The organism is Gallaecimonas xiamenensis 3-C-1, from assembly GCF_000299915.1.
Classification (GTDB): domain Bacteria; phylum Pseudomonadota; class Gammaproteobacteria; order Enterobacterales; family Gallaecimonadaceae; genus Gallaecimonas; species Gallaecimonas xiamenensis.
This window is the reverse complement of sequence record NZ_AMRI01000012.1, coordinates 57352-111413: the sequence shown is the minus strand read 5'-3', so window position 1 is coordinate 111413 and position 54062 is coordinate 57352. Positions and strand designations below refer to the sequence as shown.

The window sequence follows — 54062 nt, the reverse complement described above, 5'->3', positions numbered from 1 at the left end:
ACGTCCATGGCCTTGGGTTCCACCTGCTTGACCTTATGGCCCTGGCGCAGGCTGTTGGCTTTGGGGTCAACCTGCCAGTCCCCGAAGAAAAAGCTGTCGCGCATCCTTGTGAGACACCTGTGTCACCATTCGCACACAGCCTACACCAGTTAACAATGCAATCCATCAGTTTTTACATTAGAAGCTACTGTTTTGCTTGGTTTTTTGCGCTAGATCAGGAAAAGGCCCCCACTTCGGCCATGGCCTCGGTCGCCAGGGGCCGCCACCAGGCTTGGCCGGGGTGGGGTTGGCGCAGGTCAAGGCGTTCACCCATGGCGGGGGTGCACAGCGGCACCTGGCGGTCTGTGGCCAGGGCCAGGATCTGCTCGAATGGGTCAAACCAGCTGTGCATGGCCAGGTCAAAGGTGCCGTTATGGATAGGCAGCAGCCACTGGCCTTGCAGGTCCAGGTGGGCTTGCAGGCTTTCTATAGGTTGCATATGCACCCCGGGCCAGTTTTGGTCATAGGCGCCGGTTTCCATCAGGGTCAGGTCAAAGGGCCCGAAGCGTTCGCCAATGGCTTTAAAGCCGTCGAAGTAACCGGAGTCGCCACTGAAGAAAATACGTTGCTCGGCGGCCATGATCACCCAGGAACACCAGAGCCTTCTGTTGCCGTCGGTCAGGCCCCGCCCGGAAAAGTGCTGGGTGGGGGTGGCCACAAAGCGAATGCCTTCCAGGTTGTGTTCCTGCCACCAGGCCAACTGGTGGATCTTGTCGGCGGGCAGGCCCCATTCCACCAGCAAGTCACCGACCCCTGTGGGGGTAAGGAAGTAGTCGGTCTTGCCAGCCAGGGCAATGACCGTCGCCTTGTCCAGGTGATCGTAATGATCGTGGGACAGGATCACCGCCTTGATGGGGGGCAGTTCCGCCAGGCTGATGGGGGGCTGGTGAAAGCGTTTGGGTCCCGCCCATTGCACCGGTGAAGCCCGCTCGGCAAAGACCGGGTCGGTCAGGTAAAAGTGGCCACCCAGTTTCATCAACACTGTGGAATGGCCCAGCCGCCAAAGGCTGTGGTCAGGGGCGCTGTCCAGGTGGGCGCCGGTCAATGCCTGTACTTCAAAGGGGGCGGCGGGCTGGGTGTGGGCAGGCTTGTTAAAGAAGAAATCCCAGAAGATCTTCACAGTCTTGCCAAAACCGGCCTTGGGCAGGGGCTGGCTGTTGCGGTATTGCTGGCCCTGGCGCGCCGGTTGGGCGGCGGTAGAAGATGAACTACGGCTCATTAGCGACTCCACAGTAAAATTACACTGCACAGTGTAGTTTTGTGTGTTGGGAAAGTAAACTACCTAGTGTAATCTTTGCCCAAAGCCTGCCCCGGAGCCCCCATGAGCAAGACCCGCCTGACCGATCTTAAACGTGACGCCATTATCCAGGCCGCCATTGGCGAGTTTCGTGAGCGGGGTTACGAGGCCACCAGCATGGACAAGGTGGCGGCCAGGGCCGAGGTGTCCAAGCGTACCGTCTACAACCATTTTGCCAGCAAGGAAGGGCTCTTTGCCGAGTGCCTGGACACTCTCTGGCAAAGCTGTGACCCAGGCCTGGACCAGGGCTACAAGGCCGACAGCCCCTTGCGGGACCAGTTGGCGGCCCTGCTGGCGGCCAAGGTAACCATGCTGCGTGACCCGTCCTTTTTGGACCTGGCCAAGGTGGCGGTGGCCGAAGCCATTCATTCCCCTGAGCGGGCCCAGGTGATAGTGCAGCGCATCGGCAAGCGGGAGCAGGGTTTGAACCACTGGCTGGCAGCGGCCCTGGCCGACGGCCGCCTCAAACCCCTGGACCCGGACATGGCTGCCCAGCAGCTGCACGGCCTGTTAAAGACCTTCGCCTTCTGGCCCCAGTTGACCATGGGCGCGCCTTTGCTGAGCGACGGCGAGGCCAAAGCGGTGATTGAGAGCGCCCTGGATATGTTCCTGGCCTGCTACCAGGCCTAAATCCTTGCCCCATTAGAACCGGTGTTTTACCATGCGGCCAATCACCCCAGGGTGACCCTTCTTTTTGTTCGAGGCCTGTATGTTGGAGATAGCAGTGATCTGATAACCCCTTGCCGCCGCGTTGCCGGCCGGTTGGTGGTTATCGATGCGCATTGAAACTCGGCGAGCACCTTTGCTTGCTGCCTTTGCACATGTGATTACTGTGAGAATTCAACGTGAACATTTCCAAGCCGGAACAGCGGACGCTGCACGTCCTTGCCAAAGGCGGCCGTATTCTTTTTCAGCGCGACACCTCAGGGCGGGTTACTGCCGTCGAATGCTACAGCCGTGAAGGGCTGTTGCTGCTCGACTGTACCTTGGCGGTTTTTCGCAAACTCAAGAACAAACGCCTGATCCAATCGCGAAGCGGCCAACCCTACAGGATTAACAAGGCCGGCCTATTGGCTGTCAGGCCCCAGTTGGACAACCGCTAAGCTCCCACCGGGGGCTTGGCCCCCGGCTGTCGACCCTGATAAGGATTTACCATGACTCAATTTGTTATCCGCCCTGAACGCCAAGGCGACATCCAGGCCATTGGCCAGGTCACCAAGGCGGCCTTTGCCCAGGCAGCCCATAGCAGCCATACCGAGCACTTTATTGTCGACGCTCTGCGGCGCGAAGGGGCCTTGGCATTGTCCCTGGTGGCCGAAGAGGCAGGGCAGGTGCTGGGCCACCTGGCCCTATCCCCTGTTACCTTGACGCCCCAAGAGGACGCCTGGTTGGGGCTGGGGCCCATCTCGGTATATAGGCGCGGCGCTGATGGCGGCAGCCATTGCCGAGGCCAAAAAAGCTGGTGCTAAAGGCATAGTGCTGCTGGGCGACCCGGCCTATTACGGCCGCTTTGGCTTTCGCCATTATCCCGGCCTTGTCTTGCCCGGCGTGCCGGCTCCTTACTTCCAGGCGCTGGTGTTGGCAGGGCAGGTGCCCAGCGCCCAAGTGTGCTACCACAGCGCCTTTGAGGCCCAGGCCTGAATGGAAAAAGCCCCGCTGAGCGGGGCTTTTTTATGGGCGCGCAGGCTCAATTGACCTGCTCGCGAAGCTCTTTGATGTCCCGTAGGGGCGGCGCCCCAAACAGCCGGGCGTATTCGCGGCTGAACTGGGAAGCGCTTTCATAGCCCACCCTAAACCCGGCGCTGCTCACATCCAACTCGTCGTTGAGCATCAGCTGCCGGGCCTCTTGCAGGCGCAGTTGCTTGAGGTATTGCAGCGGGCTCATGCCCGACACCGCCTTGAAGTGATGGCGAAAGCTGGAGGTGCTCATATGGGCCATGTCCGCCAGTGTTTCGATGCTGATGGCCTCGTTAAAGTGATTTTTCAACCAGCCCATGACCTGGGTGATATGGCGGCTGGACGAACCGCTGGCGTTTAAATGCATGTAGGTGGCCCCATGGGGGCTCAGCAGCAGCCGGGCGATGATCTCCTGCAGGGTTAAAGGCGCCACCAGCGGCAGCAGCTCCGGGGTGTCCAGCAAGGCCACCAGCCGGTCGACGGCTTCAAGCATGCCGCTGTCCAGGCGGCCCTGTGACAAGGCGCTGTAGCTCAACTCTTTTGGCGCCCTGGGTAGGGTCACCTGGGAAGCAACCTGCATCACCAGCCTTGGGTCCAGGCGCAGCATGATCGCCAGGTAAGGGTCGGCAGGGCTGGCCTGGGTTACCTTGGCCACCACTGGAATGTCCACCGACGCCAACAGCGACTGGCCAGGACTGTTGTCAAATACCAGGTCACCTATGCTGGTCTGCTTGTAGCCCGCGACAGTGATGGCCAGCCCCAACTCGTAAACGCAGGGCAGGGGCTCCGACACCTTGTCCCGCCTGTGTATGGAAAGGGCCGCTATCTCGGTTTGATAGTCTCCACTGTGGTTGGCCAGGCGTAGCAGTCTGCTGCGCAGGCTGGCCAGGGCGTCAGAGGTCTTGCTTTGGGCGCTGTCCATGGGTTGTCCTGCCAGGGGGAATACAGACAAGTCTATCTCCCGGCCGGCTAAAACTGCGATTTTTTTCGATTTCTTGTTGAAATAGGCAAGAATGTAGCGCTTTTGTGCAGGATGTTCACCAGCTCCTCGTTGATACTGAATTCGTGTTCAAACGGCTCAGCCCAGTCGGGGCTCCCAGACGGACCGCCCGGCGTTGAGCCGACGACTATCACCGAGGAGTGTTCAGCATGAAAAACATCCAAATTCCCAACCACAATGGCCAAGGCGTTACCCTGGCGGCCGTGATTAACTTCCCGGCCGGCTTTGATGAAAGCCGCCAGTACCCGGCGCTGGTGGTGGCTCACCCCGGTGGTGGCGTCAAAGAACAAACCGCCGGCCTCTATGCCCGCAAGCTGGCCGAGCACGGCCTGGTCACCATCGCTTTTGACGCCTCCTACCAGGGCGCCAGCACCGGCGAGCCCCGCCAGCTGGAAAACCCCTATATCCGCACCGAGGACATCAGCGCCGTTATCGACTACCTGACCACCCTGCCTTATGTGGATAACGCCCGTATCGGCGCCATGGGTATCTGCGCCGGCGGTGGCTATGCCGCCAATGCCGCCATCACCGACCGCCGCATCAAGGCCCTGGGTACCGTCAGCGCCGTCAACATCGGCCAGATGTTCCGTAACGGCTGGGAAAACACCGTGCCGGACGCCGACGCCCTGCCTTATGTGGTGCATGGCTCAGAAGCCCGCACCAGCGACGCCAACGCCAGCGAACTGGCTACCCTGCCGCTGGCGCCGATGCGCGAAGAAGATGCCCCCAACGAGGAGCTGCGTGAAGCCTGGGAGTACTACCACACCCCGCGCTGTGAACACCCCAACGCCCCGGGCTTTATGACTGCCCGCAGCCTCAACCAAATCATCACCTACGATGCCTACAACCTGGCCGAAGCCTTCCTGACCCAGCCGATGCAAATCGTCGCCGGCAGCGTTGCCGGCAGCAAATGGATGAGTGATGACCTGCTGGCCCGCGCCGCCAGTAGCGACAAAAACCTGCACGTGGTGGAAGGGGCCAACCACATGTCCCTGTACGACGTCCCCCAGTACGTGGACGAAGCGGTATCGGTGCTGGCGCCTTTCTTCCAAGAACGGCTCTAAGTTAAGGTTGTCAGTGCCAAGGTCCCCCAAGGGGGGCCATAAAAAAGGCCAGATTTGCATCTGGCCTTTTTGCGTCTTGGCGCCTTAGAGGACGGTAATGATGTCGTCCTGGGCCAGGCGGGCCTTGGGCAGGCCGTGGTTATAGTCTTCCCCATCCTTGTGGTAACCCATGGCCAGGGCCACCTCGCAGATGTGGCCGTCCAGTTCGTCTTTGAACAGCTCGGTCAGCATCTGGGCGTCCACCCCTTCCATGGGGGTAGAAGCAATACCCAGGCGGGCCAGGGTGTGCAGCAGGTTGCCAAGGGCTAGGTAGAGCTGGGACTTGGTCCAGCCGCCGTTGTAGCCGTTGGCGTCGGTATTGGCCTGGGCAAAGGCGTAGGCGCCCATAAAGGCGTCGTAGCGGTCGGCCGGCAGGTGGCCTGAGCTGACTTCGGCGTCCACCCGCTTGCTGAATTTTTCTTTGGTGAAATGGGGGTCATAGGCAAAGAGGATGGTGTGGGAGGCCTCTTTGGCATGGGGCTGGTTGAACTGATACTTGTTGGCGAAGCTGTCGTGGAAACGCTGCTTGGCGGCATCGCTTTCAATGACGATGAACTTCCAGGGCTGGGAGTTGATGGAAGAAGCCGAGAGGCGCAACGCTTCCTTGATGACATCCATATCGTCGGTACTGATGCGCTTGCTGGCATCGTACTTCTTGACGGTGTAACGGCTGTTCAGATCTTGGATGATGGGATGGGTCACGCTTTTCTCCAACGGGCATTCGCAGGTCACGGAGGGCAGCGGGTCAGGGGGTAATGGCCTGCCCTGTGCCGCCGTCTCCAGTCGGGCCGCTATTCTAAGCAATGCGCTGCGCTGATAAAGGTGCAAAAGGCAGAATAACTTTATCGTTTTTTTTGATAATCCCTCGGCCAAGGGCCTTTAACGGGGGTTATTCCGGTAGGGCGGTGAGCCAAAGCGCTCAATCAGGAAGTCGATAAAGACCGGCACCTTGTGGGGCATCAGCCCTGAGTTGGGCCTTACCGACCAGATGGCGGTGCGCTCCTGTACCGGGTAGTCGGTGAAGATAGCCACCAGCTCACCTCGCTCCGGATGCTGGTAACAACACCAAGTCGAACACAGGGCAATGCCTATGCCCGCCAGGCTGATGTTATGCAGGGCTGCTCTTTGAACCAAGAGCTTGAGGCGCTGGAGGTTCCTGGCGCCATTGTCAAAAGCAAATCCAGGGCCAGGCCTGGGTGCGCTAACGGACCTTTACTGAGACCCCATTAGCCATTCACGTTTTCTATCAGGCGCCCGGTGCGCCCTAAATCTAGCTGCCCCGGCGGGCGCTATCTTCACCTGAATAAACGCCAAGACGACCTGGCCCAAGGTTAGGCAATGCGGCTGATTTGCCGCTGGGGTGGCCATTGAGTAAACTTTGCGCCCCTTTGATGTGAGCGCGCCCCATGCTGGACCGTACCTTCTCCGTTGCCCCCATGCTGGATTGGACCGACCGCCACTACCGGGTCTTTGCCCGGCAGCTGAGCCGTCATGCCCTGCTGTATACCGAGATGGTGACCACCGGGGCCATTATCCATGGCAAGGGCGACTACCTGGCGTTCAGCGAAGCAGAGCACCCGGTGGCGTTGCAGCTGGGGGGCTCGAACCCGGCGGACTTGGCCCACTGCGCCAAGTTGGCCGAGGAGCGGGGCTATGATGAGGTGAACATCAACGTCGGTTGTCCCTCTGACCGGGTACAAAACGGCCGCTTCGGCGCCTGTTTGATGGCCGAACCGACCCTGGTGGCGGACTGCGTCAAAGCGATGAAGGACGCCGTCTCCATTCCGGTGACGGTAAAAAGCCGTATCGGCATCGACGATATGGACAGCTACCCCTTCTTGGTAGATTTCGTGTCCACTATCAGCGAAGCCGGCTGCGATACCTTTATCGTCCATGCCCGCAAGGCTTGGCTGAGTGGCCTTAGCCCCAAGGAAAACCGCGAGATCCCGCCGCTGGATTACCCCCGGGTCTACCAGCTGAAAAAGGACTTTCCGAACCTGCATATCGGCATCAACGGTGGCATCAAGACCCTAGATGAAATGCAAGGCCACCTGGCGCACGTGGACTCGGTGATGGTGGGGCGCGAAGCCTATCAAAACCCTTACCTGTTGGCCGAAGTGGATGCCGCTCTCTATGGCGTGGATAGCGCCATGGTCAGCCGCCGCGCCGTGGTGGAGGCCATGTTCCCCTATATCGAAGCGGAACTGGCCGCTGGTGCCCGCCTTAACCACATCAGCCGCCATATGCTGGGGCTCTTTAACGGCCAGACCGGTGGTCGCCGTTGGCGCCGTTACCTGTCGGAAAATGCCCACAAAACCGGCGCCGGTCTTGAAGTGATGGAGGCCGCCCTGGCCTTGACCGAACGCAGTCCTGAATGAGTGGTAAATTTCGCCAACAGCGTTGGCGTATTTAGTCACACCAGTCCCTAAATAAGGCCACCCTTACGGTGGTCTTATTTTTTATTATGTTAAAAATCAATAACTTAAAATAATAATCAAGGTTGGCACGGCCCTTGTAATACCCCTTGTGTATTCGATAACCCCAACAAGGAGTTGGCCATGAAAACCCTGAACATTGTTGTCCTGGCCGGTGTTGTTATGTTGTCTGCACCTGTTGCCGCCCAAGAAGATCTCACCACCACTGTTACCAACATGGTGGTTGAGCAAAGCAGTAAAGCCCTGGAAAGCATCCAGGAAAACCTGAGCAAGGAACTCAGCAAGAAATTGGAAGCGGCCATGTCCAATCTGGCTCTGCCGGAACTGGGCAGCACTGAGGAAGCGCCGGCCGAACAGGACGATCAGCAATGATCAGCATGTCGCTGCTGTTGCTTTACTGGCTGGTACCGCCGGCCGTGGTGTTGGCGGGCGGTACCTTGATCACCTTGATAGGAGGCGACCATGCGTGAACGCTGGTACCAAGACCGAAGCAACAAGCTGTTGTTCGGCGTCTGTGCGGGGCTGGCCCCGGTGATTGGCCTGGACAGGGCCTGGGTGAGGCTGGCGGCTTTGGTGGCCTTGCTGATCTCCCCGGTGACCACCGCCATTTTGTACGGTGTCGCCATCTGGTTGCTGCCTGTTAAACCGTATTTGGAGGGGCAATGGGAAAGAAAACCCTGATAATCCTGGCCCTGGTCGCCGCCTGGCTCTATTTCGCCTTCGGTGGCGACTGGCAGCACCATGTGATGGTGATGAGCGGCCACAACAGCTGGCAGGTGGATTCCAACCTGGGGGCAGTGGCCCTGGTAGGCGTATTGTTCCTGGTGGCTTTGGTGACCCTGGGGGGGACCCTGCTGGGAGTGGTTTTACTGCTCTTGCTGATATGCGGGAGCCTGTTTTTCGGGCTGGCTTTTGTATCCATCCCGTTGTGGCTCCCGCTCTTGGTGATCTGGCTGCTGGTCAGGCCCAGCCGCCGGGTCAACGCCGGGTAAAGAAGGCCTTGACGGCCGCCTTGCACTCGTCACCTTGCAACAGGCGCACGAACTCACGGGCCTCGTCGGCAATGGCCTTCTCCGCTTCCTTTTGATAGGGCGCGCGAATGAGGGCCTTGGTGGTAGCCAGGGCGTCGCTGGGCAGCTGTGCCAACTGTTTGGCCAGGGCCAGGCCGGTAGCGCAAACGTCCCCTTCAACCACCTGATTGATCAGCCCCTGGCTTAGGGCTTCTTCGGCGCTGTAGGCTTTGCCGGTCAACAACCATTCGTTGGCCTTGGCCTGGCCGATACGCTTGGCCAGCAGCAGGCTGGACCCGGCTTCGGCGCATAGCCCCAGGGCCACAAAAGGCAACTGGAAGCGGCTACCGGTTTGGGCGACCACCAGGTCGCAATGGAGCAGCACAGTGGTGCCGATGCCCACCGCCGGGCCGGCTACCGCCGCCAGCAGCGGCTTTTTGAAGCGCACCAGGGTGGTGAGGAAGCGCAGAATCGGGCTATCTTCTCCCAAGTCCTTGAGGCTCAAGAAGTCTTCCAGATCGTTACCGGCGCAGAATACCTGGTCGTTACCCTGCAGCAGCACCACTTTGACAGCCTGGTCAGACTCGGCTTGTCTTAGGGCTGCGGTAAGGCCGTCGTACATGGCTTGGGTCAGGGCGTTTTTCTTGTCGAAGCGCTCCAGACTGACCTTGAGCACGCCCCCTTCCAGGGCGGTTTTGACGAAATCGGTCATCGGGATTTCCTATATCTGTTTTGGCATGAGTACGTTAGACTGGTACAACCAGTAAAACAAGGAGGTCGGGTGAAATACAGCATCGGATTCTTGCTACTGGCGAGCCTCGGCTTGGCCGCCGAGCCCCTGGCAGTGGACGGTCCCTGGGTGCGGCTGATGCCGCCAGGGGTTAACATGACCGCCGCCTATATGACCCTGCGTAACCAAGGGGACAGCCCCCTGACTATCGAAGCGGTACGCAGCCCCGAGGCCAGCTCCGTGATGCTGCACGGCTATCGCCAGGACGGGGACAAGGTGCGCATGACCCACCTGGACAGCCTAACCCTGGCACCGCACCAGACCCAGGTATTGGAACCCGGTGCCCTGCACCTGATGGTGATGGGCTTGAGTGCCCCCTTGGCGGTGGATAAACCGCTGACGCTGACATTGTATTTTTCAGACGGGCGGACCCAGGATATCCTGGCCCGACCCCGCTCTTCTCAATAAAGGAGTCGTTATGGTGAGAGGAAAAGTCGTCACATGGAGCTTTGTGGGCCTGGTTGCCGCCGGTTACCTGTTGGGCCTTTACTGGTCCAGTGAACCGGACCGCTTTGACGTCAAGGCCCAGGCCCAGGCGGCCATAGCGGCAGACAACCTGCCCGGCGATGTGACCGGCACCACCATGACCAGCACCGTCATCCACATTGCCGACACCCTGCTGGACAAGCCCGGTGGCTTCCTGTCCAACGATGTGGCGCCCCCTTCGGTGTTCCTGGACAACATGCCGGCCTGGGAATTTGGCAACCTCGAATTGCTGCGCGACACCACCTTGGTGATGCGTAACGAGTTGTCCCGTTCCCAGTCCCAGTCCAGCGAAGACCGGGATCTCAAGGAAGCCCAGCCGCTTTTTAACGTGGACCGCCGCTCCTGGGTGATGCCCCGTGCCGAGAGCGAGTACCAGCGCGGTATCAACCACCTCAAGGCTTACCGGGCCCGCCTCAGCAAGACCGGGCCGGACAAGGCTGAATTCTATGCCCGCGCCGACAACCTGCGTGAACTGCTGCGCCTGGTGGAAAAACGCCTGGGCAGCTATAGCCAACGCCTGGCGGCCTCCGTCGGCCAAGAAAGCCTGGACCTGCCGGAAGACGGCCAGATCCATGACAAGGTCTCCACCTCCTGGTGGAAGCTGGACGATGTCTTCTACGAAGCCCGTGGTTACAGCTGGGGCCTGCTTCATGTGCTCAAGGCTGCCGAGGTGGACTTTGAGCCTATCCTCAAGAACAAGCACGCCATGGTGAGCCTGCGCCAGATCATCCGCGAGCTGGAGTCGACCCAGCAAACGGTGTGGAGCCCGATGATCCTCAACGGTTCCGGCTTTGGCTTCTTGGCCAACCACTCCCTGGTGATGGCCAACTACGTCAGCCGGGCTAACGCCGCTGTCACCGACCTCCAGGAATTGCTGGACAAAGGTTGACCACCAAGCCGCCTCCGGGCGGCTTTTTTGCAACATTTATCCTTTATCCTGATGCCTGGGCTAAAAAAGCCGCATCCGGATGTCGCCAAGCTGTATGGAGTGTCCGGCGCCCTTGCCCCTGGCGGACGGCTAAGGCTACTCTCTTCACAGCTGATTTCCATGGAGTTAAAGGACATGAAAAAAACTGTTGCTGCCGCTGCCCTGCTAAGTGCTTTTGCCCTGCCGGCCAGCGCCGATGCCCTGGGCATTTATGCCGGTGTGGGCCAGTGGAAAAACGACTTCTCCGGTGATCTGCTGTCAGAGCAGGTCCAGGTGGACGACGAACTGGGCCTGGACAGTGCCGATTTGACCCAGTGGTACGTCAATTTTGAACACCCCATACCGCTGTTGCCCAACCTGCGCTTGGCCTACAGCGATATCTCCGAGAGCGGCAAAGGCCAGCTCAATGAAAACGTCGAATTCGACAACACCACCTTCATCGCCGGTACCGAGGTTAAAAGCGACCTGCAGATCGAGATGACCGATGTCACCTTTTACTACGAGCTGTGGGATATCGGTGGCGATCTGGACCTGGGTATCACCGCCCGCCACCTGGACGGCCATGTTGAGCTGGCCAACGATCTCACCGGCAGCGGCCGTGAGAGCGTCGACGAGTGGGTACCCATGCTGTACCTGAACGGCCGTTTCGACCTGCCCCTGACCGGCCTCTATGTGGGTGCCCAGGGTAACGGTGTCACCTACAGCGGCAACCGCCTTATCGATTACAGCGCCTTTGTGGGCTACGACTTCGACATCATAGGCCCGGTGGATGTGGGCGTGCAGCTGGGCTATCGCTCCATGGAGCTCAAGCTGGACGACATCGGTGACTTCGACGCCGACCTGAAACTCGATGGCGTTTTCGCCAACCTCAGCCTGCACTTCTAAAGCGCTGTGCTGATAAAAACCCGCTTCGGCGGGTTTTTTTATGGGTACAAAAAAGCCCCGCGTTGCGGGGCTTGGCTCAGAGCTGGCGGGCCGTCCACAGGGCCAGGCCCACAAAAACAGCCAGCTTCTCATCGCTGAAATAGTCCGGGCTGAAGGCTTCGGCGTCGAGGATGCCGATGGTGTTGCCCGCTTCGTCGTACAGCGGAATACACAGCTCCGCCTGCACCTTGGGGTCGCAGGTGTAGTATTCGCCGCCGTCCTTGAGGTAGGCCGCCACGTCCTGGATCAAACGGCCACGGCCGCTCAGGCCCACGGTGGCATTGTTGGAGATGGTGGCAAACTCGGCGGTCAGGGGGAACTCGGGGCGGGACGGGGCGCCACAGTAGGCGTACTTGACCAGCACCTTGTCACCAATGGGGTTGACCTTGGCCGGATAGAGGCCCAGCCAGTCCACCTGGGTTTGTGCCGTGACATGCTCCACGGCGGCATTGAGGCGGGCCAGCAGGGCATCGTTGTCGGCGTTCTGGCCGCCCATGATGGGGCGAAGGTCATAAGGCTCTTCGGCCAGTTGCCCGAACAGGGAACAGGCACCGCCTTCACCCAGCTCCGGCACCTGGTAAAGGTAGTGGGCCAGGGGCCCCGCAGGGGCCAGGGGCGCCAGTTGGTCCAGGGTGGTGACCTGGGCGTCGGCTATGGCAAGTCCTTGAGAAGAAAGGGCAATGCCGGACAGCTCGGCATAACGGGCGGCGTTCACGGCGCACTCCTGATGGCATGGGCTAAAGTGGCTGCATTCTACTTTGGGCCAAGGGCGCCTCACAACCGCGCTGCTTATTCCGTTATGGCATACAAAAGCCTTTTTTAATCTTTCTGTTTGGACGTCCAGCCACCTAAGATGGCGCCATTATTGTCCATACCTACGCGCCCATGACCCAAGTATTGAATCAACTGACCCAGGCGGTCAGGGAACAACTCTCGCAGTTGTCCAGCGACGACCTGCGCTGGCTGAGCGGTTACCTGGCTGGCCTTGCCGACGGCAAGGCCCAAGGTGGCCAAGCCCCTGTTTTGGCGGCCCCCGCTGCGGCCAGCCGCCCCTTGCTGGTGCTCTATGGCTCCCAGACCGGCAATGCCGAAGGCGTTGCCAAGACCTTTGCCGAAGCGGCCAAGGCTGCCGGCCTCAGCGTCACCCTGGCCTCCATGGCCGGTTTCAAGGCCAAAAAGCTCAGTGAGGCCCAAGACATCGCCCTGGTGGTATCCACCCACGGTGACGGCGAGGCGCCGGACGATGCCATTGCCCTGCACGAACTGCTGGGTTCCAAGCGGGCCCCGGACTTGAGCCAAACCCGCTTCTCGGTCATGGCCCTGGGGGACAGCTCCTACCCGCTGTTTTGCCAGACCGGCAAAGACTTTGACGAGCGCCTGGCCGCCGCCGGCGGCGAGCGCTTGCTGGCCATCAAGGAAGCCGACGTGGACTTCCAGGCCAATGTCCAGGCCTGGCAAGACGAGCTGCTGTCGGCCCTGGCCGCTGCCGTGCCCCAGGTGCAAAGCGCCGCCGAGGTCAGCAGCACTGCCGTTGCCCAGCCCACCCGCGCCAACCCGCTGAGCGCCGAAGTGCTGGCGGTACAGCCCCTGACCATAGACGCCGGCCACGAGGTGTTCCACCTGGAGCTGGACGTACCCAGCCTCAGCTACCAGCCCGGTGACGCCCTGGGTATTGTGGTGCAGCAAAGCGACGCGCTGGTGCAGGCGGTGCTGGACGCCACCCGCCTCAACGCCGACGAAATCGTCAGCCTCGACGGTAAGCAGCTGCGCCTGTTCGATGCCCTTAAAGGCAAAGAACTGACAGTGCTGCACCCCAAGACGGTCGCGCAGCTGCAACTGTCCGAAGGGGAGGGCCAGCTGCCCGAGCGTATCCGCACCCGCAGTGAGTCTTTGACTGCCCAGCAGCTGGTGGACGCCCTCAAGCCCCTGGCGCCGCGCCTTTACTCCATCGCCTCTTCCCCCAACGAAGCCGAGGGCGAAGTGCACCTGACCGTGGCCCTGGTGGCCTTCGAAGCCGAAGGCAACGCCCGCTTCGGGGTGGCCTCCGGCCTGGTTTCCCGCCTGCAAGCCGGTGACCAGGTGCAGGTTTATGTGCAGCCCAACAACCGTTTCCGCCTGCCGGACGCCGACAAGCCGATGATCATGATTGGCCCAGGCACCGGGGTGGCGCCGTTCCGCGCCTTTATGCAGGAACGGGAAGCCACCGAAGCAGTTGGCCGCAACTGGCTGTTCTTTGGCAGCCGCAACCTGCGTAACGACTTTTTGTACCAAACCGAATGGCAGCGCTGGCTCAATGAAGGGCTGCTGAGCAAGCTGAGCCTGGCTTTCAGCCGCGACCAGCAAGACAAAATCTACGTCCAGCACCGCCTGCAAGAGCAGGGGGCCGATGTCTGGCAATGGCTGAACGACGGCGCCTACCTCTATGTCTGCGGCGACGCCGAACGCATGGCCAAAGACGTGCACCAGGCCCTGGCCGGCATCATCGAAAGCCACGGCAACACCGACGGCGAAACCTATTTGAACGACCTGCGCGCCCAGGGCCGCTACCTGAGGGATGTTTACTGATGGCCTCTCCCAACGAACGCATCAAGATCCAAAGCCGCCACCTGCGTGGCACCCTGGAAGACAGCCTCCACGACGGCCATACCGGTGCCCTGCGTGAGGACGATACCCAGCTGTCCAAGTTCCACGGTTTCTACCAGCAGGACGACAGGGACATCCGCAGCGAGCGTGCCAAGCGCAAGCTCGAGCCCCTGTACAGCTTTATGCTGCGGGCCCGGGTACCGGGCGGCGTGGTAACCCCAGAGCAGTGGCTGGTGATCGACCAGCTGGGCCGTGAGCTTTCCGGCGGCAGCGTGCGCCTGACTACCCGCCAGACCTTCCAGTACCACGGTATCCTCAAGGAAAGCCTCAAGCCCCTTATCCAGGGCCTGCACAGCGCCTTGCTGGACTCCATCGCCGCCTGTGGCGACGTCAACCGTAACGTGCTTTGCAACACCAACCCGGTGGATTCGAGCCTGCACCAGGAGGTGTACCGCCAGACCGTGGCCCTGTCCGAGCACCTGCTGCCCAACACCCGTGCCTACCATGAAATCTGGCTGGACGAGGAAAAGGTGGCCGACTCCGCCGAGCCCATCTACGGCGATACCTACCTGCCCCGCAAGTTCAAGGCTGCGGTAGCCATCCCGCCCCATAACGATGTGGACGTCTACGCCAACGACCTGGGCTTTGTGGCCATCGCCGAAAACGGCAAGCTGCGCGGCTACAACGTGCTGGTGGGCGGCGGCATGGGCACTACCCATGGCGACACCGCCACTTACCCGCGGGTAGCCAGCTGCCTGGGCTTTATCAGCCCAGAACAGATGAATGCGGTAGCCGAAGCGGTGCTCACCACCCAGCGTGACCACGGCAACCGTGAGCAGCGTAAGAACGCCCGCCTCAAGTACACCGTCGATCGCCTGGGTGTGGACGCCTTTCGCGCCGAAGTGGCAAAGCGCAGCGGCGTCACCTTCCTGCCGGAAGTGCCGGTGCTCTTTACCCAGCAGGGCGACCGCTTCGGCTGGGTTGAGGGTGTGGATGGCCGCGACCACCTGACCCTGTTCGTGCCCGAAGGCCGCCTTATCGACAAGCCCGGCCAAGGCTGGCTGACCGGCCTGCGCGCCATTGCCCAGGTGCACCAGGGCGATTTTCGCATGACCGCCAACCAGAACCTGATCATTGCCGGTGTGCCCAAGGCCGAGAAGGCCAAGATCGACGCCCTGGTCGCCGAACATGGCCTGAACCTGGCCACCACCCGCCTGCGGGAAAACGCCATGGCTTGTGTGGCTCTGCCCACCTGTGGCCTGGCCATGGCCGAAGCCGAGCGTTACCTCGAGGACTTCGTCGCCAAGGTGCAAGATCTGCTGGACGAAGTGGAACTGGGCGACCAGGACATCGTCACCCGTATCACCGGCTGCCCCAACGGTTGTGCCCGTCCCTTCCTGGCCGAAATCGGCCTGGTGGGCAAGGCCCCCGGCCGCTACAACCTGTTCCTGGGCGCCGACGGCCGTGGCCTGCGGGTCAACAAGCTGTATCGCGAGAACCTCACCGAGACCGAGATCCTCGCCGAACTCAAACCGGTACTGAGCCGCTATCGCGCCGAGCGCAACGCCGACGAACGCTTCGGCGACTTCGTGGTGCGCATTGGCGTGGTCAAGGAGGTCAAAGATGCCCAAGTCGATTTTCACGCCTGAAGACCAGCAATTGCTGGAGGGCCTGGACGCCCCGGCGCGGGTGCGCTGGGCCCTGGATAAGCTGCCCGGTGACTTTGCCCTGAGCTCCAGCTTCGGTATCCAGGCGGCGGTGATGCTGCACCTGGTCAGCCGCGAGGCGCCCGGTATTCCGGTGATCTTTGTCGACACCGGCTACCACTTCCCGGAGACCTACGGCTTTGTGGACCAGCTCACCGCCAAGCTGGGGCTGAACCTCAAGGTGTACAGCCCCAAAACCAGCGCCGCCTGGCAGGAAGCCCGCCATGGCAAGCGTTGGGAGCAGGGGGTGGACGGCATCAAGGCCTACAACCAGGACAACAAGGTCGAGCCCATGCAGCGCGCCCTTGACGAGCTTGGGGTGCAGAGCTGGTTTGCCGGCCTGCGCCGGGACCAGTCCAGCACCCGCCAAGGGCGCGGTGTGCTGGAAAGCCAGAACGGCCGTACCAAGGTCTACCCCATTATCGACTGGAACAACCGCGACGTGTTCCGCTACCTCAGCGAACACGGCCTGCCGTACCACCCCTTGTGGGACAAGGGCTATGTGTCGGTGGGGGACTGGCACTCCACCGTGCCCCTGTCCGAACAGATGACCGAGGAACAGACCCGCTTTGGCGGCCTGGTCCGTGAATGTGGCCTGCACGAGTAAGTTGTTGATGCACGATTTTCCGTTGTTTCTGGATTTGCATGGCAAGGATGTGCTGGTGGTGGGGGGCGGCCAAGTGGCCTGGCGCAAGGTCCAGGCGCTGCATAAGGCCGGCGCCAAGGTGCGCCTGGTGGCCAAGCGCCTGTGCGCCGAAATTGCCGCCAGCCCCATCGACCATGTGGCCGAACAGTTCGAGCCCAAGTGGCTGGACGGGGTCTGGCTGGCCATTGCCGCCACCGACGACGAACTGGTGAACGAGGCGGTGGCCAAGGCCGCCAACGAACGCCGGATCTGGAGCAACGTGGTGGACCAGCGCGCGCTGTGCAGTGCCATAGTGCCGGCAGTAGTGGAGCGCAAGCCGGTCACCATCGCCATTTCCAGCGACGGCCAGGCGCCGGTGCTGGCCAGGCGCCTTCGGGAAAAACTGGAAGCCGAAGTACCCCAGTGGACCGGTGCCCTGGCGGCGCTGATGGGCCGTTTTCGCGACAAGGTGGCCAGTCGCCTGGCCAGCTTCAGCGACCGGCGCCGCTTCTGGGAAGCGTTGCTGGACGGTGACACCGGCCAGCAGCTGGCCAAGGGTGACATTGCGGCCGCCGAAGCCGAATTGGAAGCCTTGCTGGCCGGTGAAAACCGCCGCTCAGGCTGGCTGAAATTGGTGGGCGCCGGCCCCGGAGACCCGGATCTGTTGACCCTCAAGGCCCTGCAAGCCATCCAGGCGGCGGACGTTATCGTCTATGACCGGCTGGTCTCCGCTGCGGTCATGAACCTTGCCCGCCGCGACGCCCACTTTATTTCGGTGGGCAAGGAAAAGGGCCTGCATTCGGTGCCCCAGCAGGAGATTGAAGCGATCCTGGTGCGCGAAGCCAGCACCGGCAAAAGGGTAGTGCGCCTCAAAGGCGGCGATCCTTTCGTGTTTGGCCGTGGCGGCGAAGAAGTGCTGGCGGCCCGCGCCGCCGGCATAGCGGTGGAAGTGGTGCCCGGCATCACCGCCGCCGCTGCTTGCAGCGCCCGCACCCAGGTGCCTTTGACCCACAGGGGCCTGGCCAACCAGATGACCCTGGTTACCGGCCATTGCCAGCCCGGCGGCGAAGACGCCAACTGGCGCGCCCTGGCCCAGCCCAAGAGCACCCTGGCCATTTACATGGGCCTGACCCAGAGCAGCCATATTGCCGACGAGCTGATCGCCGGTGGCCTGGCCGCCGCCACCCCGGTACTGGTGGTGGAGAACGGCACCAGGCCCGAAGAGCGCCGTTTTCGAACCGACCTTGGCCAACTGGCCGACACCATTGCCCGGGAGCAGGTGCAATCACCCGCGCTCCTTATCGTGGGCGACACCGTGACCCTATATCAGGAGGACAAATGAGCCTGAGTCCCCATCTGGCGGCCCTGGAGGCCGAGTCCCTGCACATCATCCGTGAAGCGGCAGCCGAGTTTGAGCGGCCGCTGATGCTCTATTCCATCGGCAAGGATTCGAGCGTGCTGCTGCACCTTATCCGCAAGGCCTTCCTGCCGGCCCTGGTGCCCTTCCCGGTGCTGCACATCGACACCGGCTGGAAATTCCAGGCCATGTACGCCTTCCGTGACGCCCAGGCCAAGAAGTTCGGCCTGGATCTGAAAGTGGTGCAAAACCCCGAGAAGCTGAACCCCTTCGACCACGGCAGCCGCTACACCGACGTGATGAAGACCGAAGCCCTCAAGGCCGAGCTGGCCCGTGGCAAGTACGACTGCGCCTTCGGCGGTGCCCGCCGTGACGAAGAGGCCTCCCGCGCCAAGGAGCGGGTGTTCTCCCACCGCGACGCCTTCCAGCGCTGGGAGCCGCGCCGCCAGCGCCCGGAGCTGTGGACCCACGTCAACAGCGACCTGGCCAAGGACGAGAGCATGCGGGTTTTCCCGCTGTCCAACTGGACCGAGCGGGACATCTGGGCCTACATCCGCGCCGAAGAAATCGAACTGGTACCGCTGTACTTTGCCGCCGAGCGCCCCGTGGTGGAGCGTGACGGCCAGCTGTTCATGGTGGACGACGAGCGTTTCCGCCTCGAGCCCGGCGAAGTGCCGCAGCTGAAAAAGGTACGTTTCCGTACCCTCGGCTGCTACCCCCTGACCGCCGCCATCGAGTCCGACGCCCAGACCCTTGACGAGGTACTGGACGAGCTGGGCCAGCTGGGCGCCAGCGAGCGCTCCGGCCGCATGATCGACAAAGACTCCACCGCCGCCATGGAACGTAAGAAACGCCAGGGGTACTTCTGATGCAAGACACACTGAAACTGCTGACCTGCGGCTCGGTGGACGACGGCAAGTCCACCCTGATTGGCCGCTTCCTGTTCGAGACCGGCCAGCTCTATGCCGACCAGCTCAAGGCCCTTGGCGACCCCCTTGAGAACGGCGAACTGCCCTTTGCCAACCTGCTGGACGGCCTGGAAGCCGAGCGCAGCCAGGGCATCACCATAGACGTGGCCTGGCGCTTTGCCGAAGCGGGCAGCCGCCATCTCATCATTGCCGACACCCCCGGACATGAGCAGTACACCCGCAACATGGTGACCGGCGCCTCCCATTGCGACCTGGCCATCATCCTGGTGGACGCCCGTAAAGGCATTATCCGCCAGACCCGCCGCCACAGCTTCCTGTGCCACCTGCTGGGCATCCGCCAGTTCGTGGTGGCGGTGAACAAGATGGACGCCGTCGACTACGACGAGGCCACCTTCAAGGCCATCGAAGCCGACTATTACCAGCTGGCCGAGCGTATGCCCGGCGCCAATATCAAGGTGCTGCCGGTGTCTGCCCTCAAAGGCGAGAACCTGGCCAAGCTGTCCGGCAAAATGCCCTGGTACCATGGCCCGACCCTGCTTGGCGCCCTGGAAGATGCCAGTGTCAGCCGCCCTCAGCTCAAGGGCGTGCGCCTGCCGGTGCAGACCATACTGCGCCCCAACCAGGATTTTCGCGGCTTTGCCGGCACCCTCTTTGCCGGCACCCTGCAGGCCGGCGACACCGTCTACCACTGGCCGTCCGGCAACCATGCCCTGGTGCAAAGCGTGTGGCGCTCCGGTGAAGAAACCGAGGTGGTCGGGGCCGGTGACGCCGTGGCGGTGCAGCTGGACCGGGAAATCGACATCAGCCGTGGCGACTGGCTGAGCAATGGCCCGGTCACGGCAGCCCGCACCTGGAAAGGCTGGCTGGTATGGCTGGACGACCAGGGCCATCAACCCGGCAAGCGCTATCGTATCAAGGCGCCCAGCCGCTGGACCTGGGGCAAGGTCATCAACGTCAGCGGCCAGCTCAACGTGGACAACTGGACCATCAGCGACGACGCCGAGCTGAGCGCCAACGCCATCGGCCAGGTGACCTTGCAGCTGGAAGAAAGCCAGGCCCTGGACATCTACCAGCAAAGCCGCCACACCGGCAGCCTGCTGCTGGTGGACCCGGATACCCAGCAGACCGTGGCGGCCTTTATGGCCGAAGAAGCGGTGGCCGACAGCAACAGCCAGCGCCCGGCCATCAGCCAGGCCGAGAAAGAGCTTAACGCCTACATTCGCCGCCACTACCCCCATTGGCAGGCCATCGACGTGAGCGACTGGTCATGAGCAGCAACCTGACCTGGCACCAGCACACGGTGGACGCTGCCAGCCGCGCCGAGGCCCTGGGGCAAAAGCCCCTGGTGCTGTGGTTTACCGGCCTGTCCGGGGCCGGTAAATCGACCCTGGCCAACGGTGTGGAACAGGCCCTGGCCCAGCGGGGCAAACATGCCTTCTTGCTGGACGGCGACAACGTCCGCCACGGCCTTTGCAGCGATCTGGGGTTTAGCGACAGCGATCGCACCGAGAACCTGCGCCGGGTAGGGGAAGTGGCCAAGCTGATGGTGGACGCCGGCCTGATAGTGCTGGCGGCCTTTGTCTCGCCCTTTGCCGCCGATCGCCAGCTCATTCGTGAGCGCCTGCCCCAGGGAGTCTTCGTGGAGATCTACGTGGAGGCGGACTTGGCCACCTGCGAGTCCCGGGACCCCAAAGGTCTTTACGCCAAGGCGCGGCGGGGCGAGATAGCCCAGATGACCGGGCTGGACTCACCCTTCGAAGTGCCGCAAAGTGCCGACCTGGTGGTCAACACCCAGCAGCTGTCGCCGGAGCAGGCGGTGGCCAAGGTATTGGCCTGGCTGGACGACAAGGTGGAGTGGCATGCAGGCATTGATTGAGGCGGTCAAGGCGGCGGGGCTTAAGGCTCTGTCCTTCCAGGGTAAGGTAGCGGCCGAGGACAAGTCCGACGGCTCGCCGGTGACCCTGGCCGACAAGGCGGCCCATGACATTCTGATGGTGGCCCTTGGCGACACCGGCTACCCGGTGTTGTCGGAAGAAGGGTCCCATACCCCCTGGGCAGAGCGGCAGCATTGGCAAAAATTCTGGCTGGTAGACCCGCTGGACGGCACCAAGGAGTTTTTGGCCGGGCGCCCGGACTTTACCGTCAACGTCGCCCTTATCGAGGCCGGCCAGCCGGTATTGGGGCTGGTCTACGTACCGGCCACCGACCATCTCTATGTGGGTGAAAAAGGCAAGGGGGCGTACCTGGAAGTGGCCGGGCAGCGCCGGGCCATTGCGGTCAAGGCTGCAACCCAGCCGCCGGTGGTGCTTGCGTCCCGCTCACACCCGGCGCCGGAACTGGCCGGTTGGCTGGAAAGGCTGGGCCAGTACCAGTTGGCCAATCGCGGTTCCAGCCTAAAATTTTGCGCCATCGCCGAGGGCAGCGCCCAGCTCTACCCCCGCTTTAATCCCACCATGATGTGGGACACGGCGGCGGGCCAGGCGGTGCTGGAGGCGGCCGGCGGCCAGGTGCTGACCCTGGCCGGCCAGCCCATGAGCTACCACCGAGAGGCCCTGCGTAACGGCGGCTTTATTGCCAGCTCAGGGTCAGTTCCCCTTCCGCCAAGCGCTTAAGCTCGGTTTCAAACTTGCTGTCCGGCTCGGTGGCCACCAGCCGGGCCAGCTCGTCACCAATCACGCTGAATCGGTAGTAGGTCAGGTGCACCCGCCGCCGGTTACCCAGCAGCTGGCCGCGATGGCCGCCCATGCTGAACTGCAAGGGGATTTGGCGCAGGTCGGCACTGACCAGCTCCGAACTTTGCAGCAAACCCAGCTCCATCAAGGTGGCCAGGGCAGAGTAGGGCAGGCCGAACTGGCCCATGGGCAGCAGCCGGGTATGGCCGCCCCCCAGGGCGTGGCGTTTGTATAGCCCTATTACCAACCGGTATTCCTGGCCCACGGTCAGGGCCATGTTGACCACCTTGGCAAAGAGCTGGGTCTCTTTGAGGGAGAGCTTTTCCAGCACCTCCAATGTGCGCCGGGAAAAGCTGCCGGGCTGTTCCAGCTCGCGCAGCAGTATGGTGGCCCACAACCCCTGCATGCGGGGGTTGCCGGTGTTCTCCGACAGGCGGCTGAAATGGTAGAACCAATCCCCGTCCAACTCGTCCACCACCAGGTCGGCATTGGCCTGGAGCAGGGCCTTGTGCAGTATGGCTTCGAGGTTGCGCTGGCGGGGGGGGGGGCGGCACCCGCCCAGCGCCGCCCGGCGCCTGGCCCTGTCCAGGGGGTCACCCTTGGCGTCGCTGTACAGCGAGCCTTCCAGCCCTTGCTGCTGGGCCAGTTGCCGGAGCCTGTCCTGGGTGCTGTAACCCATCCTTTCCACTGGGGCTGTCTTTTCCATGGTCGCCGCTGCATTAAAAGCACTGTTGCCAGCCTATCCTAATTCTCCCTGACTGTCGCTGGCCGACCATACTAGGTAGGGGAGGTTGTATGGCCATCAAAGCGTGGGTTTGGACAGTGCTGCTGTTGTGGGCCTGGCCGCTGCAAGCCGACTGGCTGAGCGACCAGCGCCAAGCACTGCAAAAAGCGGCCGTGCAGATGGAGCTGTTAGCCGACATGGGCCATTGGCCCTACTTGGAAGGAGCCACCCTTAAACCGGGCCAGCAAAGCGACCTGGTGCCGGCCATTCGCGAGCGCCTCTGGCTAACGGGGGATCTGAGCGACCTGGCCGAGCCGGGTGACATTTATGACGAGCAGCTGGTGGCAGCGGTGAAAGCCTTCCAGGGCCGCCACGGCCTTAAGGAAGACGGCATCGTTGGCCAGGCCACCCGCCAGGCCCTTAACGTCACCCCGGCCCAGCGGCTGCTGCAGATCCAGGGCACCCTTCAGCGCATGGCCCAACTCCAGCCGGCCCCCGAGCAACTGGTGGTGAATATCCCGGCCTTTTCCCTGACCTGGTTCGACGGCGACCAGGTGCGCCTGCACTCCAAGATAGTGGTGGGGCGCCCGTCCCGGCCCACCCCGCAGATGGAAACCCAGGTCACCGCCATCGAACTCAACCCCTACTGGAACGTGCCCTACAGCATTTTTCGCCGAGACTACCTGCCCAAGGTGCGCAGGCTGGGGGTAGCGGAACTGGTAGAGCACCAGATAGACATAGTGGAAGGCTACGGCAACCAGACCCGGGTAGTGCCCATGCCCGATGAGCTGCCGTCGCCCTGGCCCCCCCATTGGCGGCTGCGTCAGCGGGCCGGGGACTTCAATGCCTTGGGCCGGCTCAAGTTCGTGTTGCCCAACAACGACGCCATTTACCTGCACCACACCAACCAACCCAGCCTGTTTCGCCAAGCCAGACGGGCCTACAGCTCCGGCTGCATCCGGGTCGAGGAGGCCTACAGCCTGGCCGCCCAGCTGCTTTTCGACCATCCCGATTGGCGAGATAGGGTGGCCAGTGGCCAACGGGTCAAGATCCCCCTGACGGTGCCTCTGCCCATCGCCCTGGTCTATTGGACAGCTTGGCTGGACGATGAGGGGCGCTTGCAGTTCAGGGACGATCTTTACGGTTTGGATCTGGGGGCCAATTCACAATATGCCCTGCATAAAGATTGATCATTTTTTGCGCAGCCTGTAGTTTGATGGCAGTTTTATGACTAAGCATCCAAAAACACCCAGCTGTAGGAGGTGAAATGCAGGGGAAAGTGCTCTCCCGTCGCCATTTTTTGCTTGGCGTCGGCACCCTGGCTGCCGCCAGTGTCCTACCAGGGAAGGCTTTGGCCAGCGTCGGCCACAAAAGGGCTTTGAGCCTGATGAATCTCCACACCGGCGACAAGGCCGATGGGGTTTATTGGCAAAACGGCCTTTATCTCAAGGAAACACTGCAAAGCTTCAATCATGTGCTCAAAGACCACCGCAGCGGTGATGTGACCCAGATGGATCCGGCGCTCTTTGATCAACTGACCCGCTTGACCGGCAACCTGGGCTTTGACGGCACCATAGAGGTCATCTCCGGCTATCGTAGCCCGGCCTCCAACGCCGCCATGAAGAAGGCCGGCCGCCACGTGGCCACCAAGTCCTTCCACTGCCTTGGCAAGGCCATCGATATCCGCCTACCCGGAGTGCAGCTGGCCAAGGCCCACAAGGCGGCCCTGGCCATGAAGGCCGGCGGGGTGGGCTACTACCCCCAGGACGGCTTTATCCACATCGACACCGGGCCGGTACGGCGCTGGTAATAAAAAAGGACGAGCCTGGCTCGTCCTTTTTTGTTTGAGTTTGTGCTCAGGCACCGGCCAACAGGCTTTGCAGCAGGCTCATCACAGAGGCAATCTCCTGCTCGGTCAGTTTGCCGTCTTTGGCAAACCGCACCTTGCCCTGGGTGTCCAGCACCACTATGGCGGAGCTTTTCCCGTCAAGCTCCCAGGCTTTCTTGACCTGGCCTTTCTCGTCCAGAATCACTTCTGAGTAGGGGAAATCCTTCTTACCGTCTTTGGCGGAGCTGCGCACAAAGGGGCCGGTACCCCAGACGGCGTCATCGACGTTGATGATGGTGACGGTCTGGTACTTGTCCTGGGGCAGGTGACCGGCCTTGATGGCGTCGATCAGCGGCTCGTTGATCTCCTTGGCGCTGGTGCGGCCGGCGAAATGCTGGATCACCCTGACCTTGCCGGTCAGGCTGTCACTGGAAAAGGGGGCGTAACCGAATTCCTTGCCGTCCAGGGTGATGGCGCCTTCGTCGTCGACGGTGACGGCGGGCAGGGGGGCATTTTCCTGGATGTTGTGGGCCAGGGCCGGCAAGGCCAGCAGGGCGGTCATGATCAGGGCCGGGGTCAGTTTGCGCATGGGTGCTGCTCCTTCTTATATGGTCGGGCCATTGTGCAGTAACTTGTCGGACTTGTCAGGCGTTCAAACCCAAGCGCCTTGCAACATGCTGATAAAAAAGGCGCAATGGGTAGGTAACCCTCGCTTCCGGGAGACCCTAATGCGCTTTTTTGCCCTGCTGGCCCTGTGCTGGGCCTGCTTTGCCCAGGCCAGTGTCATCGACGGCCTTAAGGCCAAGCCTGGCTTTTATGATCTCTACCCCGACCCAAACCAGGGGGCCCTGTGGATAGCGCCCCGCTTTGACGAGCCTTTCTTGCTGCACGCCAGTCTACCTTGGGGCCTGGGCGCCAACGAAGTGGGGCTGGACCGCAATCAGGTCAGCGAAGCCTTGCTGGTGCACTTTTCCCGCCAGGGCAATCAGGTGCAGCTGATCCAGGACAACACCAAGTTTCGGGCCAGGGGCGGCTTTGCCGACGAGCAACAAGCGGTAGCCCAGGCCTTTGCCCGCTCGGTGCTCTGGCAAGGCCCCCTCAAGGACGGCAAGTACCTGGATTTGAGTTCCCTGGTGCTGGCCGACCGCCAAAGCCTGGCGGCCCGGGTCAAAGGCGCAGGGCAGGGCAGCTATAGCCTCAATAAGGGTCTGTCGGCCCTGGACTGGGCCAACACCAAGAGTTTTGCCGACAACACCGAGCTGCAAGGGGTGCTGACCTTTACCGGTGACGCCACGGGGGAGGCCATTCGCTGGGCCCTGCCGGACGCCGGCCACCTGACCCTGGTGCAGCGCCTGTCCCTTATCCGCCTGCCGGACGCCGGTTACACGCCGCTGCCCTACCACCCCCGCAGCGGCGCCTTCTCGGTGGATTTTCAGGATTACGCCGTGCCCCTGGACCAGCCCATTGAACAGGGCTACCAGCTGCGCCACCGGGCCGATGCCAAGCATCCGGTGATCTATTACCTGGATAATGGCACCCCCGAGCCGGTGCGCTCGGCGCTGTTGGACGGCGCCCGCTGGTGGAGCGCCGCCTTCAAGGAAGTAGGTATCGAATTTCAGGTCAAGGTGCTGCCGGACGGCGCCGACCCCATGGATATCCGCTACAACGTCATCAACTGGGTACACCGAGCCACCCGTGGCTGGTCCTATGGGGCGGCGGTGGTGGACCCCCGCACCGGGGAAATTTTAAAAGGCCAGGTGAGCCTCGGCTCATTGCGGGTGCGCCAGGATCTGCGCATTGCCGAGGCCCTGGTGGGCAAGGCCCATCACCAGCAGGCCCTTGAAATGGCCCTGGCGCGCCTTCGCCAACTGGCGGCCCATGAAGTGGGCCATACCCTGGGTTTTCAGCACAATTTTGCCGCCAGCACCCAGGATGACGCTTCGGTGATGGACTACCCCCATCCCAAGGTCAGCGTCGAAAACGGCCAGGTCAGCCTGGCCGGGGCCTACGGGGTCGGTCTTGGCCGCTGGGACCATTACCTGGTCCAGTATGCCTACGCCAAGGACCAGGCCCAGCGCAGCGCCCTGATTAAAGACAACCTACGCCAGGCCTATATCTCGGACGAAGGGGCCAGGGGCTATGGCAGCAGCGAACAGGCCGCCAACCTCTGGGACTTTGGCGCCGACCCTTTGAAGGCCCTTGAGCAGCTGCTGGCGGCGCGCAAGTTGGCCCTGGGCCGCTTTGCCAAGGAGGCGGTGGGCCCAGGCGAGCGCGGTGATGACTGGCAGCGCAAGCTCACCCCCCTGTACCTGCTGCACCGCTACCAGGCCGAGGCGGTAGCCCGGCTGCTGGGGGGCAGCCACTATGCCTATGGCCGCCAGGGGGAAGGGCGCCTGGGCACCTGGCCGGTGGCGCCTGAGCAACAGCAAGCGGCCCTGGCGGCCCTGGATGGCCTGCTGGCCGATGCGGTACTGGCCTTGCCCCAGGATCTGGTGCTGGCCATGCCCGCTGCCGGCCAGGACCACCAGTTGCGCCAAGAATGGCTGCCAAGCCGCCTTGGCCAGCAGTTTGACCCCCAGGCGTCGGTCGAGGCGGCAGCCCAATTGGTGCTGGCCCCGGCCCTGGCACCGGCGCGTCTGGAGCGCCTCTACCAGCAGGCCAAGGGGCCTGATATGCTGGCCGCCATCAATACTCTGGTGCTCAACCGTTGGCGGCGCAGCCAAGCCAGCCCTACCCAACAGGCCGTGGCCTGGCAGGGCTTGGCAGAATTGGCCAAAAGCCTGCCCCAGCTGTCGGCCCCGGCCGCTGCCGCCCTTCGCAGCGAGCTGAGGCTGTCGGCGCAATGGCTGCAAAACCGCAAGGGTGACGACCCTTGGCCGCGCCAGCAGCGGGAAGCGGGGCTTTGGCTGGCCGCTTACCTGGCCGACCCGTCACCCCCCCTGCCGGCCCAGAGCACCTTGCCACCGGGTTCACCCATTTAAGGAGCCATGATGTCGGTGATACAACAGATCCAAGCCCAGCTCGGCGACCTGGACGCCTGGCTTGTTCCCCATGAAGACGCCTACCTTGGCGAATACCTGCCCGCCGCCAACGAGCGGCTGGCCTTTGTCAGCGGTTTTACCGGCTCGGCCGGGGTGGCCCTGGTTACCCGTGACGCCCTCCATGTCTGGGTGGACGGCCGCTACACTGTGCAGGTAAAAACCCAGGTGCCGGCCGGTACCCAGGTTCACCACCTCCATGAAAGCCCCATCGCCGATTTCTTTGCCCAGCTGCCCCAAGGCAGCCGGGTCGGTTTTGACAGTTATTGTGTCAGTGCTCGCCAATTAAGGCTGTGGCGCGAAGGGGCCCCTGGGGTCGAGTTTGTCCATGGCCCCAACCTGGTGGATGCCTGCTGGCCGAGCCGTCCGGCCTTGCCGTCCGCCAAGGGCTTTGCCCTACCCACCAGCCTGACCGGCAAGACCTGCCAGCAAAAACGCCAGGACCTGGTCCGGGGTTTTGCTCCTAAGGCGGACGTGGCGCTGATTGCCCAGCCCGACAGCATGGCCTGGCTCACCAATCTGCGCGGTGCCGACGTGCCCTGCCTTCCGGTGCTGCTGATGCGCGGCCTGCTGGCGGCCGATGGCCAGCTGAAGATGTTTGTGGACCAAGAGCGGCTGCCGGCAGAGGCCGAGTTGGGGGAGGGAGTCGAGGTGTTGGCGCCGGCGCAGCTGGCTGCCGAACTGACTGCCCTTAACGGCAAAAAAGTGCTGGTGGACGAGGCCCTGACCCCGGCCTACCTGGTGGACGCCCTGAAGGCGGCCGGTGCCACCTTGGTGCTGGGTGCAGACCCTGCCCTGGTGCCCAAGGCGGCCAAAAACGCCGTGGAAATTACCGCCATGAGCGAGGCTCACCTACGTGACGGGGTGGCCGTCAGCCAGTTCCTGTGCTGGCTGGACGCCATAGTGGCTCAGGGCCAGCGCCCCGACGAGGCGGCCCTGGCCGAACAACTGGAAGGCTACCGCAAGGCCCAGGCCGACTACCTGGAGCCCAGCTTTGACACTATCTCGGCGGCCGGTGCCAATGCTGCGCTGCCCCATTACAACTTCCGTAACGGCGCCCCGGCTACCTTGCCACAAAACGGCCTCTACCTGGTGGACTCCGGTGGCCAGTATCGCCTGGGCACCACGGACGTCACCCGCACTGTGGCCATAGGCGAGATCAGCGACGAGCAGCGGCGCCTTTATACCCTGGTGCTCAAAGGCCACATTGCCCTTAGCCGGGCCTTGTTTGTAAAAGGTACCTGCGGCCACCAACTGGACGCCTTGGCCAGATCGCCCCTATGGGCCCAGGGCTATGACTACGACCATGGCACCGGCCATGGGGTAGGGCAGTGCCTGAGCGTACACGAAGGGCCCCAACGTATTGGCAAGGCCGCCAACAACCACCCGCTGCTGCCGGGCATGGTGCTGTCCAACGAACCGGGCTACTACCGGGAAGGGGCCTTTGGCATCCGCATCGAGAACCTGGTGGTGGTGCAGGAACGCCAGGCCCCGGGGGACAGGTCGGTGCTGGGCTTTGCCGACCTGACCTTTATCCCCATGGACAAACGCCTGGTGGACAAGGCCCTGCTGAGCGCCGACGAGTTGGCCTGGTGGAACCAGTACCACGGCCAGGTACTGGCCAAGATAGGGCCCCGGGTGACCGGGCACACCCTGGACTGGCTGAAGGCGGCCTGCGCGCCGCTCTAAACAAAAAAGGCGTGGGAAACCACGCCTTTTTTTAATCCTGGGCCAGTTCGCCCCAGTCAAAAGACTCACCCTGAGCGGTGGACACCAGGTTGCGCCCCTCCCTTTTGCCCAAACGCTGCCAGTGGCGGCCGGGAGCGGCCGGGAAGCGGCTGTCTTCGTTCATGTCGGGCAGGGCCGGGGCGTCCAGGTCATAGAGCATCATTTCGATGACCTCGCTCATGCCCTGGTTGGCCTGGGCGATCAGCCAATCTTGCTGGCCGAGCAGGAAGTCGGCGTATTGGCGGCTGATGTCGGCCTGGTCCTGGCGGCTGTCCACGGCTTTGAGTTCCCGTTCCTTTTCCTTGACCAGTTGCAGGCGGTTGTAGCCATCTGTGGTCCGGTCCAGCAGGGCATAGTATTTTTGCTCTATTGCCTGGCGCTCGGCAGCCAACTCGCTGGCGTTGCGGTTCAAGCGCGGTTCGAAGGCCAAGGCCGGCGACTGGTAATAGAAGCTGTTGCGATAAAGCAGTTGCTGCCTTTCTTCCTTGCCGTAGAGGTTTTTGCGGGGCGGGGCATAGTATTCGGCCAGGAGGCTGACCTGCAGGTGGCGCCGGTCGCTGCTCAGGCTGTAGCTGGGAATGACCTTGAGCACGTTGCGGCCATCAACGCCCCTTATGGCAAAGAGGTTGTCCAGCTCGCCGCTGTTGTCCACTTCGATGATACGGTTGTTGTGCAGCTGTTCGTGGTCCCAGAAGGCCTTGCGCAGCTTGTGCTTGAAGCTGGTCTGGAACATGAAACGCTGCAGTTCGGCCTGCACCGGCCCCAGGGTCTGGATAGCCTCGCTCTGGCTGATGTCGGCGTCAAAGCGGGCCCCCAGCAGGATGGCGCCTTGGTCCTGGATGATGACACTGTTGTCCAGGGTGGCATTATGTTCCGGGGCCAAGGCCTGGCGCTTGGTGGACTGGCAGCCCAGCAGCAACAAGCAGGTAAGCAAGCAGAGTATTTTGTTTTTCATTTGGTTTTCTTTTTTAGAACAACTTTTATGCGACGGGATTGTAAGGATGCAGACTGTCCATCGCAAGGCGGCTTTGCGGTATAGTCAGGGGCCTGCTTCCCCTCAAGATGGCTTTATGGCGGACGATACCAAGCGTGCCCTCGTAGTGAAGGACCACATCATACCGGTGGCACCGGATCTGCCGATCCTCGATCAGCTGTTGCTCAAGGGTATTCCGGTAGAGTATCAATGCCGGGCCGGCTTTTGTGGCGCCTGTCGGATGCGCCTCAAAAGCGGGGAAGTGCGTTACCTCGAGACCCCTATCGCCTACATCAACGAAGGGGAAGTGCTGACCTGTTGCACTGTGCCGGTCAGCCGCATCGTGGAGCTGGAAGCCGACTACCTCAAGAAGGATTGACCCATGGAAAACCTGCCTCTCTTTGTGCAATCGCTGGCGGCCTTTGGCGGTTATTTTGCCCTGGCCATCGGCATGTTGCTGATCTTCACCCTGGTTTACACCTGGGTCACTCCTCATGACGAATTTGCCCTGATCCGCCAGAACAACCTGGCGGCCAGCTTGGCCTTCGGCGGCGCTTTGCTGGGCTTTGCCCTGCCCATGGCCAGCGCCGTGGCCAACTCCCTGTCCTGGGTGGACGGGGCCAGCTGGGGCCTGGTGGCCCTGGTGGTACAAACCCTGACTTTCAAGGTGCTGCAGCTGTTGCTGCGGGACCTGTCTTTGCGTATCAGCCAGGGAGAACTGGCTGCGGGCGTCTTTACCGGCCTGGCCTCGGTTGCCGTTGGCCTGCTCAATGCCGCCTGTATGACTTACTGATAGGAGAACGCCATGAAACGCAGTAAAAAAGTGGCCCTGACCCTGATGGCCCCCATTTCGGTGCTTTACATTGCCGGTTGTTCCGAACCGCCGGTGGACGCCGAGGTCTTCAAAAGTGTCGACCAGTGCGCCGGTTACTATGACCGCAGCAACTGCGAGAGCACCTTTAGTGAAGCGGAAAAGAACCACGAACAGACGGCTCCCCGCTATACCAGCCTGCAGGCCTGTGAAGCCGACTTCGGCTCCGGCCAGTGCAGCACCCCGGACCAGCAATACCACGGCGGTGGCGGCGGCTTCTTCATGCCGGCCATGATGGGCTTTATGGCCGGGCAGATGCTCAACGGCAGCCGCCAGGTGCCGCCCCAGCCCCTGTACCGTTCCAAGGATGACCCCAACACCTACCGTACCGCCCAGAACGTGCCGGTATCCCGCACCGAAGGGCCGGTCAAGGTCAACCCGTCCAACGTCAAAGTGGCACCGGCCGGTGTGGTCAGTCGCGGTGGTTTCGGTGCCCAGGCGGCACACCGCTCGAGCTATGGTGGCTGATGGAAAGGGTCAGCATCGAAGAGCGCCCCTGGTGGCGCAAGCAAGCCGAAGATCTGGGTTTTCAGTTTCACACCATAGAGGGTGAGAAGTACTGGGACGAGTCTGCCTATTACCGCTTCAGCCTCAAGCAGGTGGAAAACGACATAGAGGATGTCACCCAGGAGATCCATGAGCTGGCCATGGGCCTGGTGGACGAGGTGGTAGCCAGCGAAGAAAAGCTCAGCCAGCTCTGTATCCCCGAGGCCCATTGGGACCTGGTCAAAGACAGCTGGCGGCGACAGCAGCCTCACCTCTATGGCCGTATGGATTTTTCCTACGACGGTAAGGGCCCGGCCAAGCTGCTGGAGTTCAACTACGACACTCCCACCTCCTTGTACGAGTCGGGGTTCTTCCAGTGGCTCTGGCTGGAAGATGCCATCAAGCACGACATGGTCCCGGCCCACAGCGACCAGTTCAACGGCATCCAAGAGCAGCTGGAAGCCCGCTTTGCGGCCCTGCGCCTGCCCAGCCCTCTGCACTTTGCCAGCGTCTGGCACAGCGACGAGGACCTGGGTACGGTGCGCTACCTGCAGGACGTGGCCGCCCAGGCAGGCCTGGATACCCGCTATGTACCCATGGAGCAGATCGGCCTGATGGGGGAGCAGTTCGTGGACCGGGACGATGCACCGATCTCGGCCATCTTCAAGCTCTACCCCTGGGAGTTCATGCTCGAAGAGGCCTTTGCCGACCACATCGCTGCCAGCCAGACCCTGTGGCTGGAGCCGCCCTGGAAGCTGATTTTGGCCAACAAGGGCATATTGCCGCTGCTGTGGCAGGCCCATAAAGGCCACCCCAACCTGCTGGAAGCCCATTTCGATGACGGCTCCAGCCTGGGGGCCGGCTGGGTGCGCAAACCGGTGTTTTCCCGGGAAGGGGCCAATGTGGAGCTGGCCTTGCCCGACGGCCGCCTGGTGAAGGCCGAAGGCCCCTACGACGATGGCCGTTTCGTGCGCCAGGCCCTGGCACCTTTACCCAACTTTGCCGGCAACCATACCCTGGTAGGCAGTTGGGTGGTGGGAGATACCGCCTGCGGCATGGGCATCCGCGAGGACAACAGCCTGATCACCAAGGACAGCGCCCGCTTCCTACCCCATATCATCGTCGATTAAAAAAGCGGGCCTGGGCCCGCTTTTTTATGGCTGGTGCAAAACACCGCTTTATTTCTTGATGACCGCCAGGTCTCCGACCAGGGCCACCCCGGCGATAATGGCGCCGGCGCCGCATTTGAAGGTGCTGTCGCTGCTGGTGAGGTTGTTGCGGTAGTTGGAGCGGATATTGATCACCGCGTTGGCGCCGTTGGCCTCGGCCTGGTTTTTCAAGGCCTTCATGGCAGACAGGAACACCCATTGGCAGGCTTCCTTGTCGCTCTTGGCAAAGGCGTTGGTCTTCTGGTTGGTGCGGCTCTCACCCAGGGTCTTTTCGACTTTGCCGTGGGCCTGCTTGCCGAAGAAAAACTGGATGTTGTCGCCCAGCACTTCCTTAGCCTTGGGGTGGGCCAAGGCTTCGGATACCTGGTAGTCGGCTATGGTGTCGCGGGCCAGCACAGGGGCGCTCAGCAGGGTCAGCACCAGGCCACCCAGCAAGGTTTTCTTGAACATGAAATCTTCCTTGTTTGTTGTTATATGAGGACTTTCCCCCTAGGGGGTACCACTTTAGTGAAGAGCGCCTTTGCGAGTAAAGCCCGTTCAGCGCCAGCCATAAAAAACCCGCCATCAGGCGGGTTTTTTGCGAGGGGCTCAGGCTTATTTTTGCTGGGCGCGCTCGAAGGAAGTGACGATCTCGGCCTTGGCGGCAGCGGCGTCACCCCAGCCTTCCACTTTCACCCATTTGCCGGGCTCGAGCTCTTTGTAGCGCTCGAAGAAGTGGGTGATCTGGTTTTTCAGCAGCTCGGGCAGATCGGTGACGTCTTTGACGTCGTCATAGATCTTGGTGAGCTTGGAAACCGGTACCGCAACCACTTTGGCGTCTTCACCGGACTCGTCGGTCATCTTCAGCACGCCGACGGGGCGGCAGCGGATCACGGAACCGGGGATCAGCGGGTAGGGGGTGGGTACCAGCACGTCTACCGGGTCGCCGTCCAGGCTCAGGGTGTGGTTCACGTAGCCGTAGTTGCAGGGGTAGAACATGGGGGTGGACATGAAGCGGTCAACGAAAATGGCGCCGCTGTCCTTGTCTACTTCGTACTTGATGGGGCTGGCGTTGGCCGGGATCTCGATGATGACGTTGATCTCGTCCGGGATGTTTTTGCCAGCAGGGACCTGGTTCAGGCTCATAGTGTTGTCCTTTGACTCGCTCTTGATTCAGCCGCCTATTATAGCGGCATGACGCTGACTGACTAGCGCTGGTGGCGATAGTATTGCTCGACCATGTCCACCTCGTTGGCGGCGCCCAGTACCACGGCCACCCGCTGGTGGATCTGCTCAGGCTGGATGTCGAGGATGCGTTCGGTGCCGGTGCTGGCGGCGCCGCCGGCCTGCTCAATCAGCAGGGCCATGGGGTTGGCTTCGTACATCAGGCGCAGCTTGCCGGCTTTTTCCGGAGCGCGGCGGTCCCAGGGGTAGGTAAAGAGGCCGCCCCGGCACAGGATACGGTGCACGTCGGCCACCATGGCGGCTACCCAACGCATGTTGAAGTTCTTGCCTCGGGGGCCCTCGGCGCCTTTGAGCAGGTCGTCGATGTAGTCCTGCATGGGCTTGGCCCAGTGCCGTTGGTTGGACATGTTGATGGCAAATTCCTGGGTGTCGGCCGGGACCTGGACCTGGGGTTCGGTCATCAGGTACTCGCCTATGGTCTGGTCCAGGGTGTACATGCGCACCCCTTGGCCCGTGGTCAGTACCATCAGGGTGGCAGGGCCATAGATCACATAGCCGGCGGCAACCTGTTCACGGCCGGGGCGCAGGAAGCTGGACTCGTCGATCACCAGGCTGTCGTCGGCCCGGTAGACGGAAAAGATGGTGCCGACCATGGCGTTGATGTCGATGTTGGAAGAGCCGTCCAGGGGGTCGAAGGACACCAGGAAGTCGCCGTCCTTATTACCGATGACGATGTCGTCTTCCTCTTCGGAGGCCAGGGCCTTGACCAGGCCGCTTTGCAGCAGCAGATCCTTGAGCAGGGTATTGGCAATGACGTCCAGTTTCTTCTGCACTTCCCCTTGGACGTTCTCGTCCTGGGTGGAACCCAGCACACCGGCCAGGGCGCCCTGGTGCAGGCGGAAGTTGATCTCTTTACAGGCGGTCCCCAGGACGTTGACCAGGTGGATCAGTTCTTTGTCGACGCCGTCCTGGCGAAGGACGCTTACCAAACGTTGCATGGACAGTTTCTCGGCTGCTAGAAGTGAAGCGCCGCCATGATAAACGATTTCGCCATGGCCTCACAGGGCCGCTGGTTCAGCTTCCCCCCCAGGCCGGTGCTGTTACACTAGGCGCCAGTGTCCTCTTATTTTGAAGAACAGCATGCACATACACATCCTGGGGATCTGTGGCACCTTTATGGGCGGCCTGGCGCAACTGGCCAGGGAGCTGGGCCACCAGGTCACCGGCGCCGATCTCAACGTCTATCCCCCCATGAGCACCCAACTGGAAGCGGCCGGCATTCGCCTGACCGAGGGCTATGACCCGGCCCAGCTGGACCCGGCCCCGGATCTGGTGGTGATCGGCAACGCCATGAGCCGGGGCAACCCCTGTGTGGAAGCGGTGCTGGATAAGGGCATTCCCTATATGTCCGGCCCCCAGTGGCTGTTCGAAGCGGTACTAAAGGACCGCTGGGTGCTGGCGGTAAGCGGCACCCACGGCAAGACCACCACCACCTCCATGCTGGCCTGGATCCTCGAAGATGCCGGCCTTAGCCCGGGCTTCCTGGTGGGGGGCGTGCCGGCCAACTTCGGCCATTCCGCGCGCCTGGGCCAGGCCCCCTTCTTCGTGGTGGAAGCGGACGAGTACGACACCGCCTTTTTCGACAAGCGCTCCAAGTTTGTCCACTACCGGCCCCGCACCCTTATCATCAACAACCTGGAATTCGACCACGCCGACATCTTTGCCGACCTGGCGGCGATCCAGCGCCAGTTCAACCACCTGCTGCGGATGGTGCCAAGCCAAGGCCTGGTGATCACCCCGGCTGCCGACCAGAACGTGGCAGACACCCTGGATCAGGGCTGCTGGACCCCGGTGTTGCGCCTTGGCCAGGATCTCAAGGCCGAGCTTATCAAGGGCGATGGCAGCCAGTTCACCGTGATCAGCGGCGATGACAGGGCCGAGGTGCACTGGAACCTGGTGGGCATGCACAACGTCAGCAATGCCTTGGCGGCCCTGGCGGCGGCCCGCCATGCCGGGGTGCCCCTGAAGGTGGCGGCCGAGGGGCTGAGCCGCTTTCAGAACGTGGCCCGGCGCCTGGAATTCAAAGGGGAAGTCAAAGGGGTGAGCGTCTTTGACGACTTTGCCCACCACCCCACCGCCATCGCCACCACTGTCGACGGCCTGCGCCGCAAGGTGGGGGGCCAGCGCATCCTGGCGGTACTGGAGCCCCGCTCCAACACCATGAAGGCCGGGGTTCATGCCGACCAGCTCAACGACGCGGTCAAAGGGGCCGACAAGGTGTTCTGGTTCGAACCCCACGGCCTCAAATGGTCCATCAAGGATCTGTGCCACGAATCCTTGGTGCCGGCCACCTACAGCGACAGCGTCGAGGCCCTGGTGGCCATGCTGGCGGCCGAGGCCAGGGCAGGGGACCATATCCTGGTGATGAGCAACGGCGGTTTCGGTGGCATCCACCAGAAGCTGCTGGACGCCTTGGAGGTCCGCCGTGACTGACAAGGCCCTGACCCTGGCACTGACCGGCGCCTCAGGCGCCCCTTATGCCCTGCGGCTGATGGAGTGCGTGCTGGCCGCCGGCTGGCAGCTGCACCTGTTGGTGTCGTCGGCGGCCAAGGTAGTGCTGGCCACCGAGACCACTCTCAAGATCCCCGCCAAGCCCGACGCCGCCGAGGCCTTCTTGACCGAACACTTCCAGGCCAAGCCTGGCCAGCTCAGGGTCTATGGCAAGGAAGACTGGTTCTCGCCGGTGGCCTCCGGCTCGGCGGCCCCCAAACTGATGGTGGTCTGCCCCTGCTCCACCGGCACCCTGTCGGCCATCGCCCAGGGGGCGTCCGACAACCTGTTGGAAAGGGCTGCCGACGTGGTGATCAAGGAACAGGGCAAGCTTATCCTGGTGCCAAGGGAAAGCCCCTTGTCGGCCATCCACCTGGAGAACATGCTCAAATTGGCGCGGTTGGGGGTCACCATCATGCCGGCGGCCCCCGGCTTTTATCATGAACCCAAATCCATCAATGACTTGGTGGACTTCATGGTGGCCAGGATCCTCGACCACCTGGGCCTGGAGCAAGGGCTGGTGCCCCGTTGGGGCTATGGAAACCACTGAGATTGGCGTATCCTTGCCGCCCTCGAATGCCTTGGGAGAGAAAGATGAAACACCGGGTCGATGTCCTCATCAGTGAAGCGGATGTCAAAGCCAGGGTCGCCGCCCTGGCCAAGGAAATAGAGCAAAGCTATGGCGAAGGGGAAGAAGTGCTGCTGGTAGGGCTGCTGCGCGGCTCAGTGGTCTTCCTGTCGGATCTGGCTCGCGCCCTGAATATGAGCGCCGAGTTCGACTTCATGACGGTCTCCAGCTATGGCAGTTCCATGCATTCGAGCCGTGATGTGAAGATCATCAAGGACCTGGACGAGGACATCCAGGGCCGTAACCTGCTGATCGTCGAAGACATCATCGACACCGGCAACACCCTGTCCAAGGTGGTACAGGTGCTCAACACCCGCGACCCCAAGAGCATCAAGCTGTGCACCCTGCTGGACAAGCCGTCCCGCCGCGAAGTAGAGGTGCCGGTGGACTTTATCGGCTTTACCATCCCCGACGAGTTCGTGGTGGGCTACGGCATCGACTGGGCCCAGAAGTACCGCAATCTGCCCCATGTGGGCATAGTGGTGCCCCTGGAATAAGCCAAAAAGGAGCCGCGAGGCTCCTTTTTTGATGGGCACTTGGTCTATGGGTAAAGGCCTATCTGCCGTTACCGAAATCGTCACCGCGCTGACGCCAATGGTTAATTTTTATTCTTTAGTCTGTCATGCGAACCCATCACGGAAGAGGACATCGCATGAAACCGACATTGATCTTTTTGCCCGGCCTGTTTGCCGGCGGTTGGATCTGGGACCAGGTGGCCGAGGCCTGCCGCGCCCAGGGGTACCAGACCAAGGTTATGGAAGAGGCCATTCCCCAGATGTTGGGTGGCAGCCTGGACGAGGCCCACGAGGCCCTTGACCAACTGGTGGCCAGGGAAACGGCCGTGGTACTGGTGGGCAATTCCATGGGTGGCCTTATCGCCATGGATTACGGGCGCCGTAAGCCGGCCAAGGTGTCGGCCCTGGTGCTCAGTGGTAGCCCTGGCCTGGCGGAAATGGATGCGGGAGTTACCCTGATGGATCTGCGCCGGGGTTGTACCCAGGCAGCCAGCAGCCTGGCCGAGCGGGTGTTCTACGATCCCAGCCTGGTTCCAGACCGAGGTGTGGAGGACATCCGGACCGTGTTTTCACAGCCCCGCTCCTTCAAGAACATAGTGCAGTGGCTGACCTTGAGCCGTCAGTACGATGCCGGCAGTACCCTTGGCGCCGTCCCTTGTCCTGTGCAGCTGGTATGGGGCGACCATGACAGGATCACTCCCGGCCAACCCTGGCAACATTTGGCAAAGGGCCATTCGCACCTGGACTACCAGGAAGTGGCATGCTGTGGTCATAGCCCCATGCTGGAGAAGCCGGGGGCATTTTTGGCGGCCATGGCGCCAGCCTTGGAGCTGAGCCATTTGTCGGCCGCCATTTAAGGCCTGGGTGGCCTTACTCGGTGAAGTAGCTGCTCAGCACCTTGTCACGGGCCGGGACTATGTCGTCCTGGCCATTGACGGTCAGGCCCAGTTCCTGCAACTCGCCGTCAGCCACACCGTAGATCCAGCCGTGTACGGAAAGCTTTTGGCCTTCGGACCAGGCTTTCTGTACCGCTGGTGAGCGGCTGACTCGGCATACCGCTTCCAACACGTTCAGTTCGCAAAGGCGGTTGGCCTGGTCGTTGAAGGACAGGCCTTCCAGCAGAGAGCCGTGGCGCTCGGCCACTTCCTTGAGGTCCAGCAGCCATTGGCCCAGGCTGCCTTCGGCGCCGCCTTGCAGGGCCGCCATCACGCCGCCGCAGCCATAGTGGCCACAGACGATGATGTGGCGCACCTTCAGGGCACCGACGGCGAAGTCAATCACCGACTGGCAGTTCACGTCCGTGGTTAGCACCTGGTTGGCCACGTTGCGGTGCACGAACAGTTCCCCCGGCAGCAGGCCGGTCAGTTGTTCGGCGGGCACCCGCGAATCGGCACAACCGATCCACAGCAAATGGGGATTCTGACGCTCAGCCAAGCGTTCGAAGAAGGCTGGGTCGTTCTGGCGTATCTGGGTCGCCCACTCGCGGTTGTTGGCGAGCAGGGTTTTTGGATCTTTCATCAGGCAGGCGTCTCGGCAGAACAGTTGGGCCAGTGTACCTAGACTGGCGCAAGGAACAAAGCCGAGCAGTGCCCAAGGATAAAGCCTGGCCCCTTGGAGGCCAGGCTTGAGGTGTTAGCGGCGGGGGCGGCTTTGCTGCTCGCGGGGGCGCGCTTCGTTGACCACCAGGGGGCGGCCTTCGAAATCCTGGCCGTTCAGGGCTTTAATGGCGTTTTCGCCAGTTGCCTTGTCAGCCATTTCAACGAAACCAAAACCACGGGAGCGGCCGGTTTCCTTGTCTTTCACTATATGGGCACGTTGTACATCACCGTATTGGCCGAACAATTGGGCCAGGGCATCCGCTTCCACGCGGAAAGACAGGTTGGATACGAACAGATTCATCAACAAATCTCACAAAGTCGCGCTATGAGGTGTCAACCATCAGGCCAGGCCTATAGCGCGCCAACGCCGGTGCCCGATGAACGCCGCCATGGCCCAGGGGCCCGCGAAGTCCCGCCTAATATAGCTCAATTTTTACCCGCTCCAAATCAATATTTAGGGCTCCAAAAAGAAGGGGATGGGGCCGCAATTAACTGATGAATAAGTGGCTTTTTTTGGTCCAGGCCGTGCTGCGCCGGCCCTGGCGGCCCAGGCCTTGTCAGCAACTGCTATGCTTGGGTCTTGGGTAGCTGTCTTGCCCTCATCCCCATGTTTGGCAAAGGGAATTGATTGCGACTTGATGAGCCCCCTTCTCAAAAGACAGCCACTTGCCCGTGGAGGGCACTGCCATGATTAGGCCCGCGCCCTGGCAGTCGGTTCGGCTTCGCCTGTTGGTATGGATGGTCGTCTCCCTGGTGGTGGCGGCCCTGCTGGCGGTGTGGGCAGAGAATCAGGCAGACATGCGTGCCCTGCAGCACCAAGCTCAGGACAGGGCCAGGTTGGTAGCGTCCCTGGTCAACCACCACCTGGAAGAAGATGACCGTCTGAGTACGGAAAACCAGGCTCTCAGGCAATTGGCCGGGCAGCATGAAATAAGCCAAGCAATGCTGGTTCAGGACGGGCAGATAGCCAACAGCACCCTGGGCACCCTGCAAGGGCGCCCGGTCAGTGCCTTGCAGGGAACGCTCTGGTTGCCCAATCCCCCCCTTGATCTGCACAGCCCCGGTGCCTTCTTCGGCAAAGACCAGGCCCTTTTTGTTCAGCCCCTGGCCCAAGACGGCAAGACGCTGCTGCTGTGGGTGGATACCCTGCCCCCCATGCCTGCCCGCCTGGCCAACCTGGGCCGGCTGGCGCTCATGGCCTTGGTGACGGCGCTGCTGGCGGGGGGCTTTTTCTATTGGGTTTTGAACCGGGCCCTGGTCAAACCCATTGAGCATATCTCCCTGGTGCTGCGCCAGCACATGCGCGGCGAGCGCAGCGCCCGGGTTGGGCCTACCGACAAAAGCGAGCTGGGTCAGTTGGGGGGCTGGCTGGACCTGGTGTTGGACGACGAAGAGCGGGCCCTTCGCAGCCTGCAGGAAAGCCATGAAAAGCTCGAGGAGCAGACTGCGTTGTTCCAGCGGGTCTTTAAGATCATGCCGGATCTGGTGTCCATCACCCGCCTGGACGACGGTGTGCTGGTCAACGTCAATGAAAACTGGGTCAAGCGCATCGGCTGGAGCAAGGAAGAGGTCTTGGGGCGCACCACCCTGGAGCTGGGGGTGTGGTCCAATCCCAGTGATCGTCAGCAGCTGGTCGGCCAGGTGAAGGACAATCTGCTGCGCAATGTGCGGCTCTGCTTTCAAGACAGATGGGGGGAGACGGTAGAAGCCGAGGCTTCCGGTTGCGTTTTTGAAGAGAACGACGTGCCCTACCTGTTGCTGTCTTTTCGCGATATCGGCGAGCGGCTGCGTAAGGAAAAGGACCTGCGCCTGCTGGCCCAGGTGGTGGAAGTGAGCCTGGACGGGGTGATGATCACCGACGCCAGCCAGCATATCCTCACCGTCAACTCCGCCTTCACCACCATCACCGGCTTTGCCCCTGAGGATGTCATAGGCCAGACCCCCAAGGTGCTGAGCTCAGGCTACCAAGACGCCAGCTTCTACAAGACCATGTGGCAGCAGATCGCTGCCCAGGGCTTCTGGAAAGGGGAGATCTGGAACAAGCGTAAGTCTGGCGAGGTGTACCCCCAGTGGCTGTCCATCAGGGCCATGGAAGACGACTATGGCCAGGTACAGCACTATGTGGCGGTGTTCTCCGACATCAGCGAGCACAAGGCGGCCGAGGCCCGCATTGCCTTCTTGGCCTACCACGACCCCTTGACCGGCCTGCCCAACAGGACGCTGCTGGTGGACAGGGCCGAACAGGCCCTTATTCAGGCCAAGCGTGGCGGGGACCGGCTGGCCATCATCTATCTGGATCTGGACCGCTTCAAGTCGGTAAACGACAGCCTGGGCCACGACATCGGCGATACCCTGCTCAAGGAAGTGGTAAAACGCATCAAGCCCCTGTGCCGGGAAGGGGACACCCTGTCACGCCAGGGCGGCGACGAATTCTTGCTGCTGATCCCCAAACTGGTGGCGGCTAACCAGGTGGAGCTCATTGTCGAGCGGATCCTGGCGGCCATGAGCGAGCCTTTTGTGATTGGCGGCCACCGGCTTTGGATAAGCACCTCCATCGGTGTGTCCCTGTACCCGGAGGACGGCGACAACGTGGCCCAACTGCTGCGCCAGGCCGACACCGCCCTCTACCATGCCAAGGACAGTGGCCGCAGTACCTACAGCTTCTTCAACAAGGACATGGACCGGGACCTGAACGAGCGCCTGCAGCTCGAATCGGCTCTCAAAGATGCTATCGGTACCCCGCAATTGACCCTGCACTACCAGCCCCAGTTCGATGTGGCCAGCGGCGATATCGTCGGGGTCGAGGCCTTGATGCGCTGGCACAGCCCGGTGCTGGGGGACGTGTCCCCTTCCAAGTTCATCCCTCTGGCCGAAGACACCGGCCTTATCATGCCCTTGGGGGCCTGGTGCCTGGAGGAGGCCTGCCGGCAACTGGCCCAATGGCGTAAGGCCGGCTTCCAGGGGCTGATGGCGGTCAATATCTCGGTACGCCAACTGGTGCGGCCGGACTTTTTCGATCTCCTGGAGTCGGTGCTGGCGGGTACCGACATTCCGGCCCACCGCCTGGAACTGGAGCTGACCGAAAGCCTGATGATGGACAATGTCGACGCCAGCCTGGAAGTGGTGCGCCGCCTCAAGGCCCTGCAGCTGACCCTGTCTATCGACGACTTCGGTACCGGTTATTCCAGCCTGAGTTACCTCAAGCAATTCTCGGTGGACAGCCTGAAGATTGACCAGAGCTTTATTCGCGGCCTGAGTGACGCCCAGCAGAGCCGGCCTCTGGTCAGGGCCATAGTGCAGATGGCCCACAGCCTGGAGCTGCGGGTCATCGCCGAAGGGGTGGAAACCTCTGAGCAGCTGGCCATATTGCGCCAGGAAGGGGTGGATGTGGCCCAGGGCTATTTCCTTGGCCGGCCTGAGCCGGCCAAGGTGATCAGCGGCTTGCTCGCTGAGCAAGCCATGTCATTGCCGGCAGCACAAAAAGGCTGAGCAGGGGCGCCGTGATCATGCCGCCCAGCATGGGGGCAGCGATACGGGTCATCACTTCTGAGCCGGTGCCTTGGGTCAGCAAGATGGGCACCAGGCTGGCCAATATGGTTACCACCGTCATGGCTTTGGGCCTGATCCGCTGCACGGCGCCGCTCATGATCGCCCGGCGCTGGGCGGTCAAATCGGCCCCGGCGGGCAGGGCCTTAAGGGCGTTATTGATATAGAGCAGCATCACCACTCCAAACTCCGCCGCCACCCCCGCCAGGGCTATCATGCCCACCGCTACCGCCACCGACAGGTTGTAATCGAGCCAGTAGAGCATCCAGATGGACCCGGACAGGGCCATGGGCAGGGACAGCAGCACCCACAGGCTCTGGTCCAGGCGGCCGAAGGTCATGTATAGCAGCACCAGGATCACCCCCAGCACCACGGGGGTGACCTCGGTCAGCTTGGTCTTGGCCCTTTCCAGGTACTCGTACTGGCCAGCAAAGCTCAGGCTGTAGCGGGGCGGAAGGGTGATGGTGGCCAATTGCCCCCGGGCCAGTTGGATATAGTCGCCAACGCTGGTGCCCTTGATGTCCACGAACACCCAACCGGTCAGGCGGCCGTTCTCGCTTTTAAGCATGGGCGGCCCGGCTACCACCTGGATGTCCGCTACTTCCCCCAGGGTGACCTTGCGGCCGTCCCTGCCCACCAGGGGCAAGCCGGCCAGGCGGCTGACGTGGTCACGCCAAGCCCTGGGATAGCGCAGGGTCAGCTGGTAGCGCTCGTCCCCTTCCACCACCTGGTCCAGCTGGGCGCCGCCGATGCCGTATTTGACCACCTGGGCGATGTCGTCCTGGGTCAGGCCGTAACGAGCCGCCACTGCCAGCTTGGGGGTGATGTCGATATAGCGGCCGGCGGCGGGGCGTTCGGCAAACACCGAGCGGGTCTGAGGCAGCTTGCCGAGGGCTGCTTCCACCTGGGTGCCTATGGCCTGCAGCTGGGCCTGGTCTGGGCCCGCTATCTTGATGCCCACCGGGGTCTTGATACCGGTGGACAGCATGTCGATGCGGGTCTTGATGGGTTGGACCCAGGCGTTGGTGAGCCCCGGCACCTTTACCCGCTGGTCCAGCTCCTCAATCAGCTGGTCCAGGGTCAGGCCGGGACGCCACTGATCCTTGGGCTTGAGGGTGATGGTGGTCTCGAGCATGGTCAAGGGAGCCGGATCGGTAGCGGTTTCGGCGCGGCCGGCCTTGCCGAACACCCGCTGCACCTCGGGCACCGTTTTTATTAATCGGTCGGTCTGTTGCAGCAGCTGCTGGGCCTTGCCCACCGAGATCCCCGGCAGGGTGGTGGGCATGTATAAAAGGTCCCCCTCGGCCATGTCCGGCATGAACTCGGAACCCAGATGCTGCCAGGGATACCAGGCCGACAGGGTAACCAGCAGCGCCGCTACCAGAGTCAGCTTGGGCCACTTGAGTACCAGGTTCAGCAGCGGCTGGTAGAGGGCAATCAGCAGCCGGGACAGGGGGTTGGCGCTTTCCGGGCGCAGCTTGCCACGGATGAAATAGCCCATCAGCACCGGCACCAGGGTCACCGACAGCAGGGCCGCCGCCGCCATGGCGAAGGTCTTGGTCAAGGCCAGGGGGCCGAACAGGCGGCCTTCCTGGGCTTCCAGGCTGAACACCGGCACGAAGGACAGGGTGATGATCAGCAGCGAGAAGAACAGGGCCGGCCCCACTTCGGTGGCGGCCTGGCTGATAAGGCGCCAGTGGTCCTTGGCGGTGGCCGCCTGGCCATGTTCATGCTGCCAGGCTTCCAGGTGCTTGTGGGCGTTTTCCACCATGACGATGGCCCCGTCCACCAGGGCGCCGATGGCAATGGCGATGCCCCCCAGGCTCATGATGTTGGCCGTCACCCCCAATAGCTGCATGCCGATAAAGGACAGCAGTATGGCCAGGGGCAGGGAGATCACCGCCACCAGGGTGGAGCGGGCATGGAGCAGGAACAGCAGGCAGACCAGGGCCACCGCCAGCATTTCTTCCAGCAGCTTGTGCTTGAGGTTGTCCACGGCGCTGTTGATGAGGTTGGATCTGTCGTAGGTGGTGACGATCTCCACCCCCTGTGGCAGCCCCTGCTTTAGCTCGTCCAGCTTGGTCTTGACCGCTGCGATGGTGGCCAGGGCGTTCTCCCCGGAGCGCATCAGGATGATACCGCCCACCACTTCCCCCTGGCCGTCCAGTTCGGCAATGCCCCGGCGCATCACCGGGCCAAGGCGCACCCGCGCCACATCCCCCAGGGTCAGGGCGATGCCGGAGCTGGAGCGCAAGTCCAAGGGCAGGGCCCGCAGCTCTTCCAGGCTGCGCTTGTAGCCGTGCATCCGCACCATGTATTCGGCTTCGGCCATTTCGATAACGGCGCCGCCCACGTCCCTGTTGGCCCTTACTATGGCCTGCTCCAGGTCGCTAAGGCGCAGCCCAAGGCCGGCCAGGCGCACCGGATCGGCCACCACCTGGTAGCTCTTTTCCAGGCCGCCGACGGTGGCCACTTCCGACACCCCGGGCAGGCCCTGGAGTTCGAGCTTGAGGAACCAGTCCTGCAGGGTCTTGAGTTGGGCCAAGTCATGCTGGCCGGTTTTGTCCACCAGGGCGTATTCATAAACCCAGCCCACCCCCGAGGCGTCGGGGCCTATGGCCGGCTCTACCCCGGCCGGCAGCTGAGCCTTGGCCTGGTTGAGGTATTCCAGTACCCGCGAGCGGGCCCAGTACGGGTCGGTCTTGTCGTCAAACAGGACATAGACGTAGGAGTCGCCGAAGAAGGAAAAGCCCCGCACCGTGCGGGCTCCCGGCACCGACATCAGCGCCGTGGAAAGGGGGTAGGTGATCTGTTCTTCCACCAACTGCGGCGCCTGGCCCGGGTAGCGGGTTTTAACGATCACCTGAACGTCGGACAGGTCCGGTATGGCGTCGAGGGGGGTGGCCTTCATGGCCTGCCAGCCAAAGAAGGCGGCCAGCAAGGCCAGCACCAACACCATGGCCCTATGGCGCAGGCAGCCGAGGATAAGCTTGGTCAACATGGCCTGCTCCTCAGTGCATGTGCTGGTGGCCTTCGGGCCCCAGGCGGTAGATGGCGGACTTGAGGCTGGCTTCGGCGTCGATGAGGAACTGCCCGGAGATCACCACTTCTTCCCCTTCCTTGAGGCCGTCCAGTATCGCCACCTGGCCGTGGCTTATCTTGTCGTAGTGGACGCTGCGCACCGAAAAGTCCTCGCCGTTGCGGACGATCACCTTGTTGTCGTTGCCGGTGAGGATCAGTGCCTCTTCGGGGATCAGCAGCCGGTTGCGTTCGGGGCCGCCGTAGATGGCCATGTCCACCAGCATGTTTGGCTTGAGGGTGATGCCGGGGTTGGGCAGCACAAAACGGGCCTTGAGGGCGCGGCTGGCGCCGTCCAGTTCCGGGTAGAGGTAATCGAGCTTGCCTTCCAACTGGGTGATGCCAAGGGCCGGCACCTTGATGTCGGCACTGATACCAGGGCTGACCCAGCTGTGCTGATCGGTAAAGACATCGGCCAGCACCCAGACGCTGGACAGGTCCACCACTGCCAGCATTTCCTGTTCGGGTTTGACGTACATGCCGTCCCGCACTGTCAGTTGGCTGACGGTGCCGTCGGCCTCGGCGTAATAGGGCACCCTGTAGAAGCTCTCCCGGCGCTTTTCTATCTGGTTGATGGTGCTGTCGGCCAGCCCCAGCAGCTTGAGGCGGGTACGGGCCTTGGCCAGCAGCCGCTTGCCGCGCTCGTCGGGGCGCTGGCCGTAGCTTTGCACCACCTGTAAGAAGTCGTCCTGGGCCGCCACCAGTTCCGGGGAGTAGAGCCGGTAGAGCAGCTGGCCCTTCTTGACCGGCTCCCCTTCTACCTTGACCCCCAGTTCCTCCACCCAGCCGGAGGCACGGGGGTGGATATGGCGGACCTTGGTCTGGTCATAGGTTACTTCCCCGGCCGTTTCGATGTAGCGCCACAGGGTGCCGCGCTCCACCTTGGCCACGCGGATGGCAAGGTTTTGCTGCATCTGGCTGGGAATGGCGACACTGGCTCCTTGGTCCTCGTCCAGGGACAGGGGCTCCAAGGTCATGCCGCAGATGGGGCAGGTGCCGGGTTCGTTACGCACCACATGGGGGTGCATGGGGCAGACGTATTTGGTGGCCTGGGGCTGCTCGGCCGCAGGCAAGGGGCTGGCGGGCATGGCCTGGTGCAGCAGGTGGTCGGCCGCCGATTGGGCATGGCCAAGGGCTGGCAGCAGCGCCAGCAACAGGTAAAAACGGGACATGACAAAGTCCTCTGCAATCAAAGAAGAAAAAGGTGAAAAGGGCAGAGGATCAGCAGCTGGGAGGTCGTAGGGGCGGCTCGGGGGCCTGGATCAGCGGTTTTTTTACGGCTTGGACCAAAGGTTCCTGGGCCAGGGCCGGGCGGGCCTGGGGCCAAAGGCTGGTCAGGGGCAGCTGGTGCTGGCAAGCCATGTCGCAATGGCAATCGTCGGGCATGGTCTGGCAACAGTCATGATGAGCCTGCCCGGCTTCCACGTGGAAACTGGGAAGGACCAGCAGCAATGTAAACGCCAGCAATAGCCATTTCATGACCGCCAGTATAGGGAGGCCCTGCAGCCCTGGCTAGAAAAATTAGGCAGTTAGCCTTTGATGAAACACAGGGTCCGGGCCGACCCCGAAGGGCATAAGGGGGTATAATGACCCGGTCCAATCGGGAGGAAACATGTCAGCAAGCCCCATAGCCCTCGATATCCGTGCACTCAAGAAAACCTACAAAGGCGGTACCCAGGCCCTCAAGGGCATCGATCTCAAGGTCAGCCAGGGAGATTTTTTCGCCCTGCTGGGCCCCAACGGCGCCGGTAAGTCCACCACCATCGGCATTCTGTCGTCCCTGGTCAACAAAAGCGAAGGCCAGGTCAGCATCTTCGGCCATGACCTCGACATCGACCCGGTGTCGGCCAAGAGCGCCCTGGGCCTGGTGCCCCAAGAGTTCAACTTCAACCAGTTTGAAACCGTGTTGCAGGTGGTGGTGAACCAGGCCGGCTATTACGGCGTGCCCCGGGCCAAAGCCCTGGTCAAGGCCGAGCAGCTGCTCAAGGAGCTGGATCTGTGGGGCAAGAAGGACGCCCGTACCCGGGAGCTGTCCGGGGGCATGAAGCGCCGGCTGATGATAGCCAGGGCCCTGGTTCATGAGCCACGGCTGCTTATCCTCGACGAGCCCACCGCCGGGGTCGATATCGAGATTCGCCGCTCCATGTGGCGTTACCTGCGCCAGCTCAACGAAGAAGGGCTGACCATCATCCTCACCACCCACTACCTCGAAGAAGCCGAGATGCTGTGCCGCAACATCGCCATCATCGACCACGGCCGCATCATCGAGAACACCACCATGAAAGGGCTGCTGGGTAAGCTCAACACCGAGACCTTTATCCTCGACCTGGCCCCCGGTGCCAAGGCCCCGGTACTGGACGGCTTCGACGCCCGCATGCTGGATGACCACAGCCTGGAAGTGCAGGTGGCCAAAAGCGCCGGCCTCAACCCGCTTTTTGCCCAGCTCAGCGCCCAAGGGGTGGAAGTGCTCAGCATGCGCAACAAGGCCAACCGCCTGGAAGAACTTTTTGTCACCCTGGTCGAGAGCGGCCGTAATGGAGGTCAGGCATGAACAGCCGTAACCGTATCGCCCTGAATTCCATCGTCTACAAGGAAATCAACCGCTTCATGCGGATCTGGGTGCAGACCCTTGTGCCGCCGGCCATCACCATGACCCTGTACTTCGTCATCTTCGGCAGCCTGATTGGCAGCCGGGTAGGGCAGATGGGGGGCTTTGACTACATGGAGTTCATCGTGCCCGGCCTTATCATGATGTCGGTGATCACCAACTCCTACTCCAACGTGGCCTCCAGCTTCTTCTCGGCCAAGTTCCAGCGCTTTATCGAAGAGATGCTGGTCGCCCCCATCCCCAACAGCATCATCATCCTCGGCTTCGTGGCCGGCGGCATGGCCAGGGGCCTGCTGGTGGGCATCATCGTGACCCTGGTGTCGCTGTTCTTTGCCGACATCCAGATCCAGCACCCGCTGGTTGTGGTGGCCACTGTGCTGCTCACCTCCCTGCTGTTCAGCCTGGGGGGGCTGCTCAATGCCATCTTTGCCAAGAGCTTCGATGACATCTCCATAGTGCCCACCTTCGTGTTGACCCCCCTCACCTACCTTGGCGGCGTGTTCTACTCCATCAGCCTGCTGCCGGGCTTCTGGCAGGCCCTGAGCCACTTCAACCCCATCCTCTACATGGTCAATGCCTTCCGTTACGGCTTTCTCGGCACCGCCGACATCGCCCTGTGGCAGGCCTTCTCTGTGCTAGGGGTAATGATAGTGGCCATGTATAGCCTGGCCTTTTACCTCATCAAGAACGGCGTCGGACTGCGCCACTGATGGCGGCCAGCAGCGTCACCAGCAACCAGCAAGGGCTGCACCGGCGGCTGCACCAAGAGGTGCGCCGCCATCTTACCAGCCCCTACCAAAAGCCCTACGCCCAGCACAGCCTCGATGCCTTTGAGCGCCTTAAGGCTTGGCTGGCTGGGGACCACAGGCCCTTGGTGCTGGACAGCTGCTGTGGCGTTGGCGAAAGCACGGCGGCCCTGGCCGCCGTGCATTCCGGCGCCAGGGTGCTGGGGGTGGATAAATCGGCCCATCGCCTGGATAAACACGTCCATTATACCGGTGACAGCGACAACTACCTGGTGCTGAGGGCCGATCTTCAGGATCTGTGGCGGCTGATGGCCGATGCCGGCATCCGCCTTAGCCACCATTACCTCTTGTACCCCAACCCCTGGCCCAAGGCGGCGCACCTGACCCGCCGCTGGTACGCGGGGCCCTGCCTGCCGGCCCTGCTGGCTTTAGGTGGCCAGCTTGAAGTGCGTTCCAACTGGGAACTCTATCTTGAGGAATTTGCCGAGGCCCTGGCCCTTGCCGGCATTGCCAGCAGCCAGGGGGCGGTGACGGCTGACCCCATTACCCCCTTCGAGCGAAAATACCTGCAGGCAGGGCAAAGTTGCCGTTGGCTCAGGGCCAATCTCAAGGCATAAAAAAACGCCGGCTGAGCCGGCGTTTTCTTTGGTATCGGATTGCCTTAGGCAACCTGTACCGGAATGTCCTTGCTGGTGCGCACCACGTTGTTCTGGGCGTCCAGGTAGACCAGGCTGGGCTTGTGCTTGAGGGCTTCTTCGGCGTCCAGGCGCACATAGGCGCAGATGATGACGCGATCACCCTGCTTGGCCTTATGAGCCGCAGCACCGTTGACGGAGATCACTTTGGAGCCACGCTCGCCGCTGATGGCGTAGGTGGTGAAGCGCTCACCGTTATCGATGTTGTAGATCTGGATCTCTTCGTATTCCAGAATGCCGGCAGCGTCCAGGAAGTCCTGGTCAATTGCACAGGAACCTTCGTATTCCAAAACAGAGTGGGTAACTCGTGCCTGGTGCAGCTTGCCTTGCAGCATTACTCTTTGCATGGCTTTAAAACCCTTTGTTTCTTCGCGACCTTGTCGGAAAACGCGGTGATCTTACCACGCCGCCGGGGAAAAGTCGGCGCAATATAAACCAAATCTGTTATGCCTGCAAATCCACCAGCAGGTTGTCGATAAGCCGCGCTTTACCGAGGTAGGCGGCGGCCAATATCACCAGTTCCTGGTCCTCTCCGGTGGCTGTTGCCAGGGACTGGGCATTAAGGAGATAGAGGTAATCGGGAGTAAAGCCCGCCTCGCTGAGCTTGGCCTTAGCCTCGTCCACCAGGGCCTCAAAATCCCGGCGCCCGCCCTTGAGGGCATCGGCCATTGCGGTGAGGGCTGCGTACAGGGCTGGAGCCTTGGCACGTTCTTCACCGGTCAGGTAGCCGTTACGGGAGCTCAGGGCCAGGCCGTCTTCGGCCCGCACCGTGGGCACGCCCTGGATGTCGACGGGCATGGCCAGGTCGTCCACCATGCGGCGGATAACGGCCAGCTGCTGGTAGTCCTTCATTCCAAAGCAGGCCAGGTCCGGCTGTACCAGGTTCAACAGCTTGCACACCACAGTCGCCACGCCACGGAAATGACCGGGGCGGGTCTGGCCGCAGTAGAGCTCGGAGATGCCGGGCACTTCCACCTTGGTGTGGTCGTCCATGCCGTTGGGGTAGAGCACCTCGACACTGGGCATGAACAGCAGGTCTACCCCTTCGTCAAAGAGGGCGGCGCTGTCTTCTTCCGGAGTGCGGGGATAGGCCCCCAAGTCTTCGCCGGCCCCAAACTGCAGGGGATTGACGAAGATGGAGACCACCACCCGGTCGGCCTGGTGTTTGGCTTCACGAACCAGGGTCAGGTGACCCTCGTGCAGGTTACCCATAGTGGGAACCAGGGCCACCCTTTCACCTTTCTGGCGCCAGGCTTTGACCTGGGCGCGCAAGTCCTTCACGGAATGCACTGTGCGCATTCGACGGTTACCTCAATCAAACGAATGCTCGGCCGCAGGGAAACGCCCTTCGGCCACGTCGGATACGAAGCGGCTGACGGCGCTTTGCATGTCAGCGGCTTCAATCAGGAAATTCTTGGAAAACTTGGGTATGTGGCCGGCGCTGATGCCGAACATGTCGTGCATCACCAGCACCTGGCCGTCGGTGTCGGGGCCGGCACCGATGCCGATAACCGGAATGCTCAGGGCCTCGGTGACGGCCTTGGCCACCTTCTGGCTGACGCATTCGATGACCAGCAACTGGGCACCAGCCGCTTCCACGGCCTTGGCTTCACGGAGGATCCGCTCGGCGTCTTCCTGGGACTTGCCCTGGACCTTGTAGCCGCCCATGACATGCACGGACTGGGGCATCAGACCGATATGGGCACAGACCGGCACCGAGCGCTCCACCAGGGTACGGATGGTGTCGCAGACCCATTCGCCCCCTTCGAGCTTGACCATCTGGGCACCGGCGCGCATCAGCACGGCGGCATTTTCGCAAGCCTGCTCGGGGGTGGCGTAACTCATGAAAGGCAGGTCGGCCACCACCAGGGCGCTGGCGGTAGCGACGCGCACGCAGCGGGTGTGATAGGCGATATCCTGGACGGTCACGCCCAGGGTATCGTCCAGGCCCTGTACTACGTTGCCCAGGGAGTCCCCGATCAGCAGTACATGGACGCCTTGATCGTCGAAAAGCTTGGCAAAACTGGCGTCGTAGGCGGTAAGGCTGGAGAATTTCTGACCCTGCTGCTTCATCTTGTTCAGGGTCGACACACTGATGCGTTTACGCAGTGCGGCTTCGTTGACTTTGCTCATGGCAAGACCTTCCGAGCGAAATTAGGGCGATTACTCTAACTCAAGGGGCGGCCGTCTCAAAGGGGGGCGGCGACCCGGGCCAGAGTCTGCGCCCTGGGTGCCAGGGCTGCCAAGGGCTGTCTATCTGGTAGTACCAGTTCGGGGGTCAGTTCCAGCAGCGGCACTATCACAAATTCCCGCTCTTTCAGGCCGGGATGGGGCACCTGCAGGCGCGGGTGCTCTATGGGCTCCTGGCCGTACAGCAGCAGGTCCAGATCCAGGGTGCGTTCCCCCCAGCGGCGCAACCTGACCCGTCCTTGGCGCTGCTCTATGCCTTGCAGGGCGTCCAGCAGTGCCAGGGGCGCTAGATGGGTGTCCAGCAGCGCCACGGCGTTGACGTAGTCGGGTTGGTCCTGGGGACCCATGGGCTTGGAGGCGTAGAAACTGGAACTGCCCAGCAGGCGGCTGCCGGGCAGGGCCGCCAGGGCATGGAGGGCATGCCACAACTGGCGGGCAGGGCTGGCAAGGTTACTTCCCAGCCCTATGTAGGCCTGGGTCATTCCTGGGCCTGGGGCTTACGGGGGCGGCGTTTGCGGGGCTTGCGCCGCTTGGGGCCCTTGGCTTCAAAGAGGCTGGACACCAGCTGGCGGCGGCCCGGCTCCCCTTGTTCCTGATACTCCTGCCACCACTGGGCCAGGGCCTTGATCTCCTTGCCTTCCACTTCGCCACGCATTTCCAGGAAATCAAAGGCGGCACGGAAGCGCGGGTGTTCGAACAGGCGCTCGGCACGGCGACCGGCCCGCTTGTCCAGGCGGGTTTGCAGGGTCCAGATCTCGCGGATGGTGGTTGTAAAACGGCGCGGAATGGCGATGCGACGGCACTGGTCGTCCAGCACCTCGTTCATGGCGATCTGGTAGGCGTCGTTGGTGGGCAGGCCGGATTCGAGCAGGATGTCCTGGGCACGCATGTCCAGCAGTGGCCAGAGGAAGGCGGCGAACAGGTAGGCTGGGGTGCTCTTCTGATCGGTCCTGACCCTGTGGTCGGTGTTTTCCAGGGCCATCTCGATAAAGCGCCTGGCTTTGGGATCGTCAAGGAAAGGCACCAGACTCGGGAACAGACGCTGGAACAGGCCGTAGTCGCAGAGCATGCGGAAGTTGTCCAGGCCGTGGCCGGCCATAAACAGCTTGAGGCACTCTTCGAACAGGCGGGCTGCGGGAATATCGTCCAGCAGCGGCGCCAGCTCGCGGATCGGCTTGGCGGTGTCCGGGGCTATGCTCATGTCCAGCTTGGTGGCAAAGCGCACCGCCCTTAGCATCCGCACCGGGTCTTCGCGGTAGCGGGTCGCCGGATCGCCAATCAGCTCGATACGACGTTGCTTGAGGGCCCTTAGGCCACCGGCGAAGTCGAGGATGCTGTAGTCGGCAATGTTGTAGTAAAGGGCGTTGATGGTGAAGTCGCGGCGCAGGGCGTCTTCTTCCACCGAATCGGAATAAGCGTTGTCCCGCAGCAGCATGCCCTCGTCGGAGCGGGCCGCATCGGGGTTGTCGGTGAGGCTGCCCCTGAAGGTGGCCACTTCAATGATCTCGCGGCCAAACAGGATATGGGCCAGGCGGAACCGGCGGCCAACCAGGCGGCAGTTACGGAACAATTTACGGATATCGTCGGGCCGGGCGTTGGTGACGATATCGAAATCTTTGGGGTGCAGGCCCAGCAGCAGATCGCGCACGCCACCACCCACCAGGTAGGCTTCATAGCCGGCCTTGTTGAGGCGGTAGAGCACCTTGAGGGCGTTGTCGCTGATGTCCTTGCGGCTGATCGAATGTTCGTCCCTGGGGATCAGGGTGCTGTCTTGGGCTTCTTTACCGCCAACTACGCGGCGGCAAAAATCAATGACTCGGGAAATAATGGCGTTCACCTGAGCGTTGAAGCTGTTCTGTCAAGGCGCAAATCATACCCGAGCTTGCCCCGGTTGAGAATCATCCAGGTAAGGCCATTGGGCTATAGCGGCTTGCAGTAGCTCTTCTTTGTTGTCGGTATCCGGCGTTGCCAGGCCCAGGTAACCCAGGGCTTGGCGCAAGGCCGGTAGTGGATTGGCATCGTCTATGGGGGCGGCATGATTCTGCTTGGAAAGCTTCTGGCCGTCTTGCCCCAATACCAGGGGCAGGTGCAGATAACGGCAGGCCGGGGCACCAAGGGCCCGATACAGCTGTAACTGCCAGACGGTGGCCTCAATAAGGTCACTGCCCCTGACGATATGGGTCATGCCTTGGTCGATATCGTCGCTGACCACCGCCAATTGGTAGGCATAAAGGCCGTCCTTGCGGTGGATAATAAAGTCTTCCGCTGCCAGGGCAGGGGGGACGGTCAGAGTGCCTTGGCGGCGATCGAAAAAGGCCTCCAGAGGGGCCTCGTTCAAGAACCGCAGGGCGGCCGGACTGGCCTTG

Annotated in this window: 60 protein-coding genes (2 of these 60 only partly in view); 36 read left to right on the top strand and 24 right to left on the bottom strand. The window is 62.1% G+C overall.

What is annotated here, in order from left to right:
* Both B3C1_RS10105 and B3C1_RS10100 read right to left on the bottom strand, forming a co-directional pair.
* Positions 1-104, bottom strand: partial view of an nSTAND1 domain-containing NTPase gene (locus B3C1_RS10105; RefSeq protein ID WP_008484630.1) — the 5' end (the start) only. The gene continues 3175 nt to the left of window position 1, outside the view; the window shows 104 of its 3279 coding nt (coding positions 1-104); the start codon lies at positions 102-104; its stop codon lies beyond the left edge, outside the window.
* A 110-nt stretch (positions 105-214) separates the two neighbouring features.
* Positions 215-1258 carry an MBL fold metallo-hydrolase gene (locus B3C1_RS10100; RefSeq protein WP_008484629.1) on the bottom strand — a complete coding sequence of 348 codons (1044 nt, stop codon included), beginning with the start codon at positions 1256-1258 and terminating at the stop codon, positions 215-217.
* Positions 1259-1360: 102 nt separating this feature from the next.
* Here B3C1_RS10100 and B3C1_RS10095 point away from each other — a divergent pair, with 102 nt between their 5' ends.
* The 4 genes from B3C1_RS10095 to B3C1_RS20800 all read left to right on the top strand — a co-directional run bounded on the left by B3C1_RS10095 (position 1361) and on the right by B3C1_RS20800 (position 2977).
* A complete protein-coding gene (locus B3C1_RS10095; protein WP_008484628.1) occupies positions 1361-1966 on the top strand; it encodes a TetR/AcrR family transcriptional regulator in 606 nt (201 codons plus the stop codon).
* A 215-nt stretch (positions 1967-2181) separates the two neighbouring features.
* A complete protein-coding gene (locus B3C1_RS10090; protein WP_008484627.1) occupies positions 2182-2439 on the top strand; it encodes a YjhX family toxin in 258 nt (85 codons plus the stop codon).
* Between the two features lie 51 nt (positions 2440-2490).
* The gene (locus tag B3C1_RS20805; RefSeq protein WP_008484626.1) at positions 2491-2805 is read left to right on the top strand and encodes a GNAT family N-acetyltransferase; all 315 of its coding nucleotides are present in this window, start codon (positions 2491-2493) and stop codon (positions 2803-2805) included.
* On the top strand, positions 2765-2977 hold the full coding sequence (locus B3C1_RS20800) for a GNAT family acetyltransferase (protein WP_008484624.1): 213 nt from the start codon (positions 2765-2767) through the stop codon (positions 2975-2977). The genes B3C1_RS20805 and B3C1_RS20800 overlap by 41 nt, the downstream gene beginning before the upstream one ends.
* A 46-nt stretch (positions 2978-3023) precedes the next feature.
* Here B3C1_RS20800 and B3C1_RS10080 read toward each other — a convergent pair whose 3' ends face one another.
* A complete protein-coding gene (locus B3C1_RS10080) occupies positions 3024-3935 on the bottom strand; it encodes an AraC family transcriptional regulator (RefSeq protein WP_008484623.1) in 912 nt (303 codons plus the stop codon).
* Between the two features lie 227 nt (positions 3936-4162).
* On the opposite strand from B3C1_RS10080, the gene B3C1_RS10075 reads away from it, so the two are divergent.
* Positions 4163-5077 (top strand): alpha/beta hydrolase, encoded by a 915-nt coding sequence (locus tag B3C1_RS10075; protein WP_008484622.1) that lies wholly within the window; start codon positions 4163-4165, stop codon positions 5075-5077.
* A gap of 84 nt (positions 5078-5161) precedes the next feature.
* Here B3C1_RS10075 and B3C1_RS10070 read toward each other — a convergent pair whose 3' ends face one another.
* Together B3C1_RS10070 and B3C1_RS20440 are read right to left on the bottom strand one after the other, a co-directional pair.
* Positions 5162-5818 (bottom strand): nitroreductase family protein, encoded by a 657-nt coding sequence (locus tag B3C1_RS10070; RefSeq protein ID WP_008484621.1) that lies wholly within the window; start codon positions 5816-5818, stop codon positions 5162-5164.
* A gap of 177 nt (positions 5819-5995) precedes the next feature.
* Positions 5996-6148: a hypothetical protein gene (locus B3C1_RS20440; protein ID WP_192813366.1), complete on the bottom strand. Its 153-nt coding sequence runs from the start codon at positions 6146-6148 to the stop codon at positions 5996-5998.
* Positions 6149-6522: 374 nt separating this feature from the next.
* On the opposite strand from B3C1_RS20440, the gene dusA reads away from it, so the two are divergent.
* The 4 genes from dusA (at position 6523) to B3C1_RS10045 (ending at position 8543) form a co-directional block, all read left to right on the top strand.
* Positions 6523-7494: a tRNA dihydrouridine(20/20a) synthase DusA gene (dusA, locus tag B3C1_RS10060; protein ID WP_008484619.1), complete on the top strand. Its 972-nt coding sequence runs from the start codon at positions 6523-6525 to the stop codon at positions 7492-7494.
* Positions 7495-7674: 180 nt separating this feature from the next.
* Positions 7675-7923, top strand: a complete 249-nt coding sequence (locus tag B3C1_RS10055; protein WP_008484618.1) for a hypothetical protein — start codon at positions 7675-7677, stop codon at positions 7921-7923.
* Positions 7924-8013: 90 nt separating this feature from the next.
* A complete protein-coding gene (locus B3C1_RS10050; protein ID WP_008484616.1) occupies positions 8014-8232 on the top strand; it encodes a PspC domain-containing protein in 219 nt (72 codons plus the stop codon).
* Positions 8214-8543 (top strand): hypothetical protein, encoded by a 330-nt coding sequence (locus B3C1_RS10045; protein WP_008484614.1) that lies wholly within the window; start codon positions 8214-8216, stop codon positions 8541-8543. Before B3C1_RS10050 ends, B3C1_RS10045 begins: the two co-directional genes overlap by 19 nt.
* Here the strand turns inward: B3C1_RS10045 and B3C1_RS10040 are convergent.
* The gene (locus B3C1_RS10040) at positions 8530-9273 is read right to left on the bottom strand and encodes an enoyl-CoA hydratase-related protein (protein ID WP_008484612.1); all 744 of its coding nucleotides are present in this window, start codon (positions 9271-9273) and stop codon (positions 8530-8532) included. The two genes, B3C1_RS10045 and B3C1_RS10040, sit on opposite strands and share 14 nt — an antisense overlap.
* Before the next feature lie 69 nt (positions 9274-9342).
* Between B3C1_RS10040 and B3C1_RS10035 the strand changes: the two genes are divergently transcribed.
* The 3 genes from B3C1_RS10035 (at position 9343) to B3C1_RS10025 (ending at position 11650) form a co-directional block, all read left to right on the top strand.
* Positions 9343-9759 (top strand): copper chaperone PCu(A)C, encoded by a 417-nt coding sequence (locus B3C1_RS10035; RefSeq protein WP_008484610.1) that lies wholly within the window; start codon positions 9343-9345, stop codon positions 9757-9759.
* 10 nt (positions 9760-9769) lie between these two features.
* Positions 9770-10726 (top strand): DUF2333 family protein, encoded by a 957-nt coding sequence (locus B3C1_RS10030; RefSeq protein ID WP_035481712.1) that lies wholly within the window; start codon positions 9770-9772, stop codon positions 10724-10726.
* A gap of 174 nt (positions 10727-10900) precedes the next feature.
* Positions 10901-11650, top strand: a complete 750-nt coding sequence (locus B3C1_RS10025; protein ID WP_008484607.1) for a TIGR04219 family outer membrane beta-barrel protein — start codon at positions 10901-10903, stop codon at positions 11648-11650.
* A 76-nt stretch (positions 11651-11726) separates the two neighbouring features.
* On the opposite strand, the gene B3C1_RS10020 is transcribed toward B3C1_RS10025, so the two are convergent.
* A complete protein-coding gene (locus tag B3C1_RS10020; RefSeq protein ID WP_008484606.1) occupies positions 11727-12404 on the bottom strand; it encodes a GAF domain-containing protein in 678 nt (225 codons plus the stop codon).
* 170 nt (positions 12405-12574) lie between these two features.
* Here B3C1_RS10020 and B3C1_RS10015 point away from each other — a divergent pair, with 170 nt between their 5' ends.
* Genes B3C1_RS10015 through cysQ form a run of 8 tightly spaced genes read left to right on the top strand, consistent with a single transcriptional unit; the run spans position 12575 to position 21501 of the window.
* Positions 12575-14254, top strand: coding sequence for a diflavin oxidoreductase (locus tag B3C1_RS10015; RefSeq protein ID WP_035481710.1), 1680 nt, complete (start codon positions 12575-12577; stop codon positions 14252-14254).
* Entirely contained in the window at positions 14254-15921 is a 1668-nt protein-coding gene (gene cysI / locus B3C1_RS10010; RefSeq protein WP_008484604.1) for an assimilatory sulfite reductase (NADPH) hemoprotein subunit, read from the top strand. Before B3C1_RS10015 ends, cysI begins: the two co-directional genes overlap by 1 nt.
* Positions 15896-16585, top strand: coding sequence for a phosphoadenylyl-sulfate reductase (locus B3C1_RS10005; protein ID WP_008484603.1), 690 nt, complete (start codon positions 15896-15898; stop codon positions 16583-16585). Before cysI ends, B3C1_RS10005 begins: the two co-directional genes overlap by 26 nt.
* A 7-nt stretch (positions 16586-16592) precedes the next feature.
* Positions 16593-17945 carry a siroheme synthase CysG gene (gene cysG, locus B3C1_RS10000; RefSeq protein ID WP_008484601.1) on the top strand — a complete coding sequence of 451 codons (1353 nt, stop codon included), beginning with the start codon at positions 16593-16595 and terminating at the stop codon, positions 17943-17945.
* Positions 17942-18829 carry a sulfate adenylyltransferase subunit CysD gene (cysD, locus tag B3C1_RS09995; protein ID WP_008484599.1) on the top strand — a complete coding sequence of 296 codons (888 nt, stop codon included), beginning with the start codon at positions 17942-17944 and terminating at the stop codon, positions 18827-18829. Before cysG ends, cysD begins: the two co-directional genes overlap by 4 nt.
* A complete protein-coding gene (locus B3C1_RS09990; RefSeq protein WP_008484598.1) occupies positions 18829-20160 on the top strand; it encodes a sulfate adenylyltransferase subunit 1 in 1332 nt (443 codons plus the stop codon). The genes cysD and B3C1_RS09990 overlap by 1 nt, the downstream gene beginning before the upstream one ends.
* A complete protein-coding gene (gene cysC / locus B3C1_RS09985) occupies positions 20157-20765 on the top strand; it encodes an adenylyl-sulfate kinase (RefSeq protein ID WP_008484597.1) in 609 nt (202 codons plus the stop codon). Before B3C1_RS09990 ends, cysC begins: the two co-directional genes overlap by 4 nt.
* On the top strand, positions 20749-21501 hold the full coding sequence (gene cysQ, locus B3C1_RS09980; RefSeq protein WP_008484596.1) for a 3'(2'),5'-bisphosphate nucleotidase CysQ: 753 nt from the start codon (positions 20749-20751) through the stop codon (positions 21499-21501). Before cysC ends, cysQ begins: the two co-directional genes overlap by 17 nt.
* On the opposite strand, the gene B3C1_RS09975 is transcribed toward cysQ, so the two are convergent.
* Positions 21458-22267 (bottom strand): TIGR03899 family protein, encoded by an 810-nt coding sequence (locus B3C1_RS09975; RefSeq protein WP_083858300.1) that lies wholly within the window; start codon positions 22265-22267, stop codon positions 21458-21460. The two genes, cysQ and B3C1_RS09975, sit on opposite strands and share 44 nt — an antisense overlap.
* A gap of 89 nt (positions 22268-22356) precedes the next feature.
* On the opposite strand from B3C1_RS09975, the gene B3C1_RS09970 reads away from it, so the two are divergent.
* Positions 22357-23475: a L,D-transpeptidase family protein gene (locus tag B3C1_RS09970; protein ID WP_008484594.1), complete on the top strand. Its 1119-nt coding sequence runs from the start codon at positions 22357-22359 to the stop codon at positions 23473-23475.
* Positions 23476-23552: 77 nt separating this feature from the next.
* On the top strand, positions 23553-24095 hold the full coding sequence (gene mepK, locus B3C1_RS09965) for a peptidoglycan L,D-endopeptidase MepK (protein WP_008484593.1): 543 nt from the start codon (positions 23553-23555) through the stop codon (positions 24093-24095).
* 46 nt (positions 24096-24141) lie between these two features.
* On the opposite strand, the gene B3C1_RS09960 is transcribed toward mepK, so the two are convergent.
* A complete protein-coding gene (locus tag B3C1_RS09960; RefSeq protein ID WP_008484592.1) occupies positions 24142-24702 on the bottom strand; it encodes a YtfJ family protein in 561 nt (186 codons plus the stop codon).
* A gap of 139 nt (positions 24703-24841) precedes the next feature.
* Between B3C1_RS09960 and B3C1_RS09955 the strand changes: the two genes are divergently transcribed.
* Positions 24842-27094 (top strand): zinc-dependent metalloprotease, encoded by a 2253-nt coding sequence (locus B3C1_RS09955; protein WP_008484590.1) that lies wholly within the window; start codon positions 24842-24844, stop codon positions 27092-27094.
* 9 nt (positions 27095-27103) lie between these two features.
* Complete coding sequence (locus B3C1_RS09950) at positions 27104-28840, top strand: aminopeptidase P family protein (protein WP_008484589.1); 1737 nt, start codon at positions 27104-27106, stop codon at positions 28838-28840.
* A 31-nt stretch (positions 28841-28871) separates the two neighbouring features.
* Here the strand turns inward: B3C1_RS09950 and B3C1_RS09945 are convergent, their stop codons facing one another.
* The gene (locus B3C1_RS09945; RefSeq protein ID WP_008484587.1) at positions 28872-29834 is read right to left on the bottom strand and encodes a hypothetical protein; all 963 of its coding nucleotides are present in this window, start codon (positions 29832-29834) and stop codon (positions 28872-28874) included.
* 115 nt (positions 29835-29949) lie between these two features.
* Here B3C1_RS09945 and yfaE point away from each other — a divergent pair, with 115 nt between their 5' ends.
* From yfaE to B3C1_RS09925, 4 genes are read left to right on the top strand one after another with little or no spacing between them, the layout of a single operon-like run.
* Positions 29950-30231, top strand: a complete 282-nt coding sequence (yfaE, locus tag B3C1_RS09940; RefSeq protein ID WP_008484586.1) for a class I ribonucleotide reductase maintenance protein YfaE — start codon at positions 29950-29952, stop codon at positions 30229-30231.
* Positions 30232-30234: 3 nt separating this feature from the next.
* The gene (locus tag B3C1_RS09935) at positions 30235-30645 is read left to right on the top strand and encodes a DUF350 domain-containing protein (protein ID WP_008484585.1); all 411 of its coding nucleotides are present in this window, start codon (positions 30235-30237) and stop codon (positions 30643-30645) included.
* Positions 30646-30657: 12 nt separating this feature from the next.
* Positions 30658-31191: a DUF1190 domain-containing protein gene (locus B3C1_RS09930; RefSeq protein WP_008484584.1), complete on the top strand. Its 534-nt coding sequence runs from the start codon at positions 30658-30660 to the stop codon at positions 31189-31191.
* On the top strand, positions 31191-32339 hold the full coding sequence (locus tag B3C1_RS09925) for a glutathionylspermidine synthase family protein (RefSeq protein WP_008484583.1): 1149 nt from the start codon (positions 31191-31193) through the stop codon (positions 32337-32339). The genes B3C1_RS09930 and B3C1_RS09925 overlap by 1 nt, the downstream gene beginning before the upstream one ends.
* 48 nt (positions 32340-32387) lie before the next feature.
* Here the strand turns inward: B3C1_RS09925 and B3C1_RS09920 are convergent, their stop codons facing one another.
* The 3 genes from B3C1_RS09920 to B3C1_RS09910 all read right to left on the bottom strand — a co-directional run bounded on the left by B3C1_RS09920 (position 32388) and on the right by B3C1_RS09910 (position 34540).
* Positions 32388-32828: an excinuclease ABC subunit A gene (locus B3C1_RS09920; RefSeq protein WP_008484582.1), complete on the bottom strand. Its 441-nt coding sequence runs from the start codon at positions 32826-32828 to the stop codon at positions 32388-32390.
* A 144-nt stretch (positions 32829-32972) separates the two neighbouring features.
* Entirely contained in the window at positions 32973-33503 is a 531-nt protein-coding gene (gene ppa, locus B3C1_RS09915) for an inorganic diphosphatase (protein WP_008484580.1), read from the bottom strand.
* 62 nt (positions 33504-33565) lie between these two features.
* The gene (locus B3C1_RS09910; protein WP_008484579.1) at positions 33566-34540 is read right to left on the bottom strand and encodes a class 1 fructose-bisphosphatase; all 975 of its coding nucleotides are present in this window, start codon (positions 34538-34540) and stop codon (positions 33566-33568) included.
* A 142-nt stretch (positions 34541-34682) separates the two neighbouring features.
* Here B3C1_RS09910 and mpl point away from each other — a divergent pair, with 142 nt between their 5' ends.
* From mpl to B3C1_RS09890, 4 genes are all read left to right on the top strand, one after another.
* Complete coding sequence (gene mpl / locus B3C1_RS09905) at positions 34683-36035, top strand: UDP-N-acetylmuramate:L-alanyl-gamma-D-glutamyl-meso-diaminopimelate ligase (RefSeq protein WP_008484578.1); 1353 nt, start codon at positions 34683-34685, stop codon at positions 36033-36035.
* On the top strand, positions 36028-36642 hold the full coding sequence (locus B3C1_RS09900) for a flavin prenyltransferase UbiX (RefSeq protein ID WP_008484577.1): 615 nt from the start codon (positions 36028-36030) through the stop codon (positions 36640-36642). Before mpl ends, B3C1_RS09900 begins: the two co-directional genes overlap by 8 nt.
* A gap of 44 nt (positions 36643-36686) precedes the next feature.
* A complete protein-coding gene (gene hpt / locus B3C1_RS09895) occupies positions 36687-37217 on the top strand; it encodes a hypoxanthine phosphoribosyltransferase (protein ID WP_008484576.1) in 531 nt (176 codons plus the stop codon).
* Positions 37218-37372: 155 nt separating this feature from the next.
* Positions 37373-38092 (top strand): alpha/beta fold hydrolase, encoded by a 720-nt coding sequence (locus tag B3C1_RS09890; RefSeq protein ID WP_008484575.1) that lies wholly within the window; start codon positions 37373-37375, stop codon positions 38090-38092.
* 13 nt (positions 38093-38105) lie between these two features.
* Here B3C1_RS09890 and can read toward each other — a convergent pair whose 3' ends face one another.
* Positions 38106-38753: a carbonate dehydratase gene (gene can / locus B3C1_RS09885; RefSeq protein ID WP_008484574.1), complete on the bottom strand. Its 648-nt coding sequence runs from the start codon at positions 38751-38753 to the stop codon at positions 38106-38108.
* Positions 38754-38867: 114 nt separating this feature from the next.
* Complete coding sequence (locus tag B3C1_RS09880; RefSeq protein WP_008484573.1) at positions 38868-39134, bottom strand: RNA recognition motif domain-containing protein; 267 nt, start codon at positions 39132-39134, stop codon at positions 38868-38870.
* Positions 39135-39520: 386 nt separating this feature from the next.
* Between B3C1_RS09880 and B3C1_RS09875 the strand changes: the two genes are divergently transcribed.
* Complete coding sequence (locus tag B3C1_RS09875; RefSeq protein WP_156804520.1) at positions 39521-42322, top strand: EAL domain-containing protein; 2802 nt, start codon at positions 39521-39523, stop codon at positions 42320-42322.
* On the opposite strand, the gene B3C1_RS09870 is transcribed toward B3C1_RS09875, so the two are convergent.
* The 3 genes from B3C1_RS09870 to B3C1_RS09860 are packed head-to-tail and all read right to left on the bottom strand — an operon-like array spanning position 42267 to position 46936.
* Positions 42267-45380, bottom strand: coding sequence for an efflux RND transporter permease subunit (locus B3C1_RS09870; protein WP_008484569.1), 3114 nt, complete (start codon positions 45378-45380; stop codon positions 42267-42269). The genes B3C1_RS09875 and B3C1_RS09870 overlap by 56 nt on opposite strands.
* Positions 45381-45390: 10 nt before the next feature.
* Positions 45391-46629: a heavy metal-binding domain-containing protein gene (locus B3C1_RS09865; RefSeq protein ID WP_008484568.1), complete on the bottom strand. Its 1239-nt coding sequence runs from the start codon at positions 46627-46629 to the stop codon at positions 45391-45393.
* 49 nt (positions 46630-46678) lie between these two features.
* Positions 46679-46936, bottom strand: coding sequence for a hypothetical protein (locus B3C1_RS09860; protein WP_156804519.1), 258 nt, complete (start codon positions 46934-46936; stop codon positions 46679-46681).
* Positions 46937-47069: 133 nt separating this feature from the next.
* Here B3C1_RS09860 and B3C1_RS09855 point away from each other — a divergent pair, with 133 nt between their 5' ends.
* Genes B3C1_RS09855 through trmB form a run of 3 tightly spaced genes read left to right on the top strand, consistent with a single transcriptional unit; the run spans position 47070 to position 49428 of the window.
* Positions 47070-48008, top strand: a complete 939-nt coding sequence (locus tag B3C1_RS09855; RefSeq protein WP_008484566.1) for an ABC transporter ATP-binding protein — start codon at positions 47070-47072, stop codon at positions 48006-48008.
* Positions 48005-48775, top strand: a complete 771-nt coding sequence (locus B3C1_RS09850; RefSeq protein WP_008484565.1) for an ABC transporter permease — start codon at positions 48005-48007, stop codon at positions 48773-48775. The genes B3C1_RS09855 and B3C1_RS09850 overlap by 4 nt, the downstream gene beginning before the upstream one ends.
* Positions 48775-49428 carry a tRNA (guanine(46)-N(7))-methyltransferase TrmB gene (gene trmB / locus B3C1_RS09845; protein ID WP_008484563.1) on the top strand — a complete coding sequence of 218 codons (654 nt, stop codon included), beginning with the start codon at positions 48775-48777 and terminating at the stop codon, positions 49426-49428. Before B3C1_RS09850 ends, trmB begins: the two co-directional genes overlap by 1 nt.
* Positions 49429-49472: 44 nt before the next feature.
* On the opposite strand, the gene panD is transcribed toward trmB, so the two are convergent.
* The 6 genes from panD to gluQRS form a co-directional block, all read right to left on the bottom strand.
* Positions 49473-49853, bottom strand: coding sequence for an aspartate 1-decarboxylase (gene panD / locus B3C1_RS09840; RefSeq protein WP_008484561.1), 381 nt, complete (start codon positions 49851-49853; stop codon positions 49473-49475).
* A 97-nt stretch (positions 49854-49950) separates the two neighbouring features.
* Positions 49951-50805 (bottom strand): pantoate--beta-alanine ligase, encoded by an 855-nt coding sequence (gene panC, locus B3C1_RS09835; protein WP_008484560.1) that lies wholly within the window; start codon positions 50803-50805, stop codon positions 49951-49953.
* Between the two features lie 12 nt (positions 50806-50817).
* Positions 50818-51639 (bottom strand): 3-methyl-2-oxobutanoate hydroxymethyltransferase, encoded by an 822-nt coding sequence (gene panB, locus B3C1_RS09830; RefSeq protein WP_008484559.1) that lies wholly within the window; start codon positions 51637-51639, stop codon positions 50818-50820.
* 56 nt (positions 51640-51695) lie between these two features.
* Entirely contained in the window at positions 51696-52178 is a 483-nt protein-coding gene (gene folK, locus B3C1_RS09825; protein WP_008484558.1) for a 2-amino-4-hydroxy-6-hydroxymethyldihydropteridine diphosphokinase, read from the bottom strand.
* Positions 52175-53524: a polynucleotide adenylyltransferase PcnB gene (pcnB, locus tag B3C1_RS09820; protein WP_192813367.1), complete on the bottom strand. Its 1350-nt coding sequence runs from the start codon at positions 53522-53524 to the stop codon at positions 52175-52177. The genes folK and pcnB overlap by 4 nt, the downstream gene beginning before the upstream one ends.
* 42 nt (positions 53525-53566) lie before the next feature.
* Positions 53567-54062: the 3' portion of a tRNA glutamyl-Q(34) synthetase GluQRS gene (gene gluQRS / locus B3C1_RS09815; protein ID WP_008484556.1), read on the bottom strand. It continues 362 nt past the right edge of the window; the window shows 496 of its 858 coding nt (coding positions 363-858); its start codon lies off the right edge, out of view; it ends in the stop codon at positions 53567-53569.

What these genes read in the sequence shown, in the direction of transcription:
- B3C1_RS10100 (WP_008484629.1), bottom strand. Translation starts at nt 1,258, where the DNA reads ATGAGCCGTAGTTCATCTTCTACCGCCGCCCAACCGGCGCGCCAGGGC.
- B3C1_RS10095 (WP_008484628.1), top strand. Translation starts at nt 1,361, where the DNA reads ATGAGCAAGACCCGCCTGACCGATCTTAAACGTGACGCCATTATCCAG.
- B3C1_RS20805 (WP_008484626.1), top strand. Translation starts at nt 2,491, where the DNA reads ATGACTCAATTTGTTATCCGCCCTGAACGCCAAGGCGACATCCAGGCC.
- B3C1_RS20800 (WP_008484624.1), top strand. Translation starts at nt 2,765, where the DNA reads ATGGCGGCAGCCATTGCCGAGGCCAAAAAAGCTGGTGCTAAAGGCATA.
- B3C1_RS10080 (WP_008484623.1), bottom strand. Translation starts at nt 3,935, where the DNA reads ATGGACAGCGCCCAAAGCAAGACCTCTGACGCCCTGGCCAGCCTGCGC.
- B3C1_RS10075 (WP_008484622.1), top strand. Translation starts at nt 4,163, where the DNA reads ATGAAAAACATCCAAATTCCCAACCACAATGGCCAAGGCGTTACCCTG.
- dusA (WP_008484619.1), top strand. Translation starts at nt 6,523, where the DNA reads ATGCTGGACCGTACCTTCTCCGTTGCCCCCATGCTGGATTGGACCGAC.
- B3C1_RS10055 (WP_008484618.1), top strand. Translation starts at nt 7,675, where the DNA reads ATGAAAACCCTGAACATTGTTGTCCTGGCCGGTGTTGTTATGTTGTCT.
- B3C1_RS10050 (WP_008484616.1), top strand. Translation starts at nt 8,014, where the DNA reads ATGCGTGAACGCTGGTACCAAGACCGAAGCAACAAGCTGTTGTTCGGC.
- B3C1_RS10045 (WP_008484614.1), top strand. Translation starts at nt 8,214, where the DNA reads ATGGGAAAGAAAACCCTGATAATCCTGGCCCTGGTCGCCGCCTGGCTC.
- B3C1_RS10040 (WP_008484612.1), bottom strand. Translation starts at nt 9,273, where the DNA reads ATGACCGATTTCGTCAAAACCGCCCTGGAAGGGGGCGTGCTCAAGGTC.
- B3C1_RS10030 (WP_035481712.1), top strand. Translation starts at nt 9,770, where the DNA reads ATGGTGAGAGGAAAAGTCGTCACATGGAGCTTTGTGGGCCTGGTTGCC.
- B3C1_RS10025 (WP_008484607.1), top strand. Translation starts at nt 10,901, where the DNA reads ATGAAAAAAACTGTTGCTGCCGCTGCCCTGCTAAGTGCTTTTGCCCTG.
- B3C1_RS10015 (WP_035481710.1), top strand. Translation starts at nt 12,575, where the DNA reads ATGACCCAAGTATTGAATCAACTGACCCAGGCGGTCAGGGAACAACTC.
- cysI (WP_008484604.1), top strand. Translation starts at nt 14,254, where the DNA reads ATGGCCTCTCCCAACGAACGCATCAAGATCCAAAGCCGCCACCTGCGT.
- B3C1_RS10005 (WP_008484603.1), top strand. Translation starts at nt 15,896, where the DNA reads ATGCCCAAGTCGATTTTCACGCCTGAAGACCAGCAATTGCTGGAGGGC.
- cysG (WP_008484601.1), top strand. Translation starts at nt 16,593, where the DNA reads ATGCACGATTTTCCGTTGTTTCTGGATTTGCATGGCAAGGATGTGCTG.
- cysD (WP_008484599.1), top strand. Translation starts at nt 17,942, where the DNA reads ATGAGCCTGAGTCCCCATCTGGCGGCCCTGGAGGCCGAGTCCCTGCAC.
- B3C1_RS09990 (WP_008484598.1), top strand. Translation starts at nt 18,829, where the DNA reads ATGCAAGACACACTGAAACTGCTGACCTGCGGCTCGGTGGACGACGGC.
- cysC (WP_008484597.1), top strand. Translation starts at nt 20,157, where the DNA reads ATGAGCAGCAACCTGACCTGGCACCAGCACACGGTGGACGCTGCCAGC.
- cysQ (WP_008484596.1), top strand. Translation starts at nt 20,749, where the DNA reads ATGCAGGCATTGATTGAGGCGGTCAAGGCGGCGGGGCTTAAGGCTCTG.
- B3C1_RS09975 (WP_083858300.1), bottom strand. Translation starts at nt 22,267, where the DNA reads ATGGAAAAGACAGCCCCAGTGGAAAGGATGGGTTACAGCACCCAGGAC.
- B3C1_RS09970 (WP_008484594.1), top strand. Translation starts at nt 22,357, where the DNA reads ATGGCCATCAAAGCGTGGGTTTGGACAGTGCTGCTGTTGTGGGCCTGG.
- mepK (WP_008484593.1), top strand. Translation starts at nt 23,553, where the DNA reads ATGCAGGGGAAAGTGCTCTCCCGTCGCCATTTTTTGCTTGGCGTCGGC.
- B3C1_RS09960 (WP_008484592.1), bottom strand. Translation starts at nt 24,702, where the DNA reads ATGCGCAAACTGACCCCGGCCCTGATCATGACCGCCCTGCTGGCCTTG.
- B3C1_RS09955 (WP_008484590.1), top strand. Translation starts at nt 24,842, where the DNA reads ATGCGCTTTTTTGCCCTGCTGGCCCTGTGCTGGGCCTGCTTTGCCCAG.
- B3C1_RS09950 (WP_008484589.1), top strand. Translation starts at nt 27,104, where the DNA reads ATGTCGGTGATACAACAGATCCAAGCCCAGCTCGGCGACCTGGACGCC.
- B3C1_RS09945 (WP_008484587.1), bottom strand. Translation starts at nt 29,834, where the DNA reads ATGAAAAACAAAATACTCTGCTTGCTTACCTGCTTGTTGCTGCTGGGC.
- yfaE (WP_008484586.1), top strand. Translation starts at nt 29,950, where the DNA reads ATGGCGGACGATACCAAGCGTGCCCTCGTAGTGAAGGACCACATCATA.
- B3C1_RS09935 (WP_008484585.1), top strand. Translation starts at nt 30,235, where the DNA reads ATGGAAAACCTGCCTCTCTTTGTGCAATCGCTGGCGGCCTTTGGCGGT.
- B3C1_RS09930 (WP_008484584.1), top strand. Translation starts at nt 30,658, where the DNA reads ATGAAACGCAGTAAAAAAGTGGCCCTGACCCTGATGGCCCCCATTTCG.
- B3C1_RS09925 (WP_008484583.1), top strand. Translation starts at nt 31,191, where the DNA reads ATGGAAAGGGTCAGCATCGAAGAGCGCCCCTGGTGGCGCAAGCAAGCC.
- B3C1_RS09920 (WP_008484582.1), bottom strand. Translation starts at nt 32,828, where the DNA reads ATGTTCAAGAAAACCTTGCTGGGTGGCCTGGTGCTGACCCTGCTGAGC.
- ppa (WP_008484580.1), bottom strand. Translation starts at nt 33,503, where the DNA reads ATGAGCCTGAACCAGGTCCCTGCTGGCAAAAACATCCCGGACGAGATC.
- B3C1_RS09910 (WP_008484579.1), bottom strand. Translation starts at nt 34,540, where the DNA reads ATGCAACGTTTGGTAAGCGTCCTTCGCCAGGACGGCGTCGACAAAGAA.
- mpl (WP_008484578.1), top strand. Translation starts at nt 34,683, where the DNA reads ATGCACATACACATCCTGGGGATCTGTGGCACCTTTATGGGCGGCCTG.
- hpt (WP_008484576.1), top strand. Translation starts at nt 36,687, where the DNA reads ATGAAACACCGGGTCGATGTCCTCATCAGTGAAGCGGATGTCAAAGCC.
- B3C1_RS09890 (WP_008484575.1), top strand. Translation starts at nt 37,373, where the DNA reads ATGAAACCGACATTGATCTTTTTGCCCGGCCTGTTTGCCGGCGGTTGG.
- can (WP_008484574.1), bottom strand. Translation starts at nt 38,753, where the DNA reads ATGAAAGATCCAAAAACCCTGCTCGCCAACAACCGCGAGTGGGCGACC.
- B3C1_RS09880 (WP_008484573.1), bottom strand. Translation starts at nt 39,134, where the DNA reads ATGAATCTGTTCGTATCCAACCTGTCTTTCCGCGTGGAAGCGGATGCC.
- B3C1_RS09875 (WP_156804520.1), top strand. Translation starts at nt 39,521, where the DNA reads ATGATTAGGCCCGCGCCCTGGCAGTCGGTTCGGCTTCGCCTGTTGGTA.
- B3C1_RS09870 (WP_008484569.1), bottom strand. Translation starts at nt 45,380, where the DNA reads ATGTTGACCAAGCTTATCCTCGGCTGCCTGCGCCATAGGGCCATGGTG.
- B3C1_RS09865 (WP_008484568.1), bottom strand. Translation starts at nt 46,629, where the DNA reads ATGTCCCGTTTTTACCTGTTGCTGGCGCTGCTGCCAGCCCTTGGCCAT.
- B3C1_RS09860 (WP_156804519.1), bottom strand. Translation starts at nt 46,936, where the DNA reads ATGAAATGGCTATTGCTGGCGTTTACATTGCTGCTGGTCCTTCCCAGT.
- B3C1_RS09855 (WP_008484566.1), top strand. Translation starts at nt 47,070, where the DNA reads ATGTCAGCAAGCCCCATAGCCCTCGATATCCGTGCACTCAAGAAAACC.
- B3C1_RS09850 (WP_008484565.1), top strand. Translation starts at nt 48,005, where the DNA reads ATGAACAGCCGTAACCGTATCGCCCTGAATTCCATCGTCTACAAGGAA.
- trmB (WP_008484563.1), top strand. Translation starts at nt 48,775, where the DNA reads ATGGCGGCCAGCAGCGTCACCAGCAACCAGCAAGGGCTGCACCGGCGG.
- panD (WP_008484561.1), bottom strand. Translation starts at nt 49,853, where the DNA reads ATGCAAAGAGTAATGCTGCAAGGCAAGCTGCACCAGGCACGAGTTACC.
- panC (WP_008484560.1), bottom strand. Translation starts at nt 50,805, where the DNA reads ATGCGCACAGTGCATTCCGTGAAGGACTTGCGCGCCCAGGTCAAAGCC.
- panB (WP_008484559.1), bottom strand. Translation starts at nt 51,639, where the DNA reads ATGAGCAAAGTCAACGAAGCCGCACTGCGTAAACGCATCAGTGTGTCG.
- folK (WP_008484558.1), bottom strand. Translation starts at nt 52,178, where the DNA reads ATGACCCAGGCCTACATAGGGCTGGGAAGTAACCTTGCCAGCCCTGCC.